52 protein-coding genes and 1 tRNA gene (2 of these 53 only partly in view) are annotated in these 57,236 nt (G+C 66.2%); 27 read left to right on the plus strand and 26 right to left on the minus strand.

The window, feature by feature from the left end; genetic code table 11:
- Window positions 1-256, minus strand: partial view of an SDR family NAD(P)-dependent oxidoreductase gene (locus tag O6W96_RS08960; RefSeq protein ID WP_353469200.1) — the beginning only. Its footprint begins 572 nt before the window's first position; only the first 256 of its 828 coding nucleotides appear in the window; its start codon is at window positions 254-256; the stop codon falls past the left edge of the window.
- Window positions 257-386: 130 nt separating this feature from the next.
- On the opposite strand from O6W96_RS08960, the gene O6W96_RS08965 reads away from it, so the two are divergent.
- The gene (locus O6W96_RS08965; protein WP_353469201.1) at window positions 387-1,175 is read left to right on the plus strand and encodes an SDR family oxidoreductase; all 789 of its coding nucleotides are present in this window, start codon (window positions 387-389) and stop codon (window positions 1,173-1,175) included.
- A gap of 24 nt (window positions 1,176-1,199) precedes the next feature.
- On the opposite strand, the gene O6W96_RS08970 is transcribed toward O6W96_RS08965, so the two are convergent.
- Together O6W96_RS08970 and O6W96_RS08975 are read right to left on the minus strand one after the other, a co-directional pair.
- Window positions 1,200-2,165, minus strand: a complete 966-nt coding sequence (locus tag O6W96_RS08970) for a hypothetical protein (protein ID WP_353469202.1) — start codon at window positions 2,163-2,165, stop codon at window positions 1,200-1,202.
- A gap of 140 nt (window positions 2,166-2,305) precedes the next feature.
- Complete coding sequence (locus O6W96_RS08975) at window positions 2,306-4,561, minus strand: NADP-dependent malic enzyme (protein ID WP_353469203.1); 2,256 nt, start codon at window positions 4,559-4,561, stop codon at window positions 2,306-2,308.
- Between the two features lie 249 nt (window positions 4,562-4,810).
- On the opposite strand from O6W96_RS08975, the gene mutS reads away from it, so the two are divergent.
- From mutS to O6W96_RS08990, 3 genes are all read left to right on the plus strand, one after another.
- Window positions 4,811-7,390, plus strand: coding sequence for a DNA mismatch repair protein MutS (gene mutS, locus O6W96_RS08980; RefSeq protein ID WP_353469392.1), 2,580 nt, complete (start codon window positions 4,811-4,813; stop codon window positions 7,388-7,390).
- 366 nt (window positions 7,391-7,756) lie between these two features.
- Entirely contained in the window at window positions 7,757-8,722 is a 966-nt protein-coding gene (locus tag O6W96_RS08985) for a cation diffusion facilitator family transporter (protein ID WP_435372200.1), read from the plus strand.
- Between the two features lie 51 nt (window positions 8,723-8,773).
- Window positions 8,774-9,220, plus strand: a complete 447-nt coding sequence (locus O6W96_RS08990; RefSeq protein WP_353469204.1) for a hypothetical protein — start codon at window positions 8,774-8,776, stop codon at window positions 9,218-9,220.
- A 62-nt stretch (window positions 9,221-9,282) separates the two neighbouring features.
- Here O6W96_RS08990 and O6W96_RS08995 read toward each other — a convergent pair whose 3' ends face one another.
- The 3 genes from O6W96_RS08995 to O6W96_RS09005 form a co-directional block, all read right to left on the minus strand.
- Window positions 9,283-10,590, minus strand: a complete 1,308-nt coding sequence (locus O6W96_RS08995) for an Nramp family divalent metal transporter (RefSeq protein WP_353469205.1) — start codon at window positions 10,588-10,590, stop codon at window positions 9,283-9,285.
- Between the two features lie 81 nt (window positions 10,591-10,671).
- Window positions 10,672-10,845, minus strand: coding sequence for a hypothetical protein (locus O6W96_RS09000; RefSeq protein ID WP_165911340.1), 174 nt, complete (start codon window positions 10,843-10,845; stop codon window positions 10,672-10,674).
- A gap of 99 nt (window positions 10,846-10,944) precedes the next feature.
- The gene (locus O6W96_RS09005; RefSeq protein ID WP_353469206.1) at window positions 10,945-11,568 is read right to left on the minus strand and encodes a DNA-3-methyladenine glycosylase family protein; all 624 of its coding nucleotides are present in this window, start codon (window positions 11,566-11,568) and stop codon (window positions 10,945-10,947) included.
- A gap of 75 nt (window positions 11,569-11,643) precedes the next feature.
- Here O6W96_RS09005 and O6W96_RS09010 point away from each other — a divergent pair, with 75 nt between their 5' ends.
- The gene (locus O6W96_RS09010) at window positions 11,644-11,961 is read left to right on the plus strand and encodes a 2Fe-2S iron-sulfur cluster-binding protein (protein WP_056484766.1); all 318 of its coding nucleotides are present in this window, start codon (window positions 11,644-11,646) and stop codon (window positions 11,959-11,961) included.
- Between the two features lie 155 nt (window positions 11,962-12,116).
- Here O6W96_RS09010 and rlmB read toward each other — a convergent pair whose 3' ends face one another.
- The gene (gene rlmB / locus O6W96_RS09015) at window positions 12,117-12,860 is read right to left on the minus strand and encodes a 23S rRNA (guanosine(2251)-2'-O)-methyltransferase RlmB (RefSeq protein ID WP_353469207.1); all 744 of its coding nucleotides are present in this window, start codon (window positions 12,858-12,860) and stop codon (window positions 12,117-12,119) included.
- Between the two features lie 161 nt (window positions 12,861-13,021).
- Here rlmB and O6W96_RS09020 point away from each other — a divergent pair.
- The 8 genes from O6W96_RS09020 to O6W96_RS09055 all read left to right on the plus strand — a co-directional run bounded on the left by O6W96_RS09020 (window position 13,022) and on the right by O6W96_RS09055 (window position 24,780).
- A tRNA-Tyr gene (locus O6W96_RS09020) sits at window positions 13,022-13,108 on the plus strand.
- A 185-nt stretch (window positions 13,109-13,293) separates the two neighbouring features.
- Window positions 13,294-15,690, plus strand: a complete 2,397-nt coding sequence (locus O6W96_RS09025) for a glycogen/starch/alpha-glucan phosphorylase (RefSeq protein WP_353469394.1) — start codon at window positions 13,294-13,296, stop codon at window positions 15,688-15,690.
- A complete protein-coding gene (glgB, locus tag O6W96_RS09030; protein ID WP_353469208.1) occupies window positions 15,687-17,849 on the plus strand; it encodes a 1,4-alpha-glucan branching protein GlgB in 2,163 nt (720 codons plus the stop codon). Before O6W96_RS09025 ends, glgB begins: the two co-directional genes overlap by 4 nt.
- Before the next feature lie 90 nt (window positions 17,850-17,939).
- On the plus strand, window positions 17,940-19,199 hold the full coding sequence (gene glgC, locus O6W96_RS09035; RefSeq protein ID WP_435372209.1) for a glucose-1-phosphate adenylyltransferase: 1,260 nt from the start codon (window positions 17,940-17,942) through the stop codon (window positions 19,197-19,199).
- 154 nt (window positions 19,200-19,353) lie between these two features.
- Complete coding sequence (gene glgA / locus O6W96_RS09040) at window positions 19,354-20,802, plus strand: glycogen synthase GlgA (RefSeq protein WP_353469210.1); 1,449 nt, start codon at window positions 19,354-19,356, stop codon at window positions 20,800-20,802.
- Window positions 20,799-22,418 carry an alpha-D-glucose phosphate-specific phosphoglucomutase gene (locus tag O6W96_RS09045; RefSeq protein ID WP_353469211.1) on the plus strand — a complete coding sequence of 540 codons (1,620 nt, stop codon included), beginning with the start codon at window positions 20,799-20,801 and terminating at the stop codon, window positions 22,416-22,418. The genes glgA and O6W96_RS09045 overlap by 4 nt, the downstream gene beginning before the upstream one ends.
- Window positions 22,418-23,947 carry an alpha,alpha-trehalase TreA gene (gene treA, locus O6W96_RS09050; protein ID WP_353469212.1) on the plus strand — a complete coding sequence of 510 codons (1,530 nt, stop codon included), beginning with the start codon at window positions 22,418-22,420 and terminating at the stop codon, window positions 23,945-23,947. Before O6W96_RS09045 ends, treA begins: the two co-directional genes overlap by 1 nt.
- On the plus strand, window positions 23,944-24,780 hold the full coding sequence (locus O6W96_RS09055) for an HpcH/HpaI aldolase/citrate lyase family protein (protein WP_353469213.1): 837 nt from the start codon (window positions 23,944-23,946) through the stop codon (window positions 24,778-24,780). Before treA ends, O6W96_RS09055 begins: the two co-directional genes overlap by 4 nt.
- A 140-nt stretch (window positions 24,781-24,920) precedes the next feature.
- Here O6W96_RS09055 and O6W96_RS09060 read toward each other — a convergent pair whose 3' ends face one another.
- From O6W96_RS09060 to O6W96_RS09080, 5 genes are read right to left on the minus strand one after another with little or no spacing between them, the layout of a single operon-like run.
- Window positions 24,921-25,211 carry a plasmid stabilization protein gene (locus tag O6W96_RS09060; RefSeq protein ID WP_353469214.1) on the minus strand — a complete coding sequence of 97 codons (291 nt, stop codon included), beginning with the start codon at window positions 25,209-25,211 and terminating at the stop codon, window positions 24,921-24,923.
- 48 nt (window positions 25,212-25,259) lie between these two features.
- On the minus strand, window positions 25,260-25,841 hold the full coding sequence (locus O6W96_RS09065; RefSeq protein WP_353469215.1) for an ABC-type transport auxiliary lipoprotein family protein: 582 nt from the start codon (window positions 25,839-25,841) through the stop codon (window positions 25,260-25,262).
- Between the two features lie 8 nt (window positions 25,842-25,849).
- Complete coding sequence (locus O6W96_RS09070; protein ID WP_353469216.1) at window positions 25,850-26,812, minus strand: MlaD family protein; 963 nt, start codon at window positions 26,810-26,812, stop codon at window positions 25,850-25,852.
- Entirely contained in the window at window positions 26,812-27,708 is an 897-nt protein-coding gene (locus tag O6W96_RS09075) for an ABC transporter ATP-binding protein (RefSeq protein WP_332754858.1), read from the minus strand. Before O6W96_RS09075 ends, O6W96_RS09070 begins: the two co-directional genes overlap by 1 nt.
- A complete protein-coding gene (locus O6W96_RS09080; protein ID WP_353469217.1) occupies window positions 27,708-28,817 on the minus strand; it encodes an ABC transporter permease in 1,110 nt (369 codons plus the stop codon). Before O6W96_RS09080 ends, O6W96_RS09075 begins: the two co-directional genes overlap by 1 nt.
- Before the next feature lie 62 nt (window positions 28,818-28,879).
- On the opposite strand from O6W96_RS09080, the gene O6W96_RS09085 reads away from it, so the two are divergent.
- Entirely contained in the window at window positions 28,880-29,596 is a 717-nt protein-coding gene (locus O6W96_RS09085) for an HAD family hydrolase (protein WP_353469218.1), read from the plus strand.
- Window positions 29,597-29,611: 15 nt separating this feature from the next.
- Here O6W96_RS09085 and O6W96_RS09090 read toward each other — a convergent pair whose 3' ends face one another.
- The 3 genes from O6W96_RS09090 to O6W96_RS09100 all read right to left on the minus strand — a co-directional run bounded on the left by O6W96_RS09090 (window position 29,612) and on the right by O6W96_RS09100 (window position 35,381).
- A complete protein-coding gene (locus O6W96_RS09090; RefSeq protein WP_353469219.1) occupies window positions 29,612-30,880 on the minus strand; it encodes a DUF445 domain-containing protein in 1,269 nt (422 codons plus the stop codon).
- A gap of 87 nt (window positions 30,881-30,967) precedes the next feature.
- Window positions 30,968-34,198, minus strand: coding sequence for an efflux RND transporter permease subunit (locus O6W96_RS09095; protein ID WP_353469220.1), 3,231 nt, complete (start codon window positions 34,196-34,198; stop codon window positions 30,968-30,970).
- A 4-nt stretch (window positions 34,199-34,202) separates the two neighbouring features.
- Window positions 34,203-35,381, minus strand: coding sequence for an efflux RND transporter periplasmic adaptor subunit (locus O6W96_RS09100; protein ID WP_353469221.1), 1,179 nt, complete (start codon window positions 35,379-35,381; stop codon window positions 34,203-34,205).
- A gap of 258 nt (window positions 35,382-35,639) precedes the next feature.
- On the opposite strand from O6W96_RS09100, the gene O6W96_RS09105 reads away from it, so the two are divergent.
- Entirely contained in the window at window positions 35,640-36,380 is a 741-nt protein-coding gene (locus O6W96_RS09105) for an SIMPL domain-containing protein (RefSeq protein WP_353469222.1), read from the plus strand.
- A gap of 207 nt (window positions 36,381-36,587) precedes the next feature.
- Here the strand turns inward: O6W96_RS09105 and O6W96_RS09110 are convergent, their stop codons facing one another.
- The 3 genes from O6W96_RS09110 to O6W96_RS09120 all read right to left on the minus strand — a co-directional run bounded on the left by O6W96_RS09110 (window position 36,588) and on the right by O6W96_RS09120 (window position 37,569).
- The gene (locus tag O6W96_RS09110) at window positions 36,588-36,845 is read right to left on the minus strand and encodes a GlsB/YeaQ/YmgE family stress response membrane protein (protein WP_055881539.1); all 258 of its coding nucleotides are present in this window, start codon (window positions 36,843-36,845) and stop codon (window positions 36,588-36,590) included.
- 93 nt (window positions 36,846-36,938) lie between these two features.
- Entirely contained in the window at window positions 36,939-37,238 is a 300-nt protein-coding gene (locus O6W96_RS09115; RefSeq protein ID WP_353469223.1) for a DUF1153 domain-containing protein, read from the minus strand.
- A 103-nt stretch (window positions 37,239-37,341) separates the two neighbouring features.
- Window positions 37,342-37,569 carry a hypothetical protein gene (locus tag O6W96_RS09120; RefSeq protein ID WP_353469224.1) on the minus strand — a complete coding sequence of 76 codons (228 nt, stop codon included), beginning with the start codon at window positions 37,567-37,569 and terminating at the stop codon, window positions 37,342-37,344.
- Between the two features lie 195 nt (window positions 37,570-37,764).
- Between O6W96_RS09120 and mnmA the strand changes: the two genes are divergently transcribed.
- Window positions 37,765-38,886 carry a tRNA 2-thiouridine(34) synthase MnmA gene (mnmA, locus tag O6W96_RS09125; RefSeq protein WP_353469225.1) on the plus strand — a complete coding sequence of 374 codons (1,122 nt, stop codon included), beginning with the start codon at window positions 37,765-37,767 and terminating at the stop codon, window positions 38,884-38,886.
- A gap of 14 nt (window positions 38,887-38,900) precedes the next feature.
- Complete coding sequence (locus O6W96_RS09130; RefSeq protein ID WP_353469226.1) at window positions 38,901-39,149, plus strand: UvrB/UvrC motif-containing protein; 249 nt, start codon at window positions 38,901-38,903, stop codon at window positions 39,147-39,149.
- 155 nt (window positions 39,150-39,304) lie between these two features.
- Here O6W96_RS09130 and O6W96_RS09135 read toward each other — a convergent pair whose 3' ends face one another.
- From O6W96_RS09135 to pdxH, 3 genes are read right to left on the minus strand one after another with little or no spacing between them, the layout of a single operon-like run.
- The gene (locus tag O6W96_RS09135; protein WP_353469227.1) at window positions 39,305-40,096 is read right to left on the minus strand and encodes a PhzF family phenazine biosynthesis protein; all 792 of its coding nucleotides are present in this window, start codon (window positions 40,094-40,096) and stop codon (window positions 39,305-39,307) included.
- Window positions 40,097-40,135: 39 nt separating this feature from the next.
- Window positions 40,136-41,083, minus strand: coding sequence for a cation diffusion facilitator family transporter (locus O6W96_RS09140; RefSeq protein ID WP_333928691.1), 948 nt, complete (start codon window positions 41,081-41,083; stop codon window positions 40,136-40,138).
- Complete coding sequence (gene pdxH, locus O6W96_RS09145; RefSeq protein ID WP_353469228.1) at window positions 41,080-41,658, minus strand: pyridoxamine 5'-phosphate oxidase; 579 nt, start codon at window positions 41,656-41,658, stop codon at window positions 41,080-41,082. The genes O6W96_RS09140 and pdxH overlap by 4 nt, the downstream gene beginning before the upstream one ends.
- Before the next feature lie 110 nt (window positions 41,659-41,768).
- Here pdxH and O6W96_RS09150 point away from each other — a divergent pair, with 110 nt between their 5' ends.
- The 4 genes from O6W96_RS09150 to O6W96_RS09165 all read left to right on the plus strand — a co-directional run bounded on the left by O6W96_RS09150 (window position 41,769) and on the right by O6W96_RS09165 (window position 49,138).
- Window positions 41,769-42,650 (plus strand): Ku protein, encoded by an 882-nt coding sequence (locus tag O6W96_RS09150; protein ID WP_353469229.1) that lies wholly within the window; start codon window positions 41,769-41,771, stop codon window positions 42,648-42,650.
- A gap of 111 nt (window positions 42,651-42,761) precedes the next feature.
- A complete protein-coding gene (gene ligD / locus O6W96_RS09155) occupies window positions 42,762-45,281 on the plus strand; it encodes a DNA ligase D (protein ID WP_353469230.1) in 2,520 nt (839 codons plus the stop codon).
- A 370-nt stretch (window positions 45,282-45,651) separates the two neighbouring features.
- The gene (locus O6W96_RS09160) at window positions 45,652-48,090 is read left to right on the plus strand and encodes a circularly permuted type 2 ATP-grasp protein (protein WP_353469395.1); all 2,439 of its coding nucleotides are present in this window, start codon (window positions 45,652-45,654) and stop codon (window positions 48,088-48,090) included.
- Window positions 48,091-48,244: 154 nt separating this feature from the next.
- Complete coding sequence (locus O6W96_RS09165) at window positions 48,245-49,138, plus strand: transglutaminase family protein (protein ID WP_353469231.1); 894 nt, start codon at window positions 48,245-48,247, stop codon at window positions 49,136-49,138.
- A 115-nt stretch (window positions 49,139-49,253) separates the two neighbouring features.
- Here the strand turns inward: O6W96_RS09165 and O6W96_RS09170 are convergent, their stop codons facing one another.
- Window positions 49,254-49,397 carry a hypothetical protein gene (locus tag O6W96_RS09170; RefSeq protein ID WP_353469232.1) on the minus strand — a complete coding sequence of 48 codons (144 nt, stop codon included), beginning with the start codon at window positions 49,395-49,397 and terminating at the stop codon, window positions 49,254-49,256.
- A gap of 94 nt (window positions 49,398-49,491) precedes the next feature.
- Here O6W96_RS09170 and O6W96_RS09175 point away from each other — a divergent pair, with 94 nt between their 5' ends.
- The 6 genes from O6W96_RS09175 to O6W96_RS09200 all read left to right on the plus strand — a co-directional run bounded on the left by O6W96_RS09175 (window position 49,492) and on the right by O6W96_RS09200 (window position 54,261).
- Window positions 49,492-50,427: a DnaJ C-terminal domain-containing protein gene (locus tag O6W96_RS09175; RefSeq protein WP_353469233.1), complete on the plus strand. Its 936-nt coding sequence runs from the start codon at window positions 49,492-49,494 to the stop codon at window positions 50,425-50,427.
- 82 nt (window positions 50,428-50,509) lie between these two features.
- Window positions 50,510-51,385: a YihY/virulence factor BrkB family protein gene (locus tag O6W96_RS09180; RefSeq protein WP_235518308.1), complete on the plus strand. Its 876-nt coding sequence runs from the start codon at window positions 50,510-50,512 to the stop codon at window positions 51,383-51,385.
- 23 nt (window positions 51,386-51,408) lie between these two features.
- Window positions 51,409-52,200, plus strand: coding sequence for an enoyl-ACP reductase FabI (fabI, locus tag O6W96_RS09185; RefSeq protein ID WP_353469396.1), 792 nt, complete (start codon window positions 51,409-51,411; stop codon window positions 52,198-52,200).
- Window positions 52,201-52,262: 62 nt separating this feature from the next.
- Complete coding sequence (locus tag O6W96_RS09190) at window positions 52,263-52,676, plus strand: endonuclease domain-containing protein (protein ID WP_353469235.1); 414 nt, start codon at window positions 52,263-52,265, stop codon at window positions 52,674-52,676.
- Window positions 52,673-53,740, plus strand: a complete 1,068-nt coding sequence (gene aroC / locus O6W96_RS09195; protein ID WP_353469236.1) for a chorismate synthase — start codon at window positions 52,673-52,675, stop codon at window positions 53,738-53,740. The genes O6W96_RS09190 and aroC overlap by 4 nt, the downstream gene beginning before the upstream one ends.
- A gap of 56 nt (window positions 53,741-53,796) precedes the next feature.
- The gene (locus tag O6W96_RS09200; RefSeq protein ID WP_353469237.1) at window positions 53,797-54,261 is read left to right on the plus strand and encodes a hypothetical protein; all 465 of its coding nucleotides are present in this window, start codon (window positions 53,797-53,799) and stop codon (window positions 54,259-54,261) included.
- A gap of 58 nt (window positions 54,262-54,319) precedes the next feature.
- On the opposite strand, the gene O6W96_RS09205 is transcribed toward O6W96_RS09200, so the two are convergent.
- From O6W96_RS09205 to serA, 4 genes are all read right to left on the minus strand, one after another.
- Window positions 54,320-55,609 (minus strand): adenylosuccinate synthase, encoded by a 1,290-nt coding sequence (locus O6W96_RS09205; RefSeq protein WP_133029532.1) that lies wholly within the window; start codon window positions 55,607-55,609, stop codon window positions 54,320-54,322.
- A 30-nt stretch (window positions 55,610-55,639) separates the two neighbouring features.
- Window positions 55,640-56,740 (minus strand): ATP phosphoribosyltransferase regulatory subunit, encoded by a 1,101-nt coding sequence (locus tag O6W96_RS09210; protein ID WP_353469238.1) that lies wholly within the window; start codon window positions 56,738-56,740, stop codon window positions 55,640-55,642.
- Window positions 56,737-57,090 (minus strand): endonuclease domain-containing protein, encoded by a 354-nt coding sequence (locus tag O6W96_RS09215; protein WP_353469239.1) that lies wholly within the window; start codon window positions 57,088-57,090, stop codon window positions 56,737-56,739. The genes O6W96_RS09210 and O6W96_RS09215 overlap by 4 nt, the downstream gene beginning before the upstream one ends.
- 131 nt (window positions 57,091-57,221) lie before the next feature.
- Window positions 57,222-57,236 carry the 3' end of a phosphoglycerate dehydrogenase gene (gene serA / locus O6W96_RS09220; protein ID WP_056061130.1) on the minus strand. It continues 1,563 nt past the right edge of the window, so the window shows 15 of its 1,578 coding nt (coding positions 1,564-1,578); its start codon lies off the right edge, out of view; the stop codon is at window positions 57,222-57,224.

The following is a 57,236-nucleotide window of genomic DNA, read 5'->3' on the forward strand; positions in this document are numbered from 1 at the left end:
CGTTGTTGAACAGGATGTCGAACCCGCCCGCATCGTCGGCAGTCTGCATCAGCGCCTCGATGTCGCCGGCCTGGAGCACGTCGGTACGCTGGAACAGGATGCGACCGCCGGACGCGTCGGCGAGCGCGTGGCCGCCGGTTTCGTCGATGTCGCCGATCAGGACGGTGGCGCCTTCGTTGGCGAGTCGGAGCGCGGTCGCTCGGCCGATGCCGGACGCACCGCCGGTCACGACGGCACGCTTGCCTGAAAACCTCACACGCTCTCTCCTAGTTTTTGGCGAGCATAGTACGGGCTTTGCACTCGTCAATGAGCGCTCGTTCGAAAAACGGGTTTGCGGCGGGCGGCGCTCGGCGATACCAAGCGGGCAAACATTCGGAGGATGCGTGATGGATACGACCAACCTGTTCCGGCTCGACGGCCGCGTCGCGCTGATCACCGGCGGCAGCCGCGGGATCGGCAAGATGATCGCCGCCGGCTTCATCGCGCAGGGGGCGAAGGTGTATATCTCGTCGCGAAAAGCCGATGTGTGCGAGGCCGCGGCGGCAGAGTTGGGGCCGAACTGCATTGCATTGCCGCAGGACGTCTCGACGGTCGCGGGGTGCAAGGCGCTGGCCGCGCAGTTCGCCGAGCATGAGTCGAAGCTCGATATCTTGGTCAACAACGCGGGCGCGGCGTGGGGCGTGCCGTTCGAGGAGTTTTCCGAGGTCGGCTGGGACAAGGTCATGGACCTGAACGTGAAGTCGCCGTTTTTCCTCACCCAGGCGCTGCACGCGGCGCTGAAGGCCTCGGGATCGCGCGAGAAGCCGGCGAAGGTGATCAACATCACGTCGATCGACGGCCAGCGGCTGAACCCGTGGGAGACGTACAGCTATCATGCGTCGAAGTCGGCGCTGATCTATCTGACGAAGCGGATGGCGGCGCGGTTGGTGACGGACTCGATCAACGTCACCTCGATCGCGCCGGGGGCGTTTGCGAGCGACATGAACAAGGCGGCGCGCGATCATGGGGACACGGTGGCGCAGGGGATTCCGGCTAAGCGGGTCGGGGTGGATGAGGATATGGCTGGGGCGGCGATCTACCTTGCCAGCCGCGCGGGGGACTACGTGATCGGGGAGACGATCACGGTCGATGGCGGCCTCGTGCACGCGTCGCTGGGAACGAGCATCGACGCGTGAGGCAATGTTCGCCTTGAACGCGCTTTAACCCGGAGGGGCTGGCTGCGATACCGGTGCGATAAGCATCGAGGCCGGAACCAGTTCTTCGGAAACCGAAGGTGCTTTTAACCTTACTGCAGTTTTAGACCGATCATCGGGTTTTATACTTTCATCCGTTTTTTGTTTTTTGCCCTGGTCTGATTTCGATAAGCGATCGTTTTCAATAGCGGTGGTTTTAGCGGCGATGGAATCGTTGAGCAAATCCTTCATTCCAAGAAACGAGCAGAGCCCGGCATACCGTATGACTTTTGATTCCGCTGAGAATATCGATCTTGGCGGATCATCTTCAAATTTCAGCTTCATGCTATCTTGCGCTGCAAGGACGAGACGCCGCATCTTTGCTAAATCCGCATCAACCATGAAGCTTTCATCGTAATTCCGGAAGCTCGAATTGACGGCATTGAAACCGACAGTCGAAGCAGTAAGTGCAGCGCTCCCAGCCTTGACCAAGTTCAAAACCCCGGCAACCAGCGTACTAGTATCGGTCGTTAGACCCTTGCTAAATTGCCGTTTTCGCGCCGACAAATTTACCGATCTGAAAAATTCGTCGCAATACACATCGGATAAGGTTGTCCCAGCATCCATGAAACGAATAACTCTCGCCTGGAGCTGTTTTTCTGGCTTCTGCGAGGGATCGTTATCATTTAGCTTTTTATCAGTGACTTTCACCTGCTTAAATTCCGCTAAACCCAATGCAAAATTTTGGCAGTTTGCCGATGATACCTGATAGTCACGCTGCCCCCGCCCTGCCGCCTGTTCATCGCGAGCAGGTTCAATTACACCAGACGGCCCATTATCACATCCGAAATACGCGTTACGCATTTCGGTAATTAGAACCCGCTTCTCATCTTTTGTTTCTGAGGGGTCGGCTGACAGTTTAGTGCGCAGCGAATTTGAAGCAGCACACCCGGTTAGCGCGATCGAGCACAGAATACCCATATAGTGCTTCACATCGATTCTCCTGGAAAATCCAAACGCAAAGCAACGTAACTGGTCTACAACCCTAACGATCAACCACGTTACAACTCAATCACCAATAAGTTATTCATTCAAAATGGCCCCAACATCATCCAGAAACTGAATTTCTCGCGTCACCGCGCGATGCCGCCGGCGGCCAAAACGGCCAAGGTGACCAGTTCACTGGCCGTGCTCGTCATCGGCGCGACCTGGACCGGCTTTTCCATCCCGATCAGCATCGGCCCGATAACCGAGTCCCCGCCGAGCTCTCGTAGCAGCTTCGCCGAGATATGCGCCGACTGAAGCCCCGGCATGATCAGCACGTTCGCCGGCCCAGAGAGCCGCGCAAACGGGTAGTTCGCCAACTGCTTGGGGTTCAGCGCGACGTCCGGCGCCATCTCGCCCTCGTACTCAAAGCCAACCTTGCGCGCGTCCAAGACCGTCACCGCATCACGGATGTTATCGAGCCACTCCCCCTTCGGATTGCCGAAGTTCGAATAGCTGAGGAACGCCACGCGAGGCTCATGCCCCATCCGCCGCGCAACCGCTGCGGTCTGCTCGGCAAAGTCGGCCAGCTGCTCGGCGGTCGGGCGCTCGTTGACCGTCGTGTCGGCAATGAACACCGTGTGGCTCTGGCCAACGAGCAGGTGGATACCGAACGGCGTCTTCCCCGCCGCCGGATCGATCACGCGATAAATCTGGCGCATCGTCTCGCCATAGGTGCGCGTGATTCCGGTGATCATCGCATCGCCTTCGCCGAGCTGGAGCAGCAGCGCGCCGAAGATGTTGCGGTCCTGATTGACCATCCGCTCGCAATCGCGGCGCAGGTAGCCGCGACGCTGGAGCCGCGAATACAGGAAGTCGACCATCCGCGGAACGAGCGGCGAGACGCGGCTGTTGTGGAGTTCGAAGCTCTCGGGATCGGTGACGCCGAGTGCGCGCAACCGGTCGGGCACGTCGTCGCGGCCGACCAGCACCGGCGTGCCATATCCACCTTCCTTGAACGCGATCGCAGCACGGAGGACGACCTCCTCCTCGCCTTCCGCGAAGATCACGCGCTTCGGGTGCGCGCGCGCGCCTTCGTACGCCATCGACAGGACCGAGGTGGTCGGGTTGAGGCGTGCTCTCAAGGAGTGCCGATACGCTTCGATGTCGAGGATCGGCTTGGTCGCGACGCCTGAGGCCATCGCGGCTTTCGCGACCGCGACGGGGACGACCTCCATCAAGCGCGGATCGAACGGCGCAGGGATGATGTACGCGGGGCCGAAGCTGTGGCTGACGCCGTACGCTGCGGCGACTTCCTCCGGCACGCGTTCGCGCGCGAGTTCGGCGATCGCGTTGGCGGCGGCGATCTTCATCGCGTCGTTGATGCCGGTCGCGCGGACATCAAGCGCGCCGCGGAAGATGAACGGGAAGCCCAGCACGTTGTTGACCTGGTTCGGATAATCCGAGCGGCCGGTCGCGACGATCGCATCGGGGCGCGCGGCCATCGCGAGTTCGGGCCGGATCTCCGGCTCGGGGTTGGCCATCGCGAAGATGATCGGCGCGGGGGCCATGTCCTTGACCATTTCCGGCGTCAGCGAGCCCGCCGCGGAGAGCCCCAGGAACACGTCGGCCCCGACCAGCGCCTCGGTCAGCGTGCGCGTCTCGGTGACCGCGGCGTGGGCGGACTTCCACTGGTCGACGCCCTCGCGGCCCTGGTAGATCACGCCTCTGCGGTCGCAGAGGATGACGTTGTCGCCGCGCACGCCCATCGCTTTCACGAGTTCGGTGCAGGCGATCGCCGCGGCGCCGGCGCCGTTGACGACGATCTTGACCTCGGAGAGTTTGCGGCCCGTGAGCAGGCACGCGTTGATCAGGCCGGCGGCGGTGATGATCGCGGTGCCGTGCTGGTCGTCATGGAAGACCGGGATGTTCATCCGCTCGCGCAACGCCTGCTCGATGATGAAGCATTCGGGCGCCTTGATGTCCTCGAGGTTGATCCCGCCGAACGTCGGCTCCATCAGCTCGACCGCGTCGATGAAGCGGTTCACGTCCTCGGTCTTCAGCTCGATGTCGATCGCGTCGACGTCGGCGAAGCGCTTGAAGAGGACGGCCTTGCCTTCCATCACCGGCTTCGAGGCGAGCGGGCCGAGATTGCCCATGCCGAGGATCGCGGTGCCGTTCGAGATCACCGCGACGAGGTTCCCCTTCGCGGTGTAGTCGTAGACGGTGGCGGGATCGTCGTAGATCGCCTGCACCGGCACCGCGACGCCGGGCGAATAGGCAAGCGCGAGATCGCGCTGCGTCGCCATCGGCTTCGACGCGATGATCTCGATCTTCCCCGGGCGGCCTTCCGAATGGAAGAGCAAGGCTTCGCGTTCGGAGAATTGCAGCGTTTCGTCGGACATGGGCGGGGCCTCTCTCTGTGGCCTGTGTCTTTACGCAGACGATGCCGCGATTGGAACGGCCTTCTCCCCCTCGGGGAGAAGGTGGCGCGGATGCGCCGGATGAGGGGTGGTTGGGGTGCGCGCCTGCTCCACTCCCCCTCACCCTCCCACGCTGCGCGCGGGCCCCTCCCTCTCCCCGAGGGGAGAGGGGTTTTATGGACGACCGCTTTTCGCTACCCGCCCCTGATGTCGCACCCCGCCCCTACCCCCATGATGACGCAGTATCTCGGCCTGAAGGCGGAGGCGCAGGATTGCCTGTTGTTCTACCGGATGGGCGATTTCTTCGAACTGTTCATGGACGATGCGCGGATCGCGGCCGGCGTGCTCGACATCGCGCTGACCGCACGCGGCGAGCATGAGGGTAAGCCGATCCCGATGTGCGGCGTGCCGGTGCACGCGGCGACGGTGTATCTGCAACGGCTGATCAAAGCGGGACACCGGGTCGCGATCGCCGAGCAGGTCGAGAGCCCGGCGGAGGCGAAGGCGCGCGGTGGATCGAAGGCGCTCGTCGCGCGCGCGATCGTCCGGGTGGTGACGGCGGGGACACTGACCGAGGAGGCGTTGCTCGACGCGCGCTCGGACAATTGGTGCGTGGCGATCGGCGAGGCTGGCGGATCGGTGGCGATCGCCGCGGCGGACGTCTCGACCGGGCGGTTCGAGATCGTCGAGGTCGCGGGAGACACGGTCGAGGCGGAACTCGCGCGGCTCGGCGCGGCCGAAGTCGTGGCATCGGAGGCGAGCGCTTTCGAAGACGCCGCGACGACGCTGCGGCCGAAAATCGACTTCGACAGCGGCACGGGCGAGGCTCGGTTGAAGCGACTGTACGGCGTGGCGACGCTCGACGGGTTCGGGCAGTTCGGCCGCGCAGGGCTCGCCGCAGCCGGAGGGCTGGTCGCGTATCTGGAGCATAATGCGAAGGGCACGATGCCCTTCCTCCGCCCCCCGCGGATCGGCCGAGCCGCGGAGACGATGGCGATCGATGCCGCCACCCGCGAGAGCCTGGAGCTGACCTGCACCACCGGCGGCGTGCGCAAAGGCAGCCTGCTCGACGCGGTAGACAGGACCGTGACGGGAGCCGGCGCGCGGTTGCTCGGCGCGGATCTCGGCGCGCCGTTGATGGACAAGGCCGCGATCGACGCGCGGCTCGATCTGGTGCGGCTGTTCCATGACGACCAGGCGGCGCGCGAGCGGCTGCGCTCGACGTTACGCGCGCTGCCGGACATCGGCCGCGCGCTCGGGCGACTGGCGGCAGGGCGTGGTGGTCCGCGTGATCTGGGACAGTTGCGCGATGGGCTCGACGGCGCATGGAGCCTTGGCGAGCGGATGGATGCGATCGTCGATCCGCCGGTGCTGCTCCGAGACATCGCCCCGAGATTGCGCGGGCACGGCGCGCTGATCGACCTGCTCAAGCGCGCGCTGGTGCCATCGCCGCCGATCGAGGCGTCGGACGGCGGGTATATCGCGGCAGGCTATGACGCCGCGCTCGACGACCTGCGCGATGCCGGGGCTGGCGGGCGGCGGGCGATCGCCGCGCTGGAAGCGGAGTTCCGCACCGCGACCGGCGTCACCGCGCTGAAGATCCGCCACAACGGCGTGCTCGGCTATCATGTCGAAGTCCCCGCGCGGGCCGCGGATCCTTTGATGAAGCCCGAGAGCGGCTTCACACATCGCCAGACGCTCGCGGGCGTGGTCCGGTTCAACACCCCTGCGCTGCACGAAGTCGCGGCGAAGGTGTCGCAGGCCGGCGCGCACGGGCTTGCGGCCGAAGCCGCACATCTGGAGGAACTGACCGCGCAGGCCCTCGCCGGGCGCGAGGCGATCGCCGCGACCGCGGATGCGCTCGCGCGGCTCGACGTCGCTGCGGGGCTGGCGGAGCGCGCGGCGGAAGGCGCCTGGGCGCGGCCTTCGCTGGTCGATCACGCGTGCTTCGAGATCGAGGGCGGCCGGCATCCGGTGGTCGAGGCGGCGGTGGCGAAATCGGGCGACCGGTTCGTCGCCAACGACTGCAATCTGTCGGAAAGCTCGCGGCTGTGGCTCGTCACCGGCCCGAACATGGGCGGCAAATCGACCTTCCTCCGCCAGAACGCGCTGATCGCAGTCCTCGCGCAGGCCGGGTCGTACGTGCCCGCGACCAAGGCCACGCTGGGGCTGGTCGACCGGCTTTTCAGCCGCGTCGGTGCGTCGGACAACCTCGCCCGCGGGCGGTCGACGTTCATGGTCGAGATGGTCGAGACCGCGGCGATCCTCGCGCAGGCGACGCCGCGGTCGTTCGTGATCCTCGACGAAGTCGGGCGCGGCACCTCGACCTATGACGGCCTCGCGATTGCCTGGGCGGTGGTCGAGGCGATCCACGAGGACAATCGCTGCCGCTGCCTGTTCGCGACGCATTATCACGAACTGACGCGGTTGGCGGAGCGGTGCGAGGCGCTGTCGCTGCACCACGTCCGCGCGCGCGAATGGAAGGGGGAGCTGGTGCTGCTCCACGAACTCGCCGACGGCCCGGCGGATCGGAGCTATGGCCTCGCGGTCGCGCGGCTGGCGGGGATGTCGCCGGTGACGGTGGCGCGCGCGAAGGCGGTGCTGGCGAAGCTCGAGGCCGGACGCGCGAAGACGGGCGGGCTGGCGGCGGGGCTGGACGACCTGCCGTTGTTCGCGGCGGCGGCGCAGGTCGAGGAGGCGGCGTGCGACGTGTTGCGCGAGGATCTGGCGAAACTCGACATCGACGCGATGAGCCCGCGCGATGCGCTGGACGCGCTGTATCGGTTGAAGGCGCTGGCGAACGAGGGGTGAGCGCTTCCCCCGTCATGCCGGACCCTTCGACTAGCTCAGGAGAGCCTCGTTCCGGCATCCACCGTTCCGCACATTCGAGAGAATTGAGTGCGCGGGACGGTGGGCCCCGGCCTCCGCCGGGGTGACGGAGTGGGTTGGTGGCAGGGTAAGCTGCCCCCCTCCCTGGAAGGGAGGGGTTGGGGGTGGGTCGGGTTCCGAATGTCCTTGGTGTCGCGGCAAAAACGGGCCGCCCCACCCCCTGCCCCTCCCTTTCCAGGGAGGGGGGACCGTTGCGTGATTGGCGACGTGCGAGAATGCTATCCCGCGTCCTAGTATCTCACGATACGTCGATGCTAGGCGGCGGCCAAATTTAGCGGAGCGCTGGCTTTGGGCGGACATCATCACGGACACGACCATTCGCATGGTCACTCGCACAGCGACGGCCACTCCCATGGCGGACACGGCCACAGCCACGCCCCCGCCTCGTTCGACCGCGCGTTCGCGATCGGCATCGGGCTCAACATCGTGTTCGTCGTCGTCGAGGCGATCGTCGGTCTGCGGATCGACTCGGTCGCATTACTCGCCGACGCCGGGCACAATCTGTCCGACGTGCTCGGCCTCGTCGTCGCCTGGGGCGGGACGATGCTGGCGCGCACCGCACCGACCAAGCGCTTCACCTATGGGCTTAAGGGCTCGACGATCCTCGCCGCGCTGACCAACGCGCTACTACTGCTCGTCGCACTCGGCGCGATCGTGCTGGAGGCGTCGCAGCGTTTCTCCGATCCCGCCCCCACTGCTGGTCTAACGGTATCGATGGTCGCCGGCGTCGGCATCGCCGTCAACGCGATCACCGCGTGGATGTTCGCGCGCGGGCGCAAGGGCGACGTCAACATCCGTGGCGCGTATCTGCATATGGCGGCCGACGCGCTCGTTTCCGCGGGCGTGGTGATCGCGGGTATCGTGATCTGGCGCACCGGCTTCACCTGGATAGATCCGGCCGTGAGCATCGTCATCGCGATCCTCATTTTCTGGCAGACCTGGGGCCTGCTCCGCGAAACCGTCGAGATGTCGCTGTCCGCCGTCCCCCGCGGGATCGAGTTCGATCATGTCGACGAGGCGCTGTGCGACCTGCCCGGCGTCACCGAAATCCACGATCTCCACATCTGGCCGATGAGCACCACCGAACCCGTGCTCACCGCGCACCTCGTCATGCCCGGCGGTCACCCAGGCGACCAATTCCTCAGCGACGCCAGGACGATGCTTCACGATACATTCGGCATCGGCCACGCGACGTTGCAGGTCGAGACGGGGAGCGGGCACGACTGCTCGATGGCGGACAAGGCTACGGTTTGAACTTTTCCGGTGCGGCACGGGTTACCGTGTCACGCATCAGGAGATTATCGCATGAAGAAGCATCTTATCGCAGCGTTGATGTCGGTCGCCGTTGCAGCGCCCGCCATGCTGCCGACCGCCGCGACCGCGCAGCGTTACGACGATCGCCGCAACAACAACGACCGCCGCGATCGTGACGATCGCCGTTTCAACAACGACCGCCGCGGCAACGACCGCAACTGGCGTGGCGACGACCGCAACTGGGATCCGTCGAACAGCTACCGCGAAGGCAAATACAGCGAGCGCCGCCTCAGCCGCAACGACCGGATCTATCGCGGTCGCGACGGCCGCGCCTATTGCAAGCGTAACGACGGCACGACCGGCCTCGTGATCGGTGCGCTCGGCGGCGGCGCGCTGGCCAACCTGATCGGTGGCGGCACGCTGGGCACGCTGGCGGGTGCCGGTGGCGGTGCGCTGCTCGGCCGTTCGGTCGACCGCGGCAACGTGAAGTGCCGCTGAGCTTCAGCCGAAGCTAGCGAACAAGGGAGCGGCGGCCGAGCGATTGGCCGCCGTTTTCGTATCTACAGCATGCCGTACAGAAGCGTGCCGTTCAGCCCGATGATCACCGCGGCGATCACCCAGGCGAGGATCTTCAGCCACGCCGGGCTCACGAGGTCGCCCATGATCGTGCGGTCGCCGGTGAACTTGACGAGCGGTACGACCGCGAACGGGAGTTGCAGGCTGAGCACGACTTGGCTCAGCACCAGCAGCTTCGTCGCGCCCGCATCGCCCGAAGCACCGACCACGAACACCGCCGGCACGATCGCTAGCAACCGCGTCACCAGCCGGCGCGCCCAGACCGGCATGCGCAGGTTGAGGAAGCCCTCCATCACGATCTGACCCGCGAGCGTTCCCGTCACCGTCGAGTTCTGCCCCGACGCGAGGAGCGCGACCGCGAACAACACGCTGGCCGCGCCCATCCCAAGCATCGGCGCGAGCAGTTCGTACGCTTGGTCGATCTCCGCGACGTCGGTCCGGCCGGCAACGTGGAAGGTCGCCGCCGCGAGGATCAGGATCGCTGCGTTGATGAAGAAGGCGAGGCCCAGCGCGACCGTGCCGTCGATCGTCGCCATCGTGATCGCGTCGCGCTTGCCCGCCGTGTCCTTGGCGAAGGCGCGGGTCTGGACGATCGACGAGTGGAGGTACAGATTGTGCGGCATCACGGTCGCGCCGAGGATACCGATCGCGATGTAGAGCATCGCCGGGTTGGTGACGATCTGCGTGGTCGGGACGAGACCGCCGAGCACGCCCGCCATGTCGGGCCGCGCCAGGAACAGCTCGAAGATGAAGCAGCCAGCGATGATCACGAGCAGCGCGACGACGAACGCCTCCAGCTTGCGGAAGCCGAAGCGTTGCAGCGCGAGGATCAGGAACACGTCGAGCGCGGTAAGCACGACGCCGTAGACCAACGGCAGCCCGAACAGCAGCTTCAGCGCGATCGCGGTGCCGAGCACCTCGGCGAGATCGCAGGCAATGATCGCGATCTCGCATAGGAACCAGAGCGCGACCGAGACCGGCTTCGAATAATGTGCGCGACAGGCCTGGGCGAGGTCGAGCCCGGCGACGATGCCGAGGCGTGCGGACAGCGCTTGCAGGACCATCGCCATCAGGTTCGACAGCAGCACGACTGATAACAGCGTGTAGCCAAATGCCGAGCCGCCGGCGATGTCGGTCGCCCAGTTACCCGGGTCCATATAGCCGACCGCGACGAGATACCCCGGCCCCACGAACGCGAACAGCCGCCGCCAGAAGGACGCGCCTTCGGGAACTACGACGGTGCGGTGGCTCTCGGCGAGCGAATTGGCGAAGGCTGAGGTCGGTGCGGGCATCGCCGGCCGCTTTGCCGGAAGGGGGCGGAGGGGACAAGCGTATCGTCGGGACATCTGCTCCCCCCCGACGGCGGCGTCGGGTCAGCCCGCCAGCAGCTTTGCCGCGACGTCCTCCATGCTCCCCACCACCAGCAGCGAGTCGCCGCCGACAAGTCCGACTTTAGTCTGCCCGTTCTCGTCCTTGCGCAGATAGGCGACGTTCGCCGCCACGACATAGTAGTTGCCGCCATGCGACTTCAGTTCGATGAATTTCATGATCGCGACTCCTGATCCCCGCCGCAATGCGGCCGAGGCTACAGTATCGGGTTAACGCGGTACGAGGGAGCGCGTCCGCAGTCACGGACCGTCGCCGTCTCAAATGACCTTCATGTCCGCCTGATAATGATGCCACGCGAAGATCGCCGCCGCGCCGCGATGCGGGCGCCAGGCCTCCGCGACCTCGCGTGTCAGTTTCTCGCTCGGGCGCGTTTCGTGACCGAGAATGCGCCCGACCTCGATCTGGATCGCAAGGTCGCCTGCCGGCCAGATGTCGGTACGCCCCTCGGCGAACAGCAGGTAGATCTCCGCCGACCAGCGACCGATCCCCTTCACGCGGACCAGTGCCGCGATCGCCTCCTCGTCGTCCTCGGGCAGGTTGGTGAGGTCGAGCCGCCCGCTCGTCACCTCGTCGGCGAGGCTGCGGGCATAGCCGAGCTTCTGGCGCGACAGGCCGGCGCTCTTCAGCAATTCGTCGCTGGCGGCGGCGATCTTCTCTGGATCGCCCGCACCACCGACCACCGCGTCGAGCTTGTTCCACACTGCAGCCGCAGAGGCGACGCTAACCTGCTGGCCGACGATCGTGCGCAGCAACGTCGCGAACCCGCGTTCGCTGATCCGGGGCGCGGGGTGACCCGCATTGCCGACCGCGACTGCGAAGGCCGGTTCGATCGCGCACAAAGCCGCCATGGCGGTTTCCAGTTGATCCGCACTCAGCCCCATGATGCGGCACGCCTTGCTGCTTGCTTGCGCACCGCGCGCTCGGCATGAACGGACACAGGTTTATCGGAGAATGACATGCCCAAGCTTATCGTCGTGACGCGTGAAGGGGAAGAACGCGAGATCATCGGCGAGGCGGGCCTTTCGGTGATGGAAGTCATCCGCGACGCCGGAATCGACGAGATCCTGGCGCTGTGTGGCGGCTGCTGCTCGTGCGCCACCTGCCACGTCCATGTCGACCCGGACTTTGCGGCCAAACTGAAGCCGATGGGGCCGGACGAGGATGACCTGCTCGATTCGACGAGTGATCGCGATGAGTTTTCACGCCTGTCGTGCCAGATCGAACTGACCGAAGGGCTCGATGGCTTGAAGGTAAAGATCGCAGCGGAGGACTAATTCCCTCGCCCCTCCGGGGAGAGGGAGGGAGGCGCGCTTGCGCCGGAAGGGAGAGGGGCGTTGGGATCCAGGTCCCGAGCCTCACTCCCCTCTCCCTTCCCACCGCAAGCGCGGCGGGCCCCTTCCCTCTCCCCGTAGGGGCGAGGGAGTTCAGGTCACCGCGTCGTGATGGCGTAGAGCGCAATCGCTGTGGCGTTCGAGACGTTCAGGCTCTCCACCTTCTCCGAGATCGGCAGTTTCGCCAGCTCGTCGCAATGCTGCTCGGTATTTTGCCGCATACCCTCGCCCTCCGCGCCGAGCACGATCGCGATCCGCTGCGTCCCCATCGCTTCCGACAGCGTCTGCGTCGCGTGGCCGGTCAACCCGATCCGCCAGAAGCCGGCTGCGGCGATCTCTTCTAGAGCGCGCGCCAGGTTCACGACCCGGATCCAAGGCACGCTCTCAAGCGCACCGGACGCAGCCCGAGCGATCGTCCCCGACTCCGGCGGTGCATTCCGATCCGGCGTGATGATCCCCAGCGCGTCGAACGCCGCCGCCGAGCGCAGAATCGCGCCGACGTTATGCGGATCGGTCACGCCGTCGAGGATCACCAGCGGACGGTTGTCGTCCTTGCCGTGCTCGAGCAGGTCGGCCAGCCACATGTCCTCGAGCGGCTCGACCTCGATCACCACGCCCTGGTGCGGTGCATCGCCCGGCACCAGCCGCGCCAGATCCATCGCCTCGGCATAGGTCACCGGCACGTCGGCCGGCAGGTCGAACCCGGCCAGCGCCTCGCGCGTGCCGAGAATTTTGCGCACCGTGCGCTCCGGATTGGCGAGCGCAGCGCCCACCGCGTGCTTGCCCCAGAAGCGGGGGCGGCCTGCCGGTGCCTTGCTCGGCCTGTGTCCCTTGCGTGCCATATTCGCTCTCTATCGTGTCTGTGTATGCGGCGTCCTTGTCGGCATTCGTCCTCTGCGGCAACACCGAACCACGAAACTTCGCAAAACCTGCGTTGACACACCGAGCGCGCTTCGCCATTGAGCCGCCTCGCTTGAAAGAGCGGCGCTTGCAAAAGCGGCCTGGACAGGTGGCCGAGTGGTTAAAGGCAGCAGACTGTAAATCTGCCGGAGTTTCTCCTACGTAGGTTCGAACCCTACCCTGTCCACCACCGCCCCAGCGTGGTGATGGATCATCCCAAATTCAAAGCATTGATCGGCAACATTCTTTTCCCGCACGGGAAGGAAGTCCGCGTGACATCGGCTCGCGGAAGGCTAGGATCGCCGCGACCGTAACGATTTCGGAAACCGCGTGACCTCAGATCCTGCCGTACAGCCGCCCGTTCAAGCACCCGTCATCCAGGATCTGGCCGACTCGATCCTCGACACGCTGGTCCACCGCATCGGCAAGGATGCGCAGGCCGCCCGCCCCCACGACTGGCTCGCCGCGACGATCCTGACCGTCCGCAACGACATCGTCGAACGCTGGATGGCCTCGACCAAGGCGGCGCACGCCGCGGGCGCCAAGCGCGTCTATTATCTCAGCCTCGAATTCCTGATCGGCCGGCTGCTGCGCGACGCGGTGACCAACCTCCAGCGCAACGACGAGGTTACGCAGGCGCTGAAGCTCCACGGCGTCGACCTTGCCGAACTCGAAGAGATCGAGCCCGACGCGGCGCTCGGCAATGGCGGTCTCGGCCGTCTGGCGGCGTGCTTCATGGAGAGCATGGCGAGCCTCGCACTGCCCGCCTACGGCTACGGCATCCGCTATGTGAACGGCATGTTCCGCCAGCGGATCGACGATGGCTGGCAGGTCGAGATGCCCGAGAACTGGCTCGCGCACGGCAATCCCTGGGAGTTCGAGCGCCGCGAGAGCGCCTATTTCGTCGGCTTCGGCGGCGAAGTAACGGCATCCGACAGTGGTCAGATCCATTGGAGCCCGTCCGAAGCGGTCGAGGCCACCGCGGTCGATACGCCCGTCGTCGGCTGGCGCGGCGAACACGTCAACACGCTCCGCCTGTGGACCGCCCGCGCGTTCGATCCGATCAAGCTCGACCGCTTCAACGCCGGCGACTTCACCGGCGCGCTCGCCGACCAGTTGCGCGCGGAGACGCTCACGCGGGTCCTGTACCCCAACGACTCCACCGCCGCCGGCCAGGAACTCCGCCTCCGCCAGGAATATTTCTTCTCGTCCGCGTCGATCCAGGACATCGTCCGCCGTCACATCCAGTATTTTGGCGACATCCGTACGCTGCCCGACAAGGCCGCGATCCAGCTCAACGACACGCATCCCGCGGTGTCGGTCGCCGAACTCATGCGGCTGTTGATCGACCACCACGAATTCGCGTTCGACGAAGCGTGGAAGATCACGCGTGCCACCTTCGGTTACACTAATCACACGCTGTTGCCCGAGGCGCTGGAGAGCTGGCCGCTGCCGCTGTTCGAACGGCTGCTCCCGCGGCACATGCAGATCGTCTACGCGATCAACGCCAAGCTGCTGCGTGAGGCGCGCGGTACGGACGGCATAGACGACCGCGCGATCTCGGCGATCAGCCTGATCGACGAGGGCGGCGAGCGGCGCGTGCGAATGGCGAACCTCGCCTTTGCAGGTTCGCACAGCGTCAACGGCGTCGCCGCGCTGCATACGCAGCTGATGAAGAAGACGGTCTTCGCCGATCTCCACAAGCTGTATCCAACGCGGATCAACAACAAGACCAACGGCATCACGCCGCGTCGCTGGCTCCAGCAGTGCAATCCCGGCCTCACCGCGCTGATCCGCGATGCGATCGGCGACAGCTTCCTCGACGATGCCGAAAAGCTGGTCGGTCTCGATGTTTTCGCCGACGATTCCGGTTTCAGGGAGCGCTTTTCGAGCGTGAAGCGTTCGAACAAGGTGGCACTGGCAAATCACATCAAGGAAAGCATGGGGCTCCGCGTCGATCCCGACGCGATGTTCGACGTCCAGATCAAGCGCATCCACGAGTATAAGCGCCAGCTACTCAACATCATCGAGACGGTCACGCTCTACGACCAGATCCGCAGCCATCCCGAGCGCGACTGGACGCCCCGCGTGAAGCTGTTCGCGGGCAAGGCGGCGTCGAGCTATCACAACGCGAAACTCGTCATCAAGCTGGCGAACGACGTGGCGCGCCGGATCAACGCGGACCCGTCGGTCGGTGGCCTGCTCAAGGTCGCGTTCCTGCCCAATTACAACGTGTCGCTGGCGGAGAAGATCATCCCCGCCGCCGATCTGAGCGAACAGATCTCGACCGCCGGACTCGAGGCGTCGGGCACCGGCAACATGAAGTTCGCGATGAACGGCGCGCTGACGATCGGCACGCTCGACGGCGCCAACATCGAGATCAAGGACCGCGTCGGCGACGACAACATCTTCATCTTCGGCATGACCGCGGACGAGGTCGAGGCCAAGCGCGCCAACGGTTACGATCCGCGCGCCGTGATCGACGGCTCGAACGAACTCCGCCAGGCGGTGTCGGCGATCGCGTCCGGCGTGTTCTCGCCCGACGACAAGACGCGCTACGCCGGGTTGATGGGCGGGCTGTACGACGGCGACTGGTTCATGCTCGCCGCCGATTTCGACAGCTATGCCACCGCCCAGCGCGCGGTCGACACACGCTGGAACGATCGCGATGCGTGGGTCGCCTCGACCGTCCGTAACGTCGCCCGCGTCGGCTGGTTCTCGTCCGACCGGACGATCCGCGAATATGCGCGCGAGATCTGGACGGTGATGTGAAGCCACCCGAAGGCGCCATCGTTGCCCTCCTTGAAGGGCGTCACGACGATCCGTTCTCGCTGCTCGGCGTCCACAGCGGCCCGACCGGCGTGTTCGCGCGCGTCTGGCTGCCCGGCGCGGACACGGCGGAGGCGCACGCACTCGACGGTACCGCGCTCGGCACCCTCCCCCGGATCGACGATCGCGGCCTGTTCGAGGGTCCGATCGACGGCACGCAACAGCCGGTGAAATACCACGCCGAGGCGGGCGACACGTCGTGGTGGGTCACCGACCCCTATAGCTTCGGCCCAGTCCTCGGCCCGATCGACGACCTGCTCATGGCGGAAGGCACGCACCGCCGCCTCCACGACAAGCTGGGCGCGCACCTGATCAAGCATGAAGGCGCGCACGGCGTCCACTTCGCGCTCTGGGCCCCCAATGCGCAGCGCGTGTCGGTGGTCGGCGACTTCAACGACTGGGACGGGCGCCGCCACGCGATGCGCAAGCGCGGCGACGTCGGCGTTTGGGAGATCTTCATCCCCGACATCGCCGAATACCGCGCCTACAAGTTCGAGATCGTTGGCCCCGACGGCCAGTTGCAGCCGCTCAAGGCCGACCCGTTCGCCTTCGCCAGCGAACTCCGCCCCGCCAACGCCTCGATAACGCGGAAGCTCGCGCACGACTGGGCCGACACCGATCACCGGAAACACTGGTCCTCGGTCGATCCACGCCGCGTGCCGATCAGCATCTATGAGGTGCATGCCGGATCGTGGGACCGCGACGCCGACGGCTGGTTCCTGAGCTGGGACGCGCTCGCCGACCGTCTGATCCCCTACGTGGTCGAGATGGGCTTCACGCACATCGAGTTCCTGCCGATCAGCGAACACCCGTACGACCCGAGCTGGGGCTACCAGACCACCGGCCTCTACGCGCCGTCCGCACGCTTCGGCGACGTCGATGGCTTCGCGCGGTTCGTCGATGGCGCGCATCTGGCGGGTATTGGCGTACTGCTCGACTGGGTCCCCGCGCATTTCCCGACCGACGCGTTCGGCCTCGCCAAGTTCGACGGCACCGCGCTGTACGAGCACGAGGATCCGCGGCTCGGCTTCCACCCCGATTGGAACACCGCGATCTACAATTTCGGGCGGCGCGAAGTGACGTCGTTCCTCGTCAACAACGCGTTGTTCTGGGCCGAGCGCTATCACATCGACGGCCTTCGCGTGGATGCGGTCGCGTCGATGCTGTACCGCGATTATTCGCGCAAGAGCGGCGAATGGATCCCCAACGAGCAAGGCGGCCGCGAGAATTGGGAAGCCGTCGCGTTCCTCCGCGACATGAACCGCGAGATATACGGCCAACATCCCGGCGTGTTCACGATCGCCGAGGAATCGACCTCGTGGCCGGGCGTCTCCGCACCCGTCAGCGACGACGGCAAGAGCGGTGGGCTCGGGTTCGGGTTCAAGTGGAACATGGGCTTCATGCACGATACGCTCCAGTACATGGCGCGCGATCCGCTGCACCGGAAGCACCACCACGGCGAGATCAATTTCGGCCTCGTCTACGCGTTCAGCGAAAATTTCGTCCTGCCGCTCAGCCATGACGAGGTCGTCCACGGCAAGGGCTCGCTGCTCACCAAGATGCCCGGCGACGACTGGCAGCAATTCGCAAACCTGCGCGCCTATTACGCGTTCATGTGGGGCTATCCCGGCAAGAAACTGCTCTTCATGGGGCAGGAATTCGCGCAGCGCCGCGAATGGTCCGAAGCGCGCGCGCTCGACTGGGACCTGCGCAACGCGCGCAGCCACGAGGGCATCCGCAACCTCGTCCGCGACCTCAACACCGTCTACCGCGAGAAGCCGGCGCTGCACGCGCGCGACTGCGAGGCGGAGGGGTTCGAATGGCTGGTCGCCGACGATGCCGCCAATTCGGTGTTCGCGTGGTTGCGCAAGGCTCCGGGTGCGAAGCCGATCGCGATCGTCGCGAACATGACGCCGATCGCCCGCGCGCCCTACCGCGTACCGCTGCCGCTCGACGGCCGCTGGTGCGAGATCATCAACAGCGATGCGCACGACTATTGGGGCAGCGGGCTCGGCAATCTCGGCGGCGTCGTCGCGAAGGACGGCGCGGCCTGGGTCACGCTGCCCCCGCTCGCGACGATCATGCTCGAATACGAAGGCTGATCGAGTTCGAAGACCGATCCGGCGCAACGACGGAACAACCGGCGGGTGACGGCGCGTTATACTGCTGAATATTAGGGAGAGACGGACATGGTGGAACGGCGGGGACAGCCATTGGCGCGCGACGCGATGGCGTATGTGCTGGCCGGCGGCCGCGGCAGTCGCCTGATGGAGCTGACCGATACGCGCGCGAAACCCGCGGTGTATTTCGGCGGCAAGGCGCGCATCATCGATTTCGCGCTGTCCAACGCGATCAACTCGGGCATTCGCCGGATCGGTGTCGCGACGCAGTACAAGGCGCATTCGTTGATCCGCCACCTCCAGAGCGGCTGGAACTTCCTGCGCTCCGAACGCAACGAGAGCTTCGACATCCTGCCCGCCTCGCAGCGGATCAGCGAGTTCCAATGGTACGAGGGCACCGCCGACGCGGTCTACCAGAACATCGACATCATCGAGAGCCATGCGCCCGAATACATGGTCATCCTGGCGGGCGATCATATCTACAAGATGGATTACGAGCTGATCCTGCAACAGCATTGCGAGACCGGCGCGGACGTCACGATCGCCTGCCTCGAAGTGCCCCGGATGGAGGCGGTCGGCTTCGGCGTGATGGCCGTGGACGAGCACGACAACGTCACCGCGTTCGTCGAGAAACCCGCCGATCCCCCCGCGATCCCCGGCAACCCGGACATCGCGCTGGCGTCGATGGGGATCTACGTCTTCACGACCAAGCTGCTGTTCGAGGAGCTTCGTCGCGACGCCGCAACCCCCGGATCGTCGCGCGATTTCGGCAAGGACATCATCCCGTACCTCGTGAAAAACGGCAAGGCGGTCGCGCATCGCTTCTCGGACAGCTGCGTCCGCTCGGGGCTTGAGGTCGAGGCCTATTGGCGCGATGTCGGCACGGTCGACGCCTATTGGGAGGCGAACATCGACCTCACCGACGTCGTGCCCAAGCTCGACCTCTATGACCGCAGCTGGCCGCTCTGGACCTATTCCGAGGTCACGCCACCCGCAAAGTTCGTCCACGCCGACGACGGCCGCCGCGGCGAGGCGGTGTCGAGCCTCGTCTCGGGCGACTGCATCATCTCCGGCTCCTCGATCCACCGCAGCCTGATCTTCACCGGCACCCGCGCGCACAGCTATTCGATGCTGGATCAAGCGGTGATCCTCCCGCACTGCGTGATCGGCCGCGGTGCGCGCCTGTCGAAGGTGGTCGTCGATCGCGGCGTAGAAATTCCCGACGGCCTGGTCGTAGGCGAGGACGCAGAATCCGACGCCCAACGCTTCCGCCGCACCGACAACGGCGTCGTGCTGGTAACCAAGTCCATGATCGACCGGCTGACCGCGTGATGCACTTGGCGATACCTGCCCCCCTCCCTGGAAGGGAGGGGTTGGGGGTGGGTCGGCCCATTGGCAGTCGGTTCGCACGCCCCACACCAACCCACCCCCGGCCCCTCCCTTCCAGGGAGGGGAGCAGTAGTATCTTCCCAACCAGAGCGCCGATATGATGCGCGTCCTCTCCGTTGCTTCGGAAGCCTACCCCCTTATCAAGACCGGCGGTCTCGCAGACGTCGTCGGCGCGCTCCCGGCCGCGCTGGCGCCGCATGACGTCGCGCTGACCACGTTCCTCCCAGGCTACCCAGCACTCGCCGCCGTCATCAAGCGCGCGAAAGTCGTCCACCGCTACACCGACCTGCTCGGCACCGAAGCCCGCATCCTCAAGACGAAGATCGGTGACCACCCGCTGCTGGTCCTCGACGCCCCCGCGCTGTTCGCACGAGGCGGGGGCCCGTACGGCGACGCGACCGGCGCAGACTGGTCCGACAACTGGCGCCGCTTCGCGGCGTTCAGCCGCGCCGCCGCCGACCTCGCCTCGGGCACGGTCCCCGGCTACGAATTCGACATCCTCCACGCGCACGACTGGCAGGCGGCGATGGCCCCCGCCTATCTCCGCTACGCCCCCGGCCCCGGCGGCCCCGCCAAAACGGTCGTCACGATCCACAACATCGCGTTCCAGGGGCGCTACGGCCACGACATCTTCGCCGACCTCGCGCTCCCCGACGAAGCCTTCGCGCTCGATGGCGTCGAATATTACGGCGGCGTCGGCTTCCTCAAGGCCGGTCTCGAAGCCGCCGATGCGATCACCACCGTCAGCCCGACCTACGCCGCCGAGATCCGCCGCGGCGAATTCGGGATGGGCCTCGAAGGGCTCATCAACGACCGCGCCGGTCGCGTCACCGGGATCGTCAACGGCATCGACCCCGCGGTCTGGAACCCGGAGACCGACGCGTCCCTCCCCGCCCGCTACACCGCGCGAACGCTAGCCCGCCGCCGCGCCAACAAGCGCGCGATCGAAACCCTGTTCGGCCTCGACGCCGGCGACGGCCCGATCTTCACCGTCATCAGCCGCCTCACTTGGCAAAAGGGCATGGATGTCCTCGCCGGTGCGCTCGACGAACTCGTCGCGCTCGGCGGTCGTCTCGCGCTGCTCGGCTCGGGCGACACCGCGCTGGAACTCGCCTTCCTAGCCGCCGCCGAACGCCACCCCGGCCGGATCGGCGTCCGCATCGGCTATGACGAGCCCGTCTCGCACCTGCTGCAAGGCGGTGCCGACGCGATCCTGATCCCGTCGCGGTTCGAGCCGTGCGGTCTGACGCAGCTCTACGGCCTCGCGTACGGCTGCGTCCCCGTCGTCGCGCGCACCGGTGGGCTCGCTGACACCGTGATCGACGCCAACGAAGCTGCGATCGCCGCGGGCGTCGCCACCGGCATCCAGCACGACGGCGTCACGCCGGAAGCGCTCAGCCACGCGCTGCGCCGCACGATCGCGCTCTATGCACGCCCCGATCGCTGGGCCATGTTGCAGCGCAACGCGATGCGCGCGGACTTCTCGTGGGACGAGAGCGGCCGCCGTTACGCTAACCTCTATTCGAGCCTTCTGGAGCCCGCATGATCCGCACCGTTTCGACCACGCCGTACACCGACCAGAAGCCCGGCACGTCGGGCTTGCGCAAGAAGGTGAAGGTCTTCCAGCAGCCAAACTACGCCGAGAATTTCGTCCAGAGCGTGTTCGACGTGGTGGCGGACAAGGCCGGCGCGACGCTGGTCATCGGCGGCGACGGCCGTTTCCTCAACCGCGAAGTCATCCAGGTCGCGATTCGCATGGCGGCGGCAAACGGCTTTGGCCGCGTCATCGTCGGCCGCGGCGGCATCCTGTCGACCCCCGCCGCCAGCCACATGATCCGCAAGCGTGGCGCGATTGGAGGCCTCGTCCTCTCGGCGAGCCACAACCCCGGCGGTCCCGACGAGGATTTCGGGATCAAGTATAACATCGCCAATGGCGGCCCCGCCCCTGAGGCCGTGACCGACGCAATTAACGCGCGGACGCTGGAGATCGACCGCTGGCTGACCGTCGACGCCGACGACATCGACCTCGACACCGATGGCGAAGTCACGGTCGGCGATATGCCGGTCGAGGTCGTCGACCCGGTCGAGGATTACGCCGAGCTCATGGAGACGCTGTTCGACTTCGACGCGATCCGCAGCGCCAAGCTGACGATGGCGTTCGACGCGATGAGCGCCGTCACCGGGCCGTATGCGACCGAGATCCTCGAACGCCGCCTCGGCTTCGCGCCCGGCACCGTCCGCAACGGCGAACCCCTGCCCGATTTCGGCGGCCACCACCCCGACCCCAACCTCGTCCACGCGCATGAACTGTACGAGACGATGATGGCCCCCGACGCACCCGATTTCGGCGCAGCGTCGGACGGCGACGGCGACCGCAATCTGATCATCGGCAAGAACCGTTTCGTCACCCCCTCGGACAGCCTCGCGATGTTGGCTGCCAACGCACACCTCGCACCCGGTTACGCAGGCGGCCTCAAGGGAATCGCCCGCTCGATGCCGACCAGCGCCGCCGCCGACCGCGTCGCTGAGGCCTTGGGCATCCCAGCCTACGAAACCCCGACCGGCTGGAAGTTCTTCGGTAATCTGCTCGACGCCGGCATGGCGACGATCTGTGGCGAGGAGAGCGCCGGCACCGGGTCCGATCACGTCCGCGAAAAGGACGGCCTGTGGGCGGTCCTCCTGTGGCTCAACATCCTCGCGGTCCGCGGCGAGAGCGTCGACACGATCTCCCGCGATCACTGGGCGAAATTCGGCCGCAACTATTACGCCCGCCACGACTACGAAGGTGTCGAGACTCCACGCGCCGACGCGCTGATGGCCGCACTTCGTGGAAGCCTGGCCACCCTGCCCGGTCAGCAATTCGGCGACCTGACCGTCGAGACCGCGGACGAGTTCGCCTATACCGACCCCACCGACGGATCGATCAGCCGCAACCAGGGCGTCCGGATCCTGTTCGAGGGCGGCAGCCGCGTGGTGTTCCGTCTCTCGGGCACCGGCACCACTGGCGCGACGTTGCGCGTGTACCTCGAACGCTACGAGCCCGTCGGCGGCAACCTCGACCGCGACACCGGCGAGATGCTCGCCAGCATCGTCGCCGCCGCGGAGTCGATCGCGGGGATCGCCGAGCACACCGGCCGCACCGCACCGGACGTCGTCACCTGATGCGCTGCCTCGGCCTGCTCGCGCTCTCGTCGCTCCTGGTCGCGGCATCGCCCGCGCCGCGGTCCCCCGCGCAACTGTTCGGCCCGCTCTACAAGGCCGTGCAGATGCGCGGGCTGTTCCCGGACTCGAAGACCTTCGCCGACGCGACGCCCAAGCGGCCGGCGAAGGCGATCCTCGCCGACTATGCCAAATGCCGCTGCGACGCCGAGCCCGCGCTTCGCCGGTTCGTCGAGGCGAACTTCACGATCCCGACGACGCCCGCCGCCCCACCATCGGCCGAGAGATTGACGCTGAAGGCGCATATCGACGTACTTTGGCCGCAACTCACGCGCACCCGAACGACCGTCCCCGCCGGCTCCTCCGCGCTGACCCTGCCAAAGCGCTACGTCGTCCCCGGCGGCCGCTTCCGCGAGATGTATTACTGGGACAGCTATTTCACGCTGCTCGGCGTCCAGCGCTCCGGTCGGCAGGACCTCGTCGAGGACATGATCGTCGATTTCGGCAGCCTGATCGACCGCTACGGCCACATCCCCAACGGTACGCGCACATACTATCTCAGCCGCTCGCAACCGCCGTTCTTCTACCTCATCGCCGGCCTCTCGCGCGATCCCAAGACACTCGCCACCCGCAACCGCCAGTTGCGCGCCGAACACGCGTTCTGGATGGCGGGCGCAGAAACCCTCAAGCCCGGCCAACAGACCCGCCGCGCGGTCCGCCTCCCCGACGGCGCGTTGCTCAACCGCTATTGGGACGACCGCAACGATCCCCGCGACGAGAGCTATCGCGAAGACGCCGAGCTCGCCGACCGCACACCGTCGCGCAACCGCGGCGAACTCTTCCGCGATCTGCGCGCAGCGGCGGAGAGCGGCTGGGACTTTTCCTCGCGCTGGCTCGCCGACGGCCGCACGCTGGCCACCATCCGCACCACGCGGTTCGCGCCGGTCGATCTCAACAGCCTGATGGTCGGCATGGAGCAGGCGATCGCCGCGAACTGTCGCACATTGGGGGATACCGCCTGCGCCACATCCTACGCGTCGCAGGCAACGGCGCGCACCGCCGCGATCCGCAAGCATTTGTGGAACGGCCGGTTCTTCGCCGACTACGACCTCGACACCAACCGCGCGAACGACTTCGCAAGCGCCTCGATGGCATTCCCGCTTTTCGCCAAGGTCGCCACCCCGGACCAGGCCAAGGCGACCGCCACTGCCCTGCGCCCGTTCGTCGGCGAAGGCGGCCTCCGCACGACGCTGATCGGCAGTGGCCAGCAATGGGACGACCCCAATGGCTGGGCCCCGCTCCAGTGGGTCGCGATTAAAGGCCTGCGCGGCTACGGCGAAACCGACTTGGCCGACCAGATCACCAAGGCCTGGCTCGCCTCGGTCGACCGCGAATACCAGGCGAGCGGCAAGCTGCTCGAGAAATACGACGTGGTTGAGCGCAAGCCCGGCGGTGGCGGCGAATATCCCAACCAGGACGGCTTCGGCTGGACCAACGGGGTCACGCGGGCGCTAATGGCCGGTCGGCCATGACGTTCCGACGCCGCCGCAGCGCGCTCTACATGCCCGCCTCGAACGCGCGCGCTATCGCCAAGGCTAGAACGCTCTCATGCGACGTCGTCATTCTCGACCTGGAGGATGCCGTCGCCCCCGAGGAGAAGGCCGCGGCCCGCGATCGCGTCGTCGAGGCACTGGGCGAAGGCGGGTTCGGCACGCGCGAACTGGTCGTACGGGTCAACGGTCTCGACACCGCCTGGTATGCCGACGACATCGCCGCGATGCACGCGAGCGGTGTCGACGCAGTGCTCGTCCCCAAGGTCTCGTCGGTCGCCGACCTTACCCGGGTTCGCGCATCACTCGGCGAAGATGGCCCGCCGATCTGGGCGATGATCGAAACCTGCGCGGCGATCCTGGCACTCCCTTCACTCTCCGCAGCCGCAGCCGAAACGCGCCTCACCGCGCTGATTGCCGGCACCAACGACCTCGCCAAGGAGATGCGATGCCGGCTTGGTGTCGATCGGATGCCGCTGGTCCCGGCGCTCACGGCGACGATCATGGCCGCCCGTGCTGCCGGGATCGTCGCGCTGGACGGCGTGTGCAACGCGCTGGACGACCCGCCCCGGTTCGCAGCCGAGTGCACGCAAGGCGCAATGCTAGGGTTCGACGGCAAGACATTGATCCATCCGTCCCAGATCGATGCGGCGAACGCTGGTTTCGGGCCGAACGTTGAGGAATTGGCGTGGGCACGAACGATCGTCGCCACGTTCGCGAAATCGGAGAATGCCGACAAGGGCGCCATTCGCCTAAATGGCCAAATGGTGGAGCGTCTCCACCTCGTCGAGGCACAGGCGATGCTGGCACGCTGAAGCGTAGACAAGTACCGTCCGCAAATGTCGTCCGTCATCCTGAGGAAAATCAGGATCCAGAGCCACGAAGCGCACCACGCGTTACCCTGGATCCTGACTTTCGTCAGGATGACAGGTAGCTCGAATGATACGCTCCGACTTTACCCCGCGCTCTTCCGTCGGGTCTCCCACCCCTTCTTCGCAGCCGCGGACTTGGCTGCATCGCTACGCCCGGCCGCCTGCTTGCCGCCGTTATTGGAAGAGGCATGCGTATCGGGCTTGCCGCGACCCGAGCCCGACTTGTTACCGCCGCCCGAATCCTTGTTCACGCTCGCCCAGGCCCGCGCCTCGGCCTCCTTCTCGGGAACGCCGCGCTCTTCATAGCCGTCCGCGATATGCGCGGCCTTGCGCTTCTGCTTGTCAGTGTACGCGCTCTTGTCGCCCTGTGGCATCGCCGCTCTCCTCGTCAGAAAGCGTCAACGCTCAGGCCGACACGACGTTCACCGACCGATCCAATCAGCCACCTGCGTAGCGACCTGGTTCGCCGCCTGGTTGATACCTGCCGCTGCGGAGGGTGCATCGATCGCCGAGACCGGCACGCGGGCTTCGAAGCGATGCTTCTCGACCGTGGTCTTTCCGACGCGGGTCAGCGACGCATCGAACGTCACGACCGCCTCGCGCGTGGTCGCATCGAGCCCGAACGACCGCAGTTCGCCACCAAGCAGCCCGCCGGGATCGCCGATCGACTGCGCCGTCGACAGCACAACCAGCCCGGTCCGCGCCGCAACCGTGTCCGACACGAGCCGCGAGAACAGCCGCGCGGGCGGCTCCGCCCACTGCGCGTCGGTCACGTACGCGATAGAGGTCGGCGTCGCCTGCACCGGCACGCGCGCGGTCGCCAGCGACTGCGGCACCACCGGAACCTGGATCGTGATCGACTTCGCGGTCGCCGAATCCTGGTTCTGGCCGACCGGCACCGACGATGAACTCGTCAGCGTGAGCAGCGTGGGGGGCGGTTTCGCGCCGAAGCTGATGCACCCGGCGAGTGGCAGCATCGCGATCAGGATGAGCGGTGTCTTCATGGCGTGCCTCACTTACCCTTGTAATCCGGGAGCTTCTGCTGCCCGATCAGCGAACTCGCACCCTGCTGGTCGACCTTCTCGGCGACCGACGACAGTGCCGCGGCCGTCGTCCGCAGGTCGTGGACCAGACGATTGGCCTCGGGGATCGTCGTCTTCGAAAACGCCTGCAAGCCTGGTCGTGCGTCGCCGATCGCAGCGTTCAACGTCTCCGCGCTCTGCTGCGCGGAGGTGATCGCCTTGTTCAGGTTCGCCATCGCCGGCTTCACGTCCTCGGACAGGACGCCGTTGGTGGTCTTGGCCAGCACGCCGAACTGCTGCGCGGCATCGCCCGCCTGCTGGATCGCAACGCGAGTCTGCGCGAGCGTCGCGGCGATCTCAGGCCCACGATCGGCGAGCGCATCGGTCAACCGGTTGGTGTTCTCGAGGATACCTGCGATCGATGCCTGATTTCGGTCGGTCAGCAAGCCCGTAAGACGCTCGGTCAGCGTCGACAGGCGCTCGAGCAACTGCGGTGCCGAGTTCAGGATCGCGCCGAGGCCACCCTGCTTGGTCGGGATGACCGGGACGCCGTACGGACAAGGCTGGCCGTTGACGTCAGGGCACGCGACCGGCGGCGCACCCTTGCGGGCGCCGTCGAGCGACACCTGGCTGACACCGGTAAAGCCGACGCCCGAGATCGATGCAGTGGTGCCCTGCAGCACCGGAGTCTCGTCGTTGACGCTGATCCGGACGCGGACGAACTGCGGATCGTTCTTCCACAGCGAAATCGTCTTCACCTGACCCGACGGCACGCCCGAGAACGTCACGGCAGAGCCGCGCGCGAGCCCGTCGACCGACTGGCGGAAGAAGATGTCGTATTCCTTCTCTTCCTTGCCGCCCAGCCGCGCGATCCACACCGTGAACAGCGCCAGCAGGGCCAGCAGGATCAGCACGACGGCGCCGACTAGGACGTGGTTCGAACGGGTTTCCATCAGCGCGTCCTTGCTTCTTTCTCGGCGTATGTCGCGTCGGCGTCGTCCGGCGCGGACTGCTTGGACTGGACTTCAGTAGGGTGTTGGGCTGCTTGCTCGTCGGCGCGCTCGTGCGCTTCCTGCGTCGCGACCGCGGCACGGCCGCGGGGCCCCTTGAAATATTCCTCGATCCACGGATGGTCGAGCGCGATCAGCTCGTCGATCGTGCCGACCGCGATGACCTTCTTGTCGGCCAGCACCGCGACCCGGTCGCAAATAGCATACAGCGTATCCAGATCGTGCGTGATCAGGAACACTGTCAGCCCGAGCGTCTTCTGCAACGACTGGGTCAGCCCGTCGAACGCAGCCGCACCGATCGGATCGAGACCCGCGGTCGGCTCGTCGAGGAACAGTAGTTCGGGATCGAGCGCGAGCGCGCGGGCGAGACCTGCACGCTTCTTCATGCCACCCGACAGCTCGGCGGGAAATTTGTTCGCGGCGTCGGCAGGCAAGCCGGTCATCACGACCTTGTACGACGCGATTTCCGCGAGCAGCGCCGGCGACAGGTCGGGATAGAATTCGCGCAACGGCACTTCGACATTCTCGGCGACGGTCAGCGTCGAGAACAACGCACCGCCCTGGAACAACACGCCCCAGCGCTTGCGGATCTCAGTCGCCTCGGTTTCCTCGCGGCCGATATTGGGCTCGCCGAACACCGTGACCTCGCCCGCGACCGGGGTCTGGAGGCCGATGATCGAGCGCATCAGCACCGACTTGCCGGTACCCGAGCCGCCGACCACGCCGAGGATCTCGCCGCGCCGCACGTCGAGGTCGAGCCCTTCATGCACCACGGAATCGCCGAACGCGTTCTTCAGCCCCTTTACGGAGATGATGATATCGTCTTGCTTGCGGGGCATCAGTCCCAACCCAACCACGTGAAGAACACCGCGAAGAACGCATCGAGCACGATCACCAGGAAGATGCCCTGGACCACCGCGGAGGTGGTGCGCAGGCCGACCTGTTCGGCGTCCGATTCGACCTGCATGCCCTGGAAACAGCCAGCGATCGCGATGATCGCGCCGAACACCGGCGCCTTGATCAGGGAGATGTACAGATCGGTGATCGGCACGACTTCGCGGATGCGCGCGATGAAGGTGACCGGCGGGATGCCGAGCTGCACCCAGCAAAGCAGACCGCCGCCGATGATCGCGATCACTGAGGCGTAGAAGCCTAGCAGCGGCATCATTACGATCGCGGCAAGCACGCGGGGCAGCACCAGCGCCTCCATCGGCGACACGCCGATCGTCCGCATCGCGTCGATCTCTTCGGTGAGCTTCATCGTGCCAAGCTGTGCGGCAAACGCCGAACCCGAGCGGCCCGCGACCATGATCGCGGTCATCAGCAAGCCGAGCTCGCGGATCGTCAGGCGGCCGACGAGGTTGATCGTGAAGACTTCGGCGCCAAACTGGCGCAGCTGGACCGCGCCCTGCTGCGCGATGACCATGCCGATCAGGAAGCTCATCAGCCCGACGATGCCAAGTGCGGCGACGCCGACCACTTCGAAGCGCTGAACGACCGCGTTGAAACGGAAACGGCGCGGGTGGCGGATGACGCTGCCGAACGCGATCGTCGTCGCGCCAAGAAACCCGAGCAGGCCGAGCATGGTCTTGCCCGACAGGACGATCGCATCGCCGATCTCGCCAAGCACGCGACTGGCCGCGTTGACCTTGGCGGGCCTGGCGGCGAGCGGCTGATCCGACGCGACGACCTGATCGAACAGTGCCTGGTCGTTGGCATCGAGCCCGTCGATTGTCGCATCGTTGCGCGCAGCGAAACGGTGGACGACCCAGGCGCCGATCGTGTCGATCCGGTCGACCCCGCTGAGGTCAACATGCTTCACCGAAGCTGCGTCGATCGCCTCGAGCCGATCGGGCAGATTGCCGATCTTCGCAAGCGACAGATCGCCGGTAAAGCGAAGCGTGCCGGTATCGGCACTGTCCTGCTGGAAATCGGCCATCGCGCTCATCGGCGGCACCTTTGCGGCAAAGTGACTGGATCGGCAAGACGAATGCGGCGTAAGTCGCGACGATGACCGAATTGCTTCCTGCCCAGCCCCCTGCCCGCCCAACCGTCCGTCTCGCGATCTACGACATGGACAAGACGATCACGCACATGCCGACCTGGACGCCGTTCCTGCTTCACACCGCGCGAAAAAGCGGTGCGCCGTGGCGGCTGGCGCTCGTCCCGTTCGCGGGGGTGGCGGCGCTAGGCTATGTCGGGCGGGTGATCAGCAGGGGTCGGTTGAAGTATCTGATGCAGCGAATGATGCTCGGCAAGCGCATGTCGCCCGCGCAGGAACGCCGCAGCGCCGAGGCTTTCGCCGACCGTGTCGTACGCGACGGCGTGTTCGCGAGTGCACGCGCGCGAATCGAGGTGGACCGGGCTAACGGCTACAAGCTGGTAATGGCGACCGCGTCGTACCGGTTCTATGTCGAGGCGATAGCCGAACGGCTCGGTTTCGACGCCGTGATCGGCACGGAGAGCCTGCGCGATGCGAGCGGCAATCTGCTGGCGGGGATCGACGGCGAGAATTGCTATGGCCCCGCCAAACTGCGGATGATCGAAGCGTGGATGGCTCGCGAAGGCATCGCGCGCGAGAACGCCCATGTGCGGTTCTATTCGGACCATGTGTCCGACGCGCCGACGTTCGAGTGGGCGGACGAACCGTTCGCGGTGAATGCGCATGGCCCGTTGCGGTTGCTGGCGACAGCAAAGGGGTGGCCTATGCCGGACTGGGAACGGTAGCGGGTACTCGCGGTCCTACAGCAACACATCGACGCTGTGGATCACCAGCCCGACCAGCCCGCCGACGATCGTCCCGTTCACCCGGATATACTGCAAGTCGCGGCCAACCGCGTTTTCCAGGCGGCTGGTGATGGTGTTCGCGTCCCAACTGCGCACCGTGTCGGACACCAATTTGACGATGCCGTCGCCATAATCCGCCGCCGCGCCGACTGCTGCACGACGCACGAAACGGTTGATCGTGCGCGACATGCGCGGGTCGTGCTGCAGTGTCTCGCCGAGCTGGCGGAGGACCTCGCCAAGCTTGCCAGCCATTGCACGCTCAGGATCGCGGGCGATCGCGAGGAGAGCGCCGCGAGCCTGCTCCCACAGTCCGTCGAGCCAGCGCTGCATGGCGGGGTTGTCGAGCAGGTCGTTCTTCATGGTCTCGACCCGCTCCCGCATGCGGCGGTCGTATTGAAGATCCCAGGCTAAGCGATCGAGGCCCTCTTCCGCCTTCAGCCGCAGCGGATGCTCGGGGTCCTCGGCCATCTCGACGAGCAGCTTGTCGAATCCGCTGATGAGCTTGTCCGCGACGGTCGTGTCGAGACCGGTCCAGCGCAGGATCGAGCCGGCCTTGTCATGGACCATGGCACGAACGAGGTGGTCGTTCGCCGCCAGCGTCTTCGCCGCCCAGCGGATCGCGCTTTCGAGCAGCGGCGCGTGGCGGCGCTCGGCGATCGCGGCCTTCAGCAACTGGCCAAGGATCGGCGAGATTTCGGTGGCGCGCAGTCGCGCACCGATCCCGGCCTTGACCATCCCGCCGAGCCGCGCTGGATCCAGACCTTCGAGGACTTGCGCAACCAGCTTCGACGCGCCCTGCCGAAAGCGGCCCCCTGCCCCTTCCGGCGGATCGGTCAGCCAGCGGGCGATCGCTCCCGCCACGTCGAGCCGGCGAGTGCGCCGCGCGATGACGACCGGAATCAGGAAATTCGCTCGGAGGAACTGTGCGAGCGTATCTCCGATCCGGTCCTTGTTGCGCGGTACGATCGCGGTGTGGGGGATCGGCAGCCCGAGTGGATGGCGGAAGAGCGCGGTAACTGCGAACCAATCCGCCAGACCACCGACCATCGCCGCTTCGGCGAACGCACGGAGGAAGGCGAAGGCGGGGTGGACGGGGACGAGCGCGCGGCTGACGAAGAACGTCGCGGCCATGAGGACGAGCAGGCCGGTGGCGACGATCCGCATGCGGACGAGCGCCGGTGGGGGTGCTTCGCCGGCCGGGCGCTTGCGGGGTAGTAGCGTCATGCCCGTAACAATCCCCGGGCGCCCCGAATGTTCACGCTGCTGCGGCGGTTCGGGTGCCCGGGTGCAGAGGGGGGTACCGTAGGTCTGTCACTCGGCGGGTTGCGTGCCGTCACCCTGTTCGCGACCGTGACCGAGCTTGCCGCTCGCCGGCCCGAGCAGTGGTCCCGGATTGGGCCCGGCGATCCCGATCACCTCGTCCCCATTGTCACCCGGACGATAGGTGAGCAGGCGACGACCGAGCCGCGGTCCGACATAGCGCTCGATCCCGACCGCGAGGCTGAACGCCGCGGGAATGATCAGCAGCGTCAGCAAGGTCGACAGCGCGAGCCCACCGATCACGACCGTGCCCATCGGCGCGCGCGACGACGAATCGCCGCTGAGCGACATTGCGGTCGGCACCATGCCGGCGACCATTGCGACGGTGGTCATCACGATTGGCTGCGCACGCTTGTGCCCGGCATCGATGATCGCGGTGAACGCATCGACGCCCTTGCTCATCTCGTCGAGCGCGAAGTCGATCAGCAGGATCGAGTTCTTGGCGACGATGCCGAGCAGCATCAGCAGGCCGATATACACCGGCAGCGACAGCGGCTGCCCGGTCGCCCAGAGCGCGAGCAGTCCGCCGAGCGGCGCGAGCAGCAGCGATCCCATGTTGACGAACGGCGGCAGGACGCGGCGGTACAGCAGCACCAGCACCGCGAACACGAGGAAGGTGCCCGCGATCACCGCGGTGATGAAGTTGGTGATCATCTCGGCCTGCCACTTGCTCTGGCCGAGCGTGAGTTCGCTGACGCCGACCGGCAGGTTCTTCATCGAGGACAGCGCGTGGACCTGCTTCATCGCGTCGGAGATCACGACACCGGGCGCGAGATCGGCACCGAGCGTGATCTGGCGCTGCTGGTTGACGCGGTCGATCTTGGTCGGGCCCGAGCCGAGCCCGATATCCGCGACGAGGTTGAGCGGTACCGAGCCACCCGACGCGGTCGCGACGGGCAGGTTCTGGATCGTCGACAGGCTGGTGCGGGCTGACTGGTCTAGCGCGACGCGGATCGGAATCTGACGATCGGAGAGCGAGAAGCGCGCCGAGTTCTGGTCGATATCGCCAAGCGTCGCGATCCGGATCGCCGACGACAGCGCCTGCGTCGTCACGCCCAGATTGGCCGCGAGGTCAAAGCGGGGACGAATGACGATCTCTGGACGCTGCATACCGCCCGAGACGCGGGGCGCGGTCAGCGATTTCAGCGAGCCCATCTCGCCGACGATCTTGTCCGCCGCCTGTTGCAGCTTGGCGGGATCGCTGCCGCCGAGCACGACGGTGACGTCGCGGCCGCTGCTGCCCCAGCCCGATTGCGACCGGAACGACACGCGGGCATCGGGAATCGCGGTCAGTTGCGGCGCCAATCGACGTTCGAAGTCGACCGACTTTTCCTTGCGGTCCGCGCGCAGGTTCGCGGTCACGGTGCCGCTGCCGACCCGGGTGCGTGCGTAGACCGTTGCGACTTCCGGCTGCTGGCGGAGAATCTCGCCGACACGCGCGACCACCGTATCGGTCTGCGCGAGCGTGGTGCCGGGCACCATCTCGATCTGCGCGGTCGAATCGTCCTCGTCGCGGGTCGGCTGGAACTGCGACGGGATGACGGTGAACATGAACAGCGTCAGCGCGAAGGCGAGCACGCCTGCGCCGATCGCCCACATCCGGTGATCCATAACGCGGTTGAACAGCTTGCGGATACCGCCGCGCGCACGCCAAGCCGCGGCCTTGCGGCTATCGAGCGTCCAGTGGAGCGTGCGGACGTACCAGTCCATGACCTTGCCCTCGCCGTGGCTGGCATGGCCGAACGATTTGAGGAAATACGCTGCGATCATCGGCGTCACGAGCCGCGCGACCGCGAGGCTCATCAGCACGGCGGCGACCACCGTCAGACCGAAATTCTTGAAGAACTGACCCGCGATACCCGGCATCAACGCGACCGGCAGGAACACCGCGACGATCGCCATCGTCGTCGCCAGCACCGCGAGACCGATCTCGTCGGCGGCGTCGATCGACGCCTGATAGGCGGATTTGCCCATCCGCATATGCCGGACGATGTTCTCAATCTCGACGATCGCGTCATCGACCAGCACACCCGCGACCAGGCTGAGCGCGAGCAGCGTCATCCCGTTCAGGTCGAAGCCGAGCAGGTCCATGAACCAGAAGGCGGGGATCGCCGACAGCGGGATCGCTAACGCGGAGATCGCGGTCGCGCGCCAATCGCGCAGGAAGATAAAGACGACGATGACCGCGAGGATCGCGCCCTCGATCATCGCGTGGATCGCGCTTTCATACTGCGCTTCGGTATAGTCGGTGCTGGTGTAGCGTTGGACGAACTTGACCGACGGATTGCGCTTTTCGAGGGCACGCAGCTTCTCGACCGCGGCGTGATAGACGGTGACGTCCGACGCGCCCTTGGCACGCTGGAAATCGAAGGTGATCGCCTGCCGCCCATCGACGGTCGCGCGGCTGCGTTGCTCGGCGTAGAGATCGCGGACCTGTGCGATGTCCGCCAGGCGCACGGTACGGCCGTTGCCGACGTTGATCTGGGTCTGACCGAGATCGCTCGCGTCACGCGCATTGCCGAGCACGCGGATCGACTGTTCCGACCCGGCGATTTCGGCCCGGCCGCCCGCTGCGTTCAGATTGACCTGACGTAACTGCGCATTGACCTGGCTCGCGGTGAGCCCCTGGCTCTGGAGTTTCAGCGGATCGAGGATCACGCGGATTTCACGACTGACGCCGCCATTGCGGCTGATCGTCGCCATGCCGGGAATTGAGAGCAGATCTTTGGTGACGGTGTCGTCGATGTACCAGGACAGCTGTTCGACGGTCATGTCGGTGGTGATCGCAGCGAAGCTGGCGACGTCGTTGCCGCTGGTGTTCGCGCGGTAGACCTGCGGCTCCAGGATACCCTCGGGCAGATCGCTGCGGATCTGTGCGATCGCGTCGCGGACATCGTTCACCGCGCGGTCGATCGGGGTGCCGATGGTAAGCTGGATCACCGTTTCCGAATTGCCTTCGGTGACGGTCGAGTTGATCTCGTCGATGCCCTGGAGCGAGCGTACCGCCGCCTCGACGCGCTGCGTGACCTGTGTCTCCATCTCGGTCGGCGCCGCGCCTGGCTGGTTGACGACGACGATCGCGATCGGGAAGTCGATGTCGGGATCGCGGTTGACGTCCATCCGCATGAAGCTGACGATGCCCGCAAGCATCAGGGCCAGGAAGAGCACGATCGGCGGAACCGGATTACGGATCGACCAGGCCGAGATGTTGCGGAAGTTCATGGGCTTAGCTCGCCTTCTTCGTGATCGGCTTGACCGACTGTCCGGGAGCAAGGAAGCCGCCCGCGGACTGTACGACGCGCTCCGAGCCATCAAGCCCGCCGATGATCGTCACGCCCGCATCCGAGACCTGGCCGATCTTCACATTACGCCTGGCGATCTTGTTACCCGGTCCGACGATGTAGACGTAATTCCCCTTTTCGTCGCTTTGCAGCGCGGAGTCGGGAAGCAGCGGTGCCTGAGTCACCCCACCGACGATGGTTGCCGCGGCAAACCCGCCCGGCCGGAGCCCGGGGTCGTATTTCACCGCGATCCGCGCAATGCCCTGGCGGGTCTGCGGATCGATAACCGGCGAGACCTGCCATACTTCGCCGGGATACCCCTGCGTGGTGCCGACCGGCACGACGGTCGCGCGCGCGCCGACATGCAGCCCGGTGAGATCGGCTTCGCTTAACTGCGCGCGCATTTCCATCTGGCCGCCCATCGCCATCCGGAACAGCACGCCTGCCGACGGACCGACGATCTGGCCGGCCTCGACGCCGCGGGTCAGTACCAGGCCGGCGGCGGGGGCGCGGATATCGAGCCGGCCGTTGCGCGCCCGCGCTTCGCCAAGCGTCGCCTGCGCCACCTTGACGCGAGCAGCGGCGGCATCGCGGGTCGCCGCCTTGCGCTGCAGATCGGCCTTCGAGATGAAGCCGCGGTCGACGAGTTGCTTGGCGCGATCGAGTTCGGCCTGCGCGATCGTCTCGTCGGAGCGTGCGACGCTGACCGACGCTGCCAGCGACGCCGCGGTTTCGGCCTGCACCGAGCGATCGACCGTTGCCAGCACCTGCCCGGCGGCAACCCAGGTACCGGGTTCGACCAGAACGCGTGTGATCATCCCGCCCTCGCCCGCGACACCGACCGGCATCTCGCGGCGCGCTGCCAGCGTGCCCGTCGCGGAGATCGTCCGGTCGACCGACTGACGCCCCGGCACGACCACGGAAACCGTCGGCAACTGCGATCCCGGCGCGGCAGCGGCAACGTCCTTCTTGCCGGACTTGAACGCGTAGACCGCCGCTACGATCGCCAGCATCAGGATCACGGCGATGATCATGTTGCGGCGGCGATGCGAGGGTGCGCTATAGTCCGGCAACGCCAGCTGCTCGTCGCTCTCGCCACCGACCATCTTCGTCTCGTAATTCATGCGCGTCACAATCCCAATTCCGACCGGCCTTGTCTCGACCCGCTTCGCCATTCACACGCTGTGTTATCTGAATAAGTCACCGTGCTCAAGCCCCCCGACACGCACGGATCGAAGACATGCTTCGATTTCGATCTATCCGCAATGCGGTTCGAAGACTTTGGCAACGTTCAGCTTGCGTTGACGTACGCGACGCCACACGCCGAAGCATCGCCGCACGTGACCATATGGGCCACACGGGGTTACACGGGAGACATAGTCATGAAGATCGCATCGTTGCTTACCGCGCTAGCCGGCGTCGCCGTCGCCTTGCCGGGGACCATGGCCAGTGCGCAGACCGTGCCGACGACGGTCGAGCCGATGGTCCCGGCCGCGGGCACCGTGCTCGACGTAACAGCGGAGGGCCGCACGACACGCGTGCCCGATCTTGCGACGATTCGCGCGGGCGTCGTATCGCAATCGCCGACTGCCGCAGCGGCGCTCACCGACAATGCGCAGCGGATGGCCAAGGTCCTGGACGCGCTCAAGCGGGCGGGCGTCGCACCGCGCGACGTAGCCACCTCGAACGTCCAGCTGTCGCCGCAATATCGCTATGCCGACAACCAGCCGCCGGTGATCACCGGGTACCAGGCGACCAACACCGTCTCGATCCGCTTCCGCGACGTTGCCAAATCGGGGAGCATTCTCGACGCCTTGGTGGCGCAGGGTGCGAACCAGATCGATGGACCAAACCTGTCGATCGACAAGCCCGACGCAGCACTCGACGAGGCAAGGACGGACGCGATCGCGCAGGCCAAGCGTCGTGCGGACCTCTACGCCAGGGCAGCGGGCCTGCGTGTCTCGCGGATCGTGTCGATCGCGGAGTCGGGCCAGGATGCTGGTGGTCCAGTCCAGCCGATGTTCATGATGGCGCGCGGCGCGATGGCGAAGGACAGCACGCAGATCGCGCCGGGTGAAAAAGACGTGACGGTGACGCTGTCGGTACGCTTCCTGCTGAACTGACGAGGTAACGATCCTCCCTCGCGAGGGGGAGGTGCTTGCCAGACGGAGGGGGAGGAAAGGCAACGTCTGTTCGGTGTCCTTCCCCTTCCGTCACCCCCCCCTGGCGGGGAAGGATCGCAAGGGAGATGCGGCAAACATCATTACGCACGAAAAAGGGCCGCCCGGTTGCCCAGGCGGCCCTTTTACTTCGCGTGACGAAGCGAACTCTTAGCGGACGCTACCGCGACGCACGAGGTTCACGATCGCGAGCAGGACGACCGCGCCCAGCAGCGACACGAGGAACGAGGTCAGCGTCAGCGGTGCGTTGTTGATCGAACCACCCGACAGGACCAGGCCGCCGATGAATGCGCCGACGATGCCGACGACGATGTTCAGGAAGATACCCTGCTGCGCGTCGGTGCGCATGATCATGCTGGCGATCCAGCCGATGACGCCGCCAATGATCAGCCAAAGAATGAGACCCATGATATTTTCCCTCCGTTGAACCCGTATCCGGGCGATGGCGGAAAGACGTGCGAGCGGCGTTTTTTGTTCCGCCCGCGTTTTGAGTTTTAAGCCTCAGAACTTTTGCTGGCGCTCGTACAGTGACTTATAGTGCTGGATGCGCGTGACGCGAAGCCCCGGCATGCCCGACCGATCGATCGCACGCTGCCAACTGGCGAATTCCTCCACGGTCAGGCCATAGCGCGCGCACACATCGTCGACACTGAGCAACCCGCCGTTCACCGCCGCGACCACTTCGGCCTTGCGTCGCACCACCCACCGCGTGGTGCTGGGCGGCGGCAGCGTATCCAGCGTCAATTGCTCGCCCAAGGGCCCGATGACCTTGCCGGGACGGATTTTCTGGTTCTCGATCATTTGAAACCTCTGGTCGGGGCGGGGGGCCCCCTCTCGATACGCACACACGACACATAGTCGCAGGATTTGAAGATCGGCTGAAACGCCACGGTAAACCGCATCTTCATTCGTCCTTCCACCGGGTTAACGCCGTTGCCATCGGGCCGTTGAACGCACCGTGAAGCGGCGCGAACAGTTTCGGATCGATCGTCGTCCGCGCGAAGCTGGCCTGCACCGCCGCGGTCGGGCTCGCTGCCTGCCGGGCGGCGATACCGACGATCAGGACAGCGAGATCGCCCGGTAGAACGGTGACCTCGGCATCGCGATCGAAACGGGGAAAACTCAGGTCCAACGGGATACTCGCGACAACGTCTGGGAAGCCCGGTGTAGCGCGAGGGGGTGAAGGGACCGTAAAACTCGGCGAAAGAGTTCGTGAACTTGTCGCTTTTTTGCAATCGCTGGTCGCGTTTTTCCATCGGCTCGTCCTGATCCACGTTAATCGGTGCATCTTTTTGCAACCACACGCCGTCGCGCTTATGTGGTGACCATGGATCAGACCGATTTTCAGCTCGGGGCCCCTGCCGGTGCAGGCGCGGCCGGAAAGCGCATCGTCGTGGCGATGTCCGGCGGCGTCGACAGCTCGGTGGTCGCTGCGCTCGCGCACGCTACCGGTGCCGAGACGATCGGCGTGACGTTGCAGCTCTACGATCACGGCGAGGCGGTCGGCCGCGCGGGCTCGTGCTGCGCGGGGCGCGATATCCGCGATGCGCGCGCGGTTTGCGACCGGCTGGGCATCGCGCATTACGTGTTCGATCACGAGACGAGCTTTCGCGAGCAGGTGGTCGACAAGTTCGCCGACGAATATCTGGCGGGACGCACGCCGATCCCGTGCGTCCAGTGCAATATGGGGCCGAAGTTCACCGACCTGTTGAAGCTCGCGCGCGATCTCGGCGCGGATTGCCTGGCGACCGGGCATTATGTCCGGCGAGTCGAGGGCGTACATGGTGCCGAACTCCACCGCGGCGCCGATCCGGCGCGCGACCAGAGCTATTTTCTGTTCGCGACCACGCAGACGCAGCTCGACTATCTGCGTTTCCCCTTGGGTGGACTACCCAAGGCGCGGGTGCGCGAGATCGCGGCCGAACTCGGGCTCGGCGTCGCGGCCAAGCCGGACAGCCAGGATATCTGCTTCGTGCCCGATGGCGATTACGCCGGGCTCGTTAAGAAGCTGCGCCCCGAGGCGGCGGAAACGGCAGGCGATATCGTCGACCTAGGCGGCACGAAGCTCGGCGAGCATCGCGGGCTGATCCATTTCACCGTCGGCCAGCGGCGCGGGCTGGAGATCGGCGGCAGTCCCGAGCCGCTTTACGTCGTCCGTGTCGAGCCCGCGACGAAGCGGGTCGTCGTCGGCCCCCGGCGCGCACTCGCGGTCGAGGCGGCACGGATGACCGACATCAACTGGTTGGGCGGCGACTTCACCGGACCGCTGACCGCCAAGGTGCGGTCGATGGCGAAACCCGTCCCTGCCCGTCTGGTCGGCGACCGCGTGGTGTTCGATGTACCCGAATATGGCGTCGCACCCGGTCAGGCGGCGGTACTCTATGCGGGCGAGCGCGTGCTCGGCGGTGGCTGGATCGCGGACACCGAAGCGGCACTGGTCGCCGCCTGACGCGTTGAGGCGGGATGGATATCGAAACCCTGCGCCGCCAGATGGAAGCCGCCGCCGCCGCGATGGATTTCGAGACCGCGGGTCGCCTGCGTGATCAGATCAGCGTGTTACGCGGGGGCGGCGACGTTGCGGACACCGCGGGCCTGACGCGGCAACAGCCCGGCGCGATGGGGCTTGGGACGAGCCAGCAACGGATGACGCCGCCGCCCGGCTGGGTGAAACCGAAGAAGCCCGATCCGATGACCAAGGGGCGGAAGCGGTAAGCCGCCCGCGCAATCCTCCCCCGCCAGGGGGGGGTGGCGCCGAAGGCGACGGAGGGGGAGGTAAGCGATCCCTGCGGTTCCGTCTCCTCCCCCTCCGACTGGCAAGCGCCAGCCACCTCCCCCTGGCGGGGGAGGATCGATAAGGCGGCGGCGGCTCAGGGCAGCAGGAACGTGCCCTCGATCGTCGTCACGCACGATCCGCCGAGCACCACACGGTCGCCGTCAAGACGGCATGTCAGCTTCCCGCCGCGCGCGCTCGCCTGATACGCCGTGAAGCTGTTCCCCAAGGTCGGCGCCCAATACGGCACCATCACCGCATGCGCGGAACCCGTCACCGGATCCTCGTCGATCGCATAGTACGGCGTGAACACGCGGCTGACGATGTCGGTCGCCTCGCCCTGCGCCGCGACGATCGCGACGATCGGGAACTTGGCCAGCGCCGCGAAGTCCGGCTTCAAGTCACGCACGACGGCCTCGTCCTCGACGATCACGAGCGCATAGCCCTTCTCGTGCCACAACGTCTCGACCGGCTCGGCGACGTTCAGTGCCGCGACGATCTCCGGGATCGCCTTCCGGCTCGGTCCCCACGCCGGCAACTCCAGCGTATATCCGCTGTCCGCCCGCGCGACCTCGAGCACGCCCGCCTGCCGCGTCCGGAACCGCACCCGGTCGAGCGCGGTGTCCGACGACAGCACGAAATGCCCACTCGCCAGCGTCGCGTGCCCGCACAGGGCGACCTCGGCCCCCGGCGTGAACCAGCGCAGGTCGAAATCGATACCCTCGTCGTCCGATGCGACGATGAACGCGGTCTCGCTCAGGTTGTTCTCCTGCGCGATGTTGAGCAGCACGGCGTCGTCGAGCCATGCCGACAGCGGCATCACCGCCGCCTGGTTGCCGCCGAACGGCGTGTCGGAAAACGCATCGATCTGCGCGAACGGTATTCTCATGGCTGAATCCTCAAACGCGTTTGCCGAATCTCGAACGGACTATACCCGCTTGCCGAACCAATGCGGCGTCACGTCCGCCTCGACCAGCGGATTGTCGGTGTCGACATGCCCCTCCGGATCGAGATGGATCAGCACCTCGACCTTGGGGAACGCGGTGCGTAAATTGCGCTCGACCGCCTCGACGATGTCGTGCGCGTGTTCCACGGTCAGGTCGCGCGCGACCTCCATGTGGAACTGCGCGAAATCGTGGCTGCCAGAGCGGCGCGTGCGGAAATCGTGGATGCCGCGGATGCCGGGCTGGCGCGCGGCGACGTCGAGGAATTGCGCCCGGAAATCCTCGGGCCATTCCTTGTCCATCAGTTGGTCGATCGCGTTCGACGATGCCTGGAACGCGCCCCAGGCAAGCCACAACGCGATGACGATGCCGAAGATCGGATCCGCGCCGCTCCAGCCGACATATTGATCGAGCACCAGCGCGACGATCACCGAGCCGTTGAGCAGCACGTCGGACTGGTAATGGACGTTGTCGGCGAGAATCGCGACCGAGCCGGTCTGGCGGATAATGCGACGCTGATAGGAGAGCAGGAACACCGTGGCGACGATCGCGATCACCGACACGCCGATGCCGAAATCGGCGCCGGTAGTCGGCTGCGGATCGCCGAACGCGAGGATCGCGCGCCAGGCGATGCCGACCGCCGATGCGGTGATCAGCATGACCTGGAACAGCGCCGCCAGCGCCTCTGCCTTGCCGTGGCCAAAGCGGTGGTCGTGATCCGCCGGCGTCGCCGCCAGTCGCACGCCGTACAGCGTGACCAATGACGCGAGCAGGTCGAGCGCGGTATCGGCGAGCGAGCCGAGCATCGCGACGGAGCCCGTCGACCACGCCGCAAAGCCCTTCAGCAGCAGCAGGAAACACGCCATCGCGACGCTGGCGAGCGCCGCACGGGTTGCGAGGGGTATGACCCTGCGCCGTTCGTCCTGTGTCATGGGAACAACAGCCCTTCGTTCCAATTGCCGTCTTCGCGCGTGAACAGCCGCCGTTCGTGAAGGCGATGCGCACGGTCCTGCCAGAACTCGATCCGCGTCGGCGTCACACGGTAGCCACCCCAATGCGGCGGCCGCGGTACGTCTTGGCCCTCGAACTTCGCGGTCATTTCGATAAAGCGCTGCTCGAACGTTTCACGACTGTCGAGCGGCCGGGACTGCTCCGATGCCCAGGCGCCAAGCTGCGAGTCACGACCACGCGAGGCGAAATAGGCGTCCGACTCTTCGTCCGTCGCCCATGATACCGGGCCCTCGATCCGGATCTGACGGCGCAGCGACTTCCAGTGGAACAGCAGCGCGCCCTGCGGATTGGCGGCGAGTTCGCCCGCCTTCCGGCTTTCGCGGTTGGTGTAGATCACGAAGCCATCGGGGCCATGCCCCTTCAACAGCACCATGCGCACCGACGGCCGACCCTCGGCATCGGCGGTCGCGAGCGCGACCGCGTTCGGGTCGTTCGGCTCGGACTGCTTGGCTTCGGCGTACCAGCTATCGAACAGCGTGAAGGGATCGTCTGACATGCCGCGCGCCATAGCGGGATTTGAGGCGGAACGAAACTTTGGAACGACTCTACCGTGCCGATGATTGACCCAGGTAATCGAATCGTTTCCGCAACGAAGGAACACGCAAGGTGGCAGCGCGCGCGTATTGGCAGGGGCAGATCCGGCTGGCCCTCGTCTCGATCCCGGTCGAGATCTATTCCGCGACGAAATCCGGCGCGGCGGTGTCGTTCAAGCAGATCCACGAGCCATCGGGTCAGCCGATCCATTACGACAAGGTCGTCACTGGGGTGGGCCCGGTCGATGCCGACGAGATCATGAAGGGATACGAGGTCTCGAAGGGCGAATACGTCCTGCTCGAGCAGGACGAGATCGATGCGGTGAAGCTCGAGTCGAAGAAGACGCTGGAACTGACGCAGTTCGTCGATGCGAGCGAGATCGACGTGCTCTATTACGAGAAGCCGTATTTCGTGGTGCCGGCGGACGATCTCGCGGAGGAGGCGTTCATCGTTCTGCGCGAGGCGTTGAAGCGGACGAAGAAGGTCGGGCTCGGCCAGCTTGCAATGCGCGGGCGCGAATATGTCGTGAGCCTGAAACCGTGCGGGCGTGGGATGGTGCTGGAGACGCTTCGTTATGCCGACGAGGTGCACAAGGCGCAGGGCTATTTCCGCGAGATTCCCGACGACAAGCCTTCCGAGGAACTTCTGGAACTTGCCGAAGCGCTGATCGAGAAGCGCAGCGCCGACTTCCACCCGCAGGAGTTCCACGATCGCTATGTCGACGCGCTGAAGGACCTGATCGAACGCAAGCGCAAGGCGAACGGGAAGAAGATTATCGAGGACAAGGACACCGACGGGAAGACTGGCTCTAACGTGGTCGATCTGATGGCGGCATTGAAGAAGTCGATGGAGAAGAGCGGGGGCGCGGCAGAGAAGGCGCCTGCGAAGAAGGCCCCCGCCAAGCGCGCGCCGGCTAAGGCAGCGGCCAAAGCGCCCGCCAAAAAACGTGCGTAAGCTCCCATCCCTGGAAGGGAGGGGTTGGGGGTGGGTCGCTCACCGTAATAGCGCCCCGCCCGCCAAGCGGCCGACCCACCCCCGGCCCCTCCCTTCCAGGGAGGGGTGAAGATGGTCGACGATCCCCTCGCCCTCTACAATGCCAAGCGAAACTTCACCAAGACCGCCGAACCCGCAGGCACGCTAGCCCCTGGCAACGGCAACAGCTTCATGGTTCAGAAGCACGACGCCACCCGCCTTCATTGGGACTTCCGCCTCGAGATCGACGGCGTCCTCAAAAGCTGGGCGGTCACGCGCGGCCCGAGCCTCGACCCCAACGAGAAGCGCCTCGCCGTCCGCACCGAAGACCATCCGCTGAGCTACGCCACCTTCGAAGGCACGATCCCAGCGGGGGAATATGGCGGCGGCACGGTGATGCTGTGGGATCGCGGCACATGGTCGCCGATCAAGGGCAAGTCGGCGAAGGACCTCGACAAGGGCCACCTCCACTTCGTCCTCGATGGCGAACGGATGAAGGGCGAATGGCTGCTGATCCGCCTGAAGCCCCGCGCGAAGGAAAAGCGCGAGAACTGGCTGCTGCGGAAAATCGACGATGCGGCAGCGGGCGGCACCGACACGCTCGTCGAGGAAGCGCTGACCAGCGTGTCTACCGGCCGAACGATGATCGAGATCGAGGAGGGCAAGAAACCGGCACGATCGAGCCAGCCAGCCGCCCCCCCGTCCACCCTTACCCCGTCATCCCGGCGAAAGCCGGGACCCAGAGCCAAGAACGATGCGAGGGCCACCCTGGGTCCTGGCGTTCGCCAGGATGACGGTACACTACCCGAGTTCCGCGACCTGCAACTCTGCACCCTGGTCGACGCCGTCCCGACCGGCTCCGCCTGGCTGCACGAGGTAAAATACGACGGCTACCGCGCGCTGATCTCCGTCGCCAACGGCAAGGCGAAGGTCTTCACCCGTACCGGCCTCGACTGGACCGACAAGTTCGCCGCGATCGCCGCAGCCGCCGCCAAACTCCCCGTCAAATCCGCGCTGATCGACGGCGAGATCGTCGCGTTCAAGGACGGCCACCCCGATTTCTCGACGCTGAAGGACGCGATCTCCGCCGGCGGCGACATGACGCTGTTCGCGTTCGACCTGCTCGCACTCGACGGCGAAGACCTGACCGGCCTCTCCAACCTCGACCGCAAGGCACGCCTGCAGCCGCTGATCCCCGAGGACGAAGACCGTCTCCGCTATTCCGACCACGTCATCGGCGCGGGCGAGCAACTGTTCGAGACGATGTGCCGCGAAGGCCTCGAAGGCATCGTCTCGAAACGCGCCGACGCGCCCTATGCCGGCAAGCGGACCAAGGCGTGGCTCAAGGTCAAATGCACGCACCGCCAGGAATTCGTGATCGTCGGCTGGCTGCCGTCGGACAAAAAGCGCGGGTTCAAGTCGCTCCTGCTCGGCGTCCGCGAAGGGAAGGGCTATCGATATGCGGGCAAGGTCGGCACCGGGTTCGACCAGGCGTTGATGGACGAGATCCGCGACAAGCTCGACGCGCTCGACCGCAAGACGCCGACCGTCGAGGCGCCGAAGGCAGCGGTCCGCGGTGCGAAGTGGGTGACGCCGAAGCTGGTCGCGGAGGTCGCGTTTGCCGAAGTTACGCCAGATGGCGTGCTGCGCCATTCGAGCTTCATCGGCCTGCGCGAGGACAAGGCGGCGAAGGACGTCGTGGCCGAGACGCCCGCCCCGCTGCCCGATGTGGCCGAGAGCGCAGCGCCTACCACGAGCATCAAGGTCAGCAGCCGCGACCGCGTGATCTTCGACAAGTCGGACGTCACCAAGGGCGATCTCGCCGACTATTACGTTGCGGTGTCGGGGATCCTGCTGCCGGTCGCCGGCAACCGCCCAATCAGCCTCGTCCGCTGCCCCCAGGGCCGGTCGCGCGCGTGCTTCTTCCAGAAACACGATGCCGGGAGCTTCGGTGACGCTGTCCACAAAGTGCCGATCCGCGAGAAGGACGGATCGACCGAGGACTATCTGTACGTTGACGACGCGGATGGGCTGGTCGCGTGCGTGCAAATGGGAACGATCGAGTTCCACGGCTGGGGCTCGTCGAACGCGACACTCGAGAAGCCCGACCGGCTGGTGTTCGATCTCGATCCCGACGAGGGGCTGGACTTCGGCGATACGAAGAAGGCGGCCGAGCATCTGAAGAGCCAGCTGGCGGAACTGGGGCTGGTGAGCTTTCCGATGCTGTCGGGCGGCAAGGGCGTGCATGTCGTCGTGCCGCTGACCCCGGAGGCGGAATGGCCTGCGGTGAAGGACTTCGCGGACCGCTTCGCGCGGGCGATGGCGGGGGCGGATCCTGAGCGCTTCGTCGCGACGATGGCGAAGGCCAAGCGCAAGGGGCGGATTTTCATCGACTGGCTACGGAATCAGCGCGGGGCGACTGCGGTGATGCCGTATTCTGCGCGAGCTAGGGCGGGCGCGCCGGTGGCGGCGCCGGTGTCGTGGACCGAGTTGCGGGATATCGAGACTGCGGCGCGGTGGGGTGTAAGGGATGGGGCCGAGTTGATCGCGCGGGCTGGGTCGCGGGCTTTGGAAGGCTGGGGCGTAGCAGATCAAGTTTTGCCGGATCTGTGAGCCCCCCCCTCGACTAGCACCACCCCGGCGAAGGCCGGGGCCCAGTTGGGGAACGTTGCTAACGAAGGGCAACGCTCCGTTACGACCACCTTTCCAACTGGGCGCCGGCCTTCGCCGGGGTGGCGGCATTGGTGGGCGCTGTACCTTACTGCTGTTCCCTCGCGAACGCGGGGGTCCAGGGTAGCTCCACGCAGCGCGTACGATTCTTGGGGCCCCGCGTTCGCGAGGGAACAGGAGTAACGCCCGGCCCCCGCAACAATTTATGTTGCACCGCCGCGTCGAAAGGTGAAACACCGCCGCCTGTATTCGGGGGCTTGAGGCATTGAACACGGCGGACACGGCGACGCACACCGCCCCCCTTTTCGACGCGATGATCCATGCCGAGCGCTGGATCGCCGACTATTGCGCGCGCAGCACAAGCGCCGACGTGCTCTGCGAAGACGCTGACCCCGCCTGGGCGGCGATGTTCGCCGAACTCGCGATGGTCGCCTCGGACGACCTCGGCCACATCCGTGAACGCGTCCAGCGGCATGCCGTCGACATCGGCACCGGCTTCCGGATCGCCGACGAACCCGATGAGCGTCCCTGGCCTGTTTCCCCCGTCCCGCTGCTGATCGAAGCCGGCGAATGGGCGGGGATCGAGCGCGGCGTTATCCAGCGCGCGACGCTGATGGAGACGGTGATCGCCGACCTCTACGGCGAGGGAAAGCTGGTCGCGGACGGCCACATCCCCGCCGCGCTGGTCACCGGCAGTCCGTTCTTCCTGCGGCCGATGGTCGGGCTCGACCCGCCCGGCGGCCGCCACCTCGATTTCATCGCGATCGACCTCGGCCGCGGACCAACCGGCGAATGGCGCGTGCTCGCCGATCACCTCCGCGCACCCGCTGGTGCGGGGTACGCGCTGGAGAACCGCATCGCCGTCAGCCGCACGCTCGGCGGTTTGCAGGACCGGCTCAACGTCCAGCGACATGCGCCGTTCTTTGCAGCCTTCCGCGCCGGGATCGCGGCGATGTGCAAGCGGACCGACCCACGGATCGGGCTGCTCACCCCCGGCCGGTTCAACCCGAGCTATCCCGAGCAGGCGCATCTCGCGCGCTATCTCGGGCTGCTGCTGGTCGAGGGCGCCGATCTCGCCGCGCTCGAGGACAAGGTGTATGTCCGCACCATTGGTGGGCTCAAGCGGATCGATGCGCTGTGGCGGCGGCTCGACCCGCGGCTGCTCGATCCGCTGGCGTTCGACACGCATTCGCAGATCGGCGTGCCCGGGCTGATCGACGCGTACGCGGCCGGCAACGTCGTGCTGTCGAACGCGCCGGGCTCGGCCGTGCTGGAGGCGCCGGCGTTCTCGGCGTTCCTGCCGCAGCTCGCGAAGTCGTTGCTCGGGGAGGACCTGCTGCTCCCCAACATCGCGACGTGGTGGTGCGGGCAGGACAGCGCGCGGGCGCAAGTCGAGGCGAATTTCGACCGCCTGCTGATCGGTCCGGCGTTCCATGCTCGCCCGCTCGGCATGACCGGTGCACCGATCGCAGGCGCCGACATCACCGGCGAAGACAGGACGCGCCTGCTCGCCGACATGGCGAATCGGCCGCAGGATTATGTCGGGCAGGAACTGGTCCAGCTCTCGACCATGCCGGTTGTCGTCGGCGATGCACTCGTCCCCCGCCCCTTCACCCTGCGCGTCTTCGCGGCGCGTAACGGCGACGGCGAATGGACCGTCCTCCCCGGCGGATTCGCGCGGATCGGCGAGCATCCCGACGCGCGGGCGGCGGTGATGGGCGAAGGCATCTGGTCCGCCGACGTCTGCATCTATGGTGCCGAGCCGGTCGCGCCGGTGTCGCTGCTGACCGCCGCGGACTCGCTTCAGGTCCGCCGCAATCCGGGGACGTTGCCGAGCCGGGTGGCGGACAATTTCTACTGGCTCGGGCGCTATCTGGAGCGCGGCGAAGCGCTGCTCGGCGCGATCCGGGTGATGCTTGGCAACTCGATCGACGTCGACGGCGGCGCTGTGTTGTCGCCCACCACTGTCGGCAAGCTGGTCGGGCTGATCGTCGGGGCGGGCAGCGCGCCACATCCGCCGAGCTTGCGCCGCGCCGACCTGACCGCGCTCGCCCGCACCGCGATGGAGGACGAACGCTGGCAGTCGATCCTGACGCTCAACCGCCACGCACGCGAGATCGGCGAAGGCTCGCGCGACCGGCTGTCGGCGGACATGGTGCGGCTGCTCGAAGCGCCCTTCCCAACGCACCGCGGCATGCTGGAGCGGGCCGGGTCGCTGCAAAGGCGCTATGCTGCGATCGCGGGGTTGTCGGCGGAGCATATGGGACGGACGGCGGCATGGCGCTTCCACGATCTCGGGCGGCGGATCGAGCGGGCGATGGCGATGGCGCGGGCGATCCGGCTGTTCGGGATGCCGGGAGCGTCGCCGGACGATCTGTCGGTGCTGCTCGACCTTGCGGACAGCCAGATCAGTTATCGGCAGCGCTATCCGACCGGGATCGCGCGCGTGCCGGTGATGGATCTGGTGGCGCTCGATCCGGGCAATCCTCGGTCGTTGGCGTTTTCGGCGGAGCGGATCGCGGCGCGGTTGGCGGAGTTGCCGGTGCTGAGCGACGACGAGATGGCGGAGCCGCAACAGGCGCAAGCGACCGGGTTGCTGGCGATCGTGATGACCGCGACGGCCGCGGAACTGAATGCGGAGACGCTGGGGGATATCGAGCGGCGCCTCGGCGCGGTGTCGGATGCGCTGGCGCGGCGGTATTTCCTGCAGGGGGCCGAGCCGTTGCGGACTAGCGGGCTGACTTTGGCGTGAGGGGCGTGACGCTGCAAATCCTCCCCGGTACGAGAAGGGGGACCATGCAGCGCATGGTGGAGGGGGCTCTCCACCAGCGTATCCTTCGTGACGCCCCCCCTCCCCCACCAGCAAGCGGCTGGCGGTCCCCCTCCCCGTGCCGGGGAGGATTTTCATGATCTACGATATTCGCCACGTCACGACATTCGACTACGGTGCTAGCGTGAAGTTTGCGCGGTGCAATCTGCGGTTGAAGCCGATCGACTGGCCGGGTCAGCGGCTCGATTCCTATGCGCTGTCGGTGCATCCGGCCGGGCGTACTAGCGCGGCGCGGGCAGAGGCGGGGCTGGCCAACGTGACGCGATTGGTGGTCGACAGCCCGGTTCGCCACCTGACGATCGAGAGCCGGTCGCGGATGACGGTCGACCGGCTCGTGCCCGTCCCCGACGCGAGCGACCCTACCCTCGCAGAGATCGCGGCGATGGCGCGGGCGAGCACCGATCTGTCCGCGGCGAGTCCGGCGAACTACATCTATCCCTCGCCGCTGATCCCGCTCGACCAGGCGATCGCCGACTATTGCGCGGTGGATCTCGATCCTTCCCGGGGCGCACTGGAAGCCGGGATCGCGCTCGCGCGGCGGATTCAGGTGGAGTTCGAATTCGATGCCGACGCGACGCTCGTCGACACGCCGCCGCACGAGGCGTTCCTCCAGCGCAAGGGCGTGTGCCAGGATTTCGCGCAGATCATGATCACGGGCTTGCGGGCTGCGGGGCTGCCGGCGGCGTACGCGTCGGGGTATATCCGGACGATCCCGCCCGAGGGCCAGCCGCGGCTGGTCGGGGCGGATGCGACGCATGCGTGGGTGCTGCTGTGGTGCGGGCCGGTGCGCGGCTGGGTCGGGGTCGATCCGACCAACGGGATCTGGATGGCGAGCGATCACATCGTGATGGCGGTCGGGCGGGACTATGCAGAGATCGCGCCGGTGGATGGGGTGGTGCTTGGGTCGGGGGCGCAGAACATGGACGTCAGTGTCGACGTTGCGCCGTTGGATGAAACCCAACTCTTCTAACCCACTCTGTCACCCCGGACCTGTTCCGGGGTCCACTGTTCCGCGTACTCAGCTTTCCCGATTGTGCGGAACCGTGGATGCCGGAACAAGCCCGGCATGACGGAAGGGGTGGGTCTTACTTCTCGTTGTCGTGCGGGTTTGGATACGAGCCGCCGCCGCTCTCTCCGCCCTTGTCCTTGGCCGGCGCGTCGTTGACGCCGTCCTTCTGCTTCGCGCCGTCGTCGTTCTTGGGTACGCCCTGCATCGGTTGTTTGGTCATGATCGTTCCTCTCGTGCAACCAAACACCCCGCGCGCAATTGCGTTGCGCGGGCGCTCGCCCCACATAGACGCGCAAGTTAGAATGGGGACGTAAGTGGCCGATCCGTACAAGACTCTGGGTGTAGCGCGCGACGCGACCGAAGCCGACATCAAGAAGGCGTACCGCAAGCTCGCAAAGGAGCTTCATCCCGATCGCAACAAGGACAATCCGAAGGCGTCGGAGCGGTTCAGCACCGTCACCAACGCGTACGACCTGCTGAACGACAAGGACAAGCGCGCGCGGTTCGATCGCGGCGAGATCGACGGCGACGGCAACCCGGCGTCGCCGTTCGGGTTCGGCGGCGGCGGCGGGCGACCCCAGCCCGGCGGCGGCTTCCGCAGCGAAGGCTATGAAAGCGGCGCCGGCGGGGCCGACATGAGCGACATCTTCGAAGGGCTGTTCGGTGGCGCGCAGCGGGGCGGCGGCGGCGGGTTCTCCGGCGGCTTCGGTCGGCGCCCGCAGCCCAAGGGCGAGAATGCCGCGTATCGGCTGCAGGTGCCGTTCGTCGAGGCGGCGACGCTGGAGCCGCAGCGCGTGACGCTCGCGGACGGCAAGACGCTCGACCTCAAGCTCCCCGCCGGGGTCGAGACCGGCACGCAGATGAAGCTTGCCGGCAAGGGCGAGCAGGGTCCGGGCGGCGCGGGCGATGCGATCCTGACGATCGAGGTCCAGCCGCACAAGTTCTTCACGCGCGACGGCGACGACGTCCGCCTCGACCTGCCGATCACGTTGGCCGAAGCGGTGCTGGGCGGCTCGGTCAAGGCACCGACGGTCGACAAGCCGGTGATGCTGACGATCCCCAAGGGCACGACCTCGGGCAAGACGCTGCGCCTCAAGGGCAAGGGTTTCCACAAGAAGGGCGGCACGCGGGGCGACCAGTTGATCACGCTGATGATCGACATTCCGGCGAGCGATGCGGCACTGACCGCGTTCGTCGAAAGCTGGAATGGGCGCAAAGCGGGGAACCCGCGGGGGGCCATGGGCGTCTGAACGCCTTGTGAATGACAATACCCTAACGCCCGAAGCGCGCGCGCATGATCATGGTGCGACGCGCGCCCGTCTCACCCGCGGCATGGCGAAGGTCAGGCCAGGCAGCTACGCGTTCGAAATCGTCAAGCGGGCAGCCGTCGGCGTGTTCAACGACGGTTTCATCCACGCGGGGAACCTCGCCTATCTTGCACTGATGACGGTTTTCCCGTTCTTCATCGTCGCGGCGGCGATCCTGTCGATCTTCGGGCAGAGCGTAGAGACGGTGCGCGCGGTCGAGTCGTTCCTCAACGTCCTGCCACCGAACGTCGGCGACCTGTTGCGCAAGCCGATCGCCGACGTTCTCGCCGCGCGGACCGGGTCGCTGTTGTGGCTCGGTGCTCTCGTGGGGCTGTGGACAGTCGGCAGCTTCGTCGAGACGATCCGCGACATCTTCCACCGCGCCTACGGGATCAAGGCGACCGCACCGTTCTGGAAATCGCGCCTTGGTTCGTCCGCGGTGATCATCCTGTCGGTGGTGATCGCGCTGCTGTCGTTCCTCGTCCAGGGCATCCTGACCGCCGCCGAGCAGTTCATCTATCGCCTCGTCCCCTTCGCGCAGGACGCCGCGGGCTGGGTCGGCCTTTCTCGTCTTATCCCTGGCCTGCTTATGTTCGGCGCGCTGTACCTGCTGTTCTATTCGGTGACGCCGTCGCGCTATCGCTATTCGAAGTGCCGTAAATGGCCGGGCGCGCTGTTCACGACCGCCTGGTGGGTCAGCGCGACCGCGTTGCTGCCGGTGATCCTGTCGCGGCTCGGCGGGTACGACCTCACCTATGGCAGCTTGGCGGGTGTCGTCATCATGCTGTTATTTTTCTATGTCATCGGGCTCGGGCTGGTATTCGGTGCGCATCTCAACGCGGCACTGGCGGAACCACCCGAAACAACGCTAGAGCAGCCTGCTACGGATATGCAGGTATAGGCGGGGACGGCGTGAACGGTTTGATGGCGGGCAAGCGTGGGCTGATCATGGGCTTGGCGAACGACAAGTCGCTGGCCTGGGGGATCGCCAAGAAGCTGTCCGAAGCGGGCGCGGAGCTCGCGTTCAGCTACCAGGGCGAGACGATGGAGAAGCGCGTCCGCCCGCTCGCCGAGCAGCTGGGCGTCGCGCGGCTGTTCGATTGCGACGTGTCGGACATGGGTGCGCTCGATGCGACCTTCGACAAGCTCGCGGAGGAGTGGCCGACGATCGACTTCGTCGTCCACGCGATCGGCTTTTCAGACAAGAACGAACTGCGCGGGCGGTTCGTCGATACCAGCCTCGACAATTTCCTGATGACGATGAACATCTCGGTCTATTCGTTCGTCGCGGTGGCGCAGCGCGCGGCCAAGATGATGACCGAGGGCGGTTCGATGCTGACGCTCAGCTATTACGGCGCGGAGAAGGTCATTCCGCATTACAACGTGATGGGGGTCGCGAAAGCGGCGCTGGAGACCAGCGTACAGTATCTCGCGGTCGACCTGGGTCGCGACAATATCCGCGTGAACGCGATCTCCGCCGGACCGATCAAGACGCTGGCAGCAAGCGGCATCGGCGATTTCCGCCTGATCCTGAAGTGGAACGAGCTGAACTCGCCGCTGAAGCGCAACGTGACGATCGACGACGTCGGCGGCGCGGGGCTGTATCTGCTGAGCGACCTGGCTTCGGGCGTGACCGGCGAAACGCACCACGTGGACGCGGGCTACAATGTGATTGGCATGAAGGCCGAAGACGCGCCCGATATCGCTTTGGTCTAAACCCCTCTCCCCCTCCGGGGAGAGGGAGGGGCCCATGCAAAGCATGGGAGGGTGAGGGCAAGGTGAGGCAACATGACGGCACCGAAGCACTGAACCGAGCCCGAGAGCTACGTCGCGATGCGACCGAAGCGGAGGACCGGCTTTGGTACCGCCTCCGCAGTCGTCGTCTCGGCAACTTCAAGTTCCGCCGCCAAGTATGGATCGGCCCCTTCATCGTCGACTTCCTGTGCATGGACGCGATGCTGGTTGTCGAGGTAGACGGCAGCCAACATATCGAGGACGTCGCCTATGACGACGCCCGAACCGCCTTCCTCGCGACCAAGGGATATCGTGTGATCCGTGTCTGGAACAACGACGTTATGCAGCGGATGGACGGTGTACTCGCCGCGATCCTCCATAGGCTTACGCGCGTGCCCTCACCCTCCCATGCTTTGCACGGGCCCCTCCCTCTCCCCGTCGGGGAGAAGGGGAAGTGAGCTTCAATACGTTTGGACGGCTGTTCCGCTTCACCACCTGGGGCGAGTCGCATGGGCCTGCACTGGGGGCGATCGTCGACGGGTGCCCGCCTGGCATCCCGCTGACCGAGGCCGATATCCAACCCTGGCTGGACAAGCGCCGGCCCGGCACCTCGCGCTTCACCACACAGCGGCGCGAGCCGGATACGGTCCGCATTCTTTCGGGCGTGTTCGAGGGCCGCACCACCGGCACGCCGATTAGCCTGATGATCGAGAATGTCGACCAGCGCTCCAAGGACTATTCGGACGTCGCCAAGGCCTATCGCCCCGGCCACGCCGACTATGCCTATGACGCGAAATACGGCTTCCGCGATTTCCGCGGTGGTGGGCGCTCTTCCGCACGCGAGACAGCCGCGCGCGTCGCAGCAGGGGCGGTCGCGCGGCTTGTCGTGCCACAGGTTCGCGTCCGCGCCTGGGTCGAGGCTATCGGTGGCGACGCGATCGAGCGTGCAAACTTCGACGATGCGCAGATCGACCAGAACCCGTTCTTTTGCCCGGATGCCACCGCCGCCGCCCGCTGGGAGATACTCGTTGATGCCGCGCGGAAATCGGGCTCATCGCTCGGCGCCGTGATCGCGTGCGAGGCGACCGGCGTGCCCGCAGGCTGGGGCGCGCCGCTCTATGCCAAGCTCGATTCCGAACTCGCGTCGGCCTGCATGAGCATCAACGCGGTCAAGGGTATCGAGATCGGCGACGGGTTCGCCGCCGCCGCGCTGTCGGGCGAAGCGAATGCCGATCCGATGCGTCCGGGTATGAACGGCCCGGAGTTCCTCGCCAATCACGCGGGCGGGATCGCTGGCGGGATCGCGACAGGCCAGCCGATTCGGCTCCGCGTCGCGTTCAAGCCGACCAGCTCGATCCTCACTCCGGTCGAGACGATCAGCCCGACCGGCGCAGCCGCGACGATCGCCACCAAGGGCCGGCACGACCCCTGCGTCGGCATCCGCGGAGTCCCCGTGGTCGAAGCGATGGTGGCGCTCGTGCTGGCCGACCAGGCGCTGCTGCATCGGGGCCAGTGTGGCTGACGCCGGAACATAAGCAGGACTTAAGCGCTTGCTCTTCAATAACATAGGAGAGCGAAATGCGTATTCTGACTTCGATCGCAGCGGCAGCGCTGATCATTCCAGGCGTGGCACTGGCACAGACGGGCACCGGCGGCTCAATGGGTGGCACCACGGGTGGCACGATGAACGGCGGCACGATGGGCGGTTCGACCATGGGCGGCACCATGGATCAGGCGAATCCTTCGACAACCACGCAGTCGACCACGACGACACGCACGCAGCGTGGCACCAAGGCACGTAGCCGTACGCACAGCACCACGTCAGGCACGATGAACGGTACGACCCGCGGTACCGGCACGACCGGCAGCACGATGTCTGGCACGACCGGCAGCACGATGGGCGCCGATACGATGGGCGGCACGACGGGCACCACGACCGGCACGATGGGCGGAACCGCTGGTGGTACCATGGGTGGCACGACCACCGGTGGGACGATGGGTTCGACCACGGGTGGAACGACCGGCACGACCACGCCGCGCTGATTCAGCCCTTAGCGCGTAAATGAAAAGCCGGGCGAGCGATCGCCCGGCTTTTTGCGTATCAATCGGAGAACGGATCGCGGACGAGGATCGTGTCGGCACGCTGCGGGCTGGTCGACACCAACGTCACCGGGCAGCGGATCAACTCCTCGATACGGCGGATATACTTGATGGCCTGCGCGGGAAGATCGGCCCAGCTGCGCGCACCGGCGGTCGTTTCCTGCCAGCCTTCCATCGTCTCGTAGATCGGCTCGACCAGCGCTTGGTCCGCCGCATGCGCGGGGAAGTAATCGAGCGTCTCGCCGCGCAACTTGTAGCCGGTGCAGATCGACACGGTCTCGAACCCGTCGAGCACGTCGATCTTGGTCAGCGCGATCCCAGTGATGCCACCGACCGCCGCTGCCTGGCGTACGAGCACCGCGTCGAACCAGCCACAGCGGCGCTTGCGCCCCGTGACGGTGCCGAACTCGTGGCCGCGGACGCCGAGGCGCTCGCCCGTCTCGTTCTCGAGCTCCGTCGGGAACGGCCCCGAACCAACGCGCGTCGTGTAAGCCTTGGCGATACCCAGCACGAAGCCAACCGCGGATGGCCCGAGACCCGACCCGCCGGCTGCGGCGCCTGCAATGGTGTTCGAGGAGGTGACGAACGGATACGTGCCGTGATCGACGTCGAGCAGAACGCCCTGCGCGCCCTCGAACAGAATCCGCTTGCCGGCCGAGCGCGCCGCATTGAGATCGCGCCAGACGGGCTTGGCGAACGGGAGGACAAAGCCGGCGATCTCATGCAGGTCGGCGATCAGGCGGGCGCGATCGATCGGCGGCTCGCCGAAGCCGGCACGCAGCGCGTCGTGATGCGCGGTGAGGCGATCGAGCTGCGGCCCGAGATCGTCGAGATGTGCGAGATCGCAGACGCGGATCGCACGACGACCAACCTTGTCCTCATACGCAGGCCCGATGCCGCGGCGAGTCGTGCCGATCTTCCCGGCACCGCTCGCATCTTCGCGCAGGCCGTCGAGATCGCGGTGGAACGGCAGGATCAGCGCGCAGGTATCGGCGATCCGCAGCGTCTCCGGGGTCGCGACGACACCCTGCGCGCCCAACCGTGCGATCTCGTCCTTCAGCGCCCAGGGATCGAGCACCACGCCGTTGCCGATAAACGACGGCGTGCCGCGGACGATGCCCGACGGCAGCAGCGACAACTTGTAGACGTTGTCGCCGACGACCAGCGTGTGGCCGGCATTGTGGCCGCCCTGGAACCGCACGACCATGTCGGCACGCTCGGCGAGCCAGTCGACGATCTTGCCCTTGCCTTCGTCGCCCCATTGCGCGCCGATGACTGCTACGTTGGCCAAACTCTATCTCCTGAGGATTACGCGCAGCGCCTACAGCGCGCGGGGCTCGCCTGCTACCCATAGATGCGTGCAGACTTGTGCTTCGGGGGTGTCGCCTGCGTCCAGAGCGGCGACCGTGACCCAGCCCTGCGCGCGCATCGCGGCGCCTTCGCTGGCGGGCGTGCCGAACGGGAGGAAGAGGCGGCGACGGTCGACGGTGGCAACACGCTCGACCAAGGCGTCGGCGAACAGCGAGAAGCCCGTCGCGGCTTCCTCGGCGCCGTTCTCGTGGACGATGGTGTAGGTGCCACCGCGGCCGACTTCGCGTGCGCTGCCGTCGGCGAAAAGCGAGAAGCCGAGCCAGGTCTGGTATTCGAAGCCGTGGCGCTCGGTGGGATCGAGTGTGAGCGCGACGCGGCCGTCCAGCGCTTTGGCGATGCGTGCGAGACCATCGAGGCGGGAGGCGAGTGCACCGGTGGTGTCGAAGGCGCGGAGGCGGTCCATGGCCTGGTCAAACGGCCCGGCGGCTTCGATCAACGGGAGGTAGGCGGAGGCGAGCACGGCGACGGCGCCGGCGTCTTTCGCGTCGAGCCGGTCGCGCAAGGTGGCGATCTGCTCAGGTGCGACGGGGAGCGGCCCAGCGGCAAGCGTCGGCACCAAGTCGGGCAGCGTAAAGTCGATCGAGGCGCCGGTGACATCGGCGGCCGCGATCATGTCGACTGCAACCGCGACGAGCTCCTGCGCCGCGGCAACCGAGTCGAGCCCGATCAACTCACAGCCGATCTGCCGGGTCTCACGGGCTGGCGCGAGCTGCGACGCGCGCAGTTTCAGCACGGAGCCGGCATAGCTCAGGCGAACCGGCCGAGGGTGATGCCCCATCCGCGTGGCCGCGATCCGCGCGACCTGCGCGGTAATGTCGGGCCGGATCGCAAGGGTGCGTTGCGACACCGGATCGACGAAGCGCACCGCGTCGTGCAGGCCACCAGCCTTGAGGCGCATCTCAAGCCCATCGGCAAATTCGGCGAGCGGCGGATCGACGCGCTCATAGCCGTGGAGACGGGCTGCTTCGAGCACGCGGGCTTCCAGCGCCGCAGCCGAATCGGCGAACGGGGGGAGGCGATCTCGGAAACCTTCGGGGAGGAGTGCGGTCACTGCTCAAGCTCCGCTGTGAGGGCTGCAGAAATAACGTGCCAGACCCCGTCCATCTCGGACATGATGTCGGCGTTGCTGAACCGTATCACGCGATATCCCTGTCTTTGGAGCCAATCCGTTCGGCTTGCGTCGCGCGCTTGGTCACTATGCGTATCGCCGTCAACCTCGATGATCAGTTTGGTGTCGCGCGCGGCGAAGTCGGCGACGTAGGGGCCGACGACGAGCTGGCGAGTGAATTTAGTGTTCGAGATTTGGCGATCACGGAGATGGCGCCAGAGTTTCGCCTCTGCCGGGGTGGGCTCGCGCCGCATCCGCTTCGCGCGATCCAAGAGTAGGTCGTCGACCTTCACTGCTCCTGCTCCCTCTCCCCTCCGGGGAGAGGGTCGGGGTGAGGGGCGCCGCGAGCGATGCCCCTCCCAACTGCCCCTCACCCAACCCTCTCCCCGAAGGGGAGAGGGCTTAAGCAAGAAGCGTAGCAGGCTTAGAAGTTGAGGCC

The sequence above is a fragment of the Sphingomonas faeni genome (genome assembly GCF_040407495.1).
Classification (GTDB): Bacteria; Pseudomonadota; Alphaproteobacteria; order Sphingomonadales; family Sphingomonadaceae; genus Sphingomonas; species Sphingomonas faeni_D.

Bases quoted from the DNA above. Each gene is read 5' to 3' on its own strand.
- O6W96_RS08965 (WP_353469201.1), top strand. From the start codon at position 387: ATGGATACGACCAACCTGTTCCGGCTCGACGGCCGCGTCGCGCTGATC.
- O6W96_RS08975 (WP_353469203.1), bottom strand. From the start codon at position 4,561: ATGTCCGACGAAACGCTGCAATTCTCCGAACGCGAAGCCTTGCTCTTC.
- mutS (WP_353469392.1), top strand. From the start codon at position 4,811: ATGATGACGCAGTATCTCGGCCTGAAGGCGGAGGCGCAGGATTGCCTG.
- O6W96_RS08990 (WP_353469204.1), top strand. From the start codon at position 8,774: ATGAAGAAGCATCTTATCGCAGCGTTGATGTCGGTCGCCGTTGCAGCG.
- O6W96_RS08995 (WP_353469205.1), bottom strand. From the start codon at position 10,590: ATGCCCGCACCGACCTCAGCCTTCGCCAATTCGCTCGCCGAGAGCCAC.
- O6W96_RS09000 (WP_165911340.1), bottom strand. From the start codon at position 10,845: ATGAAATTCATCGAACTGAAGTCGCATGGCGGCAACTACTATGTCGTG.
- O6W96_RS09005 (WP_353469206.1), bottom strand. From the start codon at position 11,568: ATGGGGCTGAGTGCGGATCAACTGGAAACCGCCATGGCGGCTTTGTGC.
- O6W96_RS09010 (WP_056484766.1), top strand. From the start codon at position 11,644: ATGCCCAAGCTTATCGTCGTGACGCGTGAAGGGGAAGAACGCGAGATC.
- rlmB (WP_353469207.1), bottom strand. From the start codon at position 12,860: ATGGCACGCAAGGGACACAGGCCGAGCAAGGCACCGGCAGGCCGCCCC.
- glgA (WP_353469210.1), top strand. From the start codon at position 19,354: ATGATGCGCGTCCTCTCCGTTGCTTCGGAAGCCTACCCCCTTATCAAG.
- O6W96_RS09045 (WP_353469211.1), top strand. From the start codon at position 20,799: ATGATCCGCACCGTTTCGACCACGCCGTACACCGACCAGAAGCCCGGC.
- treA (WP_353469212.1), top strand. From the start codon at position 22,418: ATGCGCTGCCTCGGCCTGCTCGCGCTCTCGTCGCTCCTGGTCGCGGCA.
- O6W96_RS09055 (WP_353469213.1), top strand. From the start codon at position 23,944: ATGACGTTCCGACGCCGCCGCAGCGCGCTCTACATGCCCGCCTCGAAC.
- O6W96_RS09060 (WP_353469214.1), bottom strand. From the start codon at position 25,211: ATGCCACAGGGCGACAAGAGCGCGTACACTGACAAGCAGAAGCGCAAG.
- O6W96_RS09065 (WP_353469215.1), bottom strand. From the start codon at position 25,841: ATGAAGACACCGCTCATCCTGATCGCGATGCTGCCACTCGCCGGGTGC.
- O6W96_RS09070 (WP_353469216.1), bottom strand. From the start codon at position 26,812: ATGGAAACCCGTTCGAACCACGTCCTAGTCGGCGCCGTCGTGCTGATC.
- O6W96_RS09075 (WP_332754858.1), bottom strand. From the start codon at position 27,708: ATGCCCCGCAAGCAAGACGATATCATCATCTCCGTAAAGGGGCTGAAG.
- O6W96_RS09080 (WP_353469217.1), bottom strand. From the start codon at position 28,817: ATGAGCGCGATGGCCGATTTCCAGCAGGACAGTGCCGATACCGGCACG.
- O6W96_RS09085 (WP_353469218.1), top strand. From the start codon at position 28,880: ATGACCGAATTGCTTCCTGCCCAGCCCCCTGCCCGCCCAACCGTCCGT.
- O6W96_RS09090 (WP_353469219.1), bottom strand. From the start codon at position 30,880: ATGACGCTACTACCCCGCAAGCGCCCGGCCGGCGAAGCACCCCCACCG.
- O6W96_RS09095 (WP_353469220.1), bottom strand. From the start codon at position 34,198: ATGAACTTCCGCAACATCTCGGCCTGGTCGATCCGTAATCCGGTTCCG.
- O6W96_RS09100 (WP_353469221.1), bottom strand. From the start codon at position 35,381: ATGAATTACGAGACGAAGATGGTCGGTGGCGAGAGCGACGAGCAGCTG.
- O6W96_RS09105 (WP_353469222.1), top strand. From the start codon at position 35,640: ATGAAGATCGCATCGTTGCTTACCGCGCTAGCCGGCGTCGCCGTCGCC.
- O6W96_RS09110 (WP_055881539.1), bottom strand. From the start codon at position 36,845: ATGGGTCTCATTCTTTGGCTGATCATTGGCGGCGTCATCGGCTGGATC.
- O6W96_RS09115 (WP_353469223.1), bottom strand. From the start codon at position 37,238: ATGATCGAGAACCAGAAAATCCGTCCCGGCAAGGTCATCGGGCCCTTG.
- mnmA (WP_353469225.1), top strand. From the start codon at position 37,765: ATGGATCAGACCGATTTTCAGCTCGGGGCCCCTGCCGGTGCAGGCGCG.
- O6W96_RS09130 (WP_353469226.1), top strand. From the start codon at position 38,901: ATGGATATCGAAACCCTGCGCCGCCAGATGGAAGCCGCCGCCGCCGCG.
- O6W96_RS09135 (WP_353469227.1), bottom strand. From the start codon at position 40,096: ATGAGAATACCGTTCGCGCAGATCGATGCGTTTTCCGACACGCCGTTC.
- O6W96_RS09140 (WP_333928691.1), bottom strand. From the start codon at position 41,083: ATGACACAGGACGAACGGCGCAGGGTCATACCCCTCGCAACCCGTGCG.
- pdxH (WP_353469228.1), bottom strand. From the start codon at position 41,658: ATGTCAGACGATCCCTTCACGCTGTTCGATAGCTGGTACGCCGAAGCC.
- ligD (WP_353469230.1), top strand. From the start codon at position 42,762: ATGGTCGACGATCCCCTCGCCCTCTACAATGCCAAGCGAAACTTCACC.
- O6W96_RS09160 (WP_353469395.1), top strand. From the start codon at position 45,652: ATGATCCATGCCGAGCGCTGGATCGCCGACTATTGCGCGCGCAGCACA.
- O6W96_RS09165 (WP_353469231.1), top strand. From the start codon at position 48,245: ATGATCTACGATATTCGCCACGTCACGACATTCGACTACGGTGCTAGC.
- O6W96_RS09170 (WP_353469232.1), bottom strand. From the start codon at position 49,397: ATGACCAAACAACCGATGCAGGGCGTACCCAAGAACGACGACGGCGCG.
- O6W96_RS09180 (WP_235518308.1), top strand. From the start codon at position 50,510: ATGGCGAAGGTCAGGCCAGGCAGCTACGCGTTCGAAATCGTCAAGCGG.
- fabI (WP_353469396.1), top strand. From the start codon at position 51,409: ATGGCGGGCAAGCGTGGGCTGATCATGGGCTTGGCGAACGACAAGTCG.
- O6W96_RS09200 (WP_353469237.1), top strand. From the start codon at position 53,797: ATGCGTATTCTGACTTCGATCGCAGCGGCAGCGCTGATCATTCCAGGC.